Annotated in this window: 45 protein-coding genes and 1 pseudogene (2 of these 46 running past the window's edge); 25 read left to right on the top strand and 21 right to left on the bottom strand. The window is 40.8% G+C overall.

Going from position 1 to position 57,671, the window contains the following annotated elements:
• From rpsB to tilS, 17 genes are all read left to right on the top strand, one after another.
• Nucleotides 1–17 carry the 3' portion of a 30S ribosomal protein S2 gene (rpsB, locus tag SJ2017_RS07150; RefSeq protein WP_055023088.1) on the top strand. Its footprint begins 712 nt before the window's first position, so the window shows 17 of its 729 coding nt (coding positions 713–729); its start codon lies off the left edge, out of view; the stop codon is at nt 15–17.
• Between the two features lie 117 nt (nt 18–134).
• Nucleotides 135–986 (top strand): translation elongation factor Ts, encoded by an 852-nt coding sequence (gene tsf / locus SJ2017_RS07155; protein ID WP_080915319.1) that lies wholly within the window; start codon nt 135–137, stop codon nt 984–986.
• A gap of 67 nt (nt 987–1,053) precedes the next feature.
• Nucleotides 1,054–1,782, top strand: a complete 729-nt coding sequence (gene pyrH, locus SJ2017_RS07160; RefSeq protein WP_055023086.1) for a UMP kinase — start codon at nt 1,054–1,056, stop codon at nt 1,780–1,782.
• Nucleotides 1,783–1,909: 127 nt separating this feature from the next.
• The gene (gene frr, locus SJ2017_RS07165; RefSeq protein WP_055023085.1) at nt 1,910–2,467 is read left to right on the top strand and encodes a ribosome recycling factor; all 558 of its coding nucleotides are present in this window, start codon (nt 1,910–1,912) and stop codon (nt 2,465–2,467) included.
• A gap of 83 nt (nt 2,468–2,550) precedes the next feature.
• A complete protein-coding gene (locus SJ2017_RS07170) occupies nt 2,551–3,375 on the top strand; it encodes an isoprenyl transferase (protein WP_080915320.1) in 825 nt (274 codons plus the stop codon).
• Nucleotides 3,376–3,396: 21 nt separating this feature from the next.
• A complete protein-coding gene (locus SJ2017_RS07175) occupies nt 3,397–4,254 on the top strand; it encodes a phosphatidate cytidylyltransferase (RefSeq protein ID WP_055023083.1) in 858 nt (285 codons plus the stop codon).
• A 6-nt stretch (nt 4,255–4,260) separates the two neighbouring features.
• The gene (ispC, locus tag SJ2017_RS07180; protein WP_080915321.1) at nt 4,261–5,451 is read left to right on the top strand and encodes a 1-deoxy-D-xylulose-5-phosphate reductoisomerase; all 1,191 of its coding nucleotides are present in this window, start codon (nt 4,261–4,263) and stop codon (nt 5,449–5,451) included.
• Nucleotides 5,452–5,465: 14 nt separating this feature from the next.
• Complete coding sequence (gene rseP, locus SJ2017_RS07185; protein ID WP_080915322.1) at nt 5,466–6,827, top strand: sigma E protease regulator RseP; 1,362 nt, start codon at nt 5,466–5,468, stop codon at nt 6,825–6,827.
• Nucleotides 6,828–6,857: 30 nt separating this feature from the next.
• Nucleotides 6,858–9,341: an outer membrane protein assembly factor BamA gene (bamA, locus tag SJ2017_RS07190; RefSeq protein WP_055023080.1), complete on the top strand. Its 2,484-nt coding sequence runs from the start codon at nt 6,858–6,860 to the stop codon at nt 9,339–9,341.
• 56 nt (nt 9,342–9,397) lie between these two features.
• Nucleotides 9,398–9,895 (top strand): OmpH/Skp family outer membrane protein, encoded by a 498-nt coding sequence (locus SJ2017_RS07195; protein WP_055023079.1) that lies wholly within the window; start codon nt 9,398–9,400, stop codon nt 9,893–9,895.
• Nucleotides 9,895–10,914: a UDP-3-O-(3-hydroxymyristoyl)glucosamine N-acyltransferase gene (gene lpxD, locus SJ2017_RS07200; protein WP_080915323.1), complete on the top strand. Its 1,020-nt coding sequence runs from the start codon at nt 9,895–9,897 to the stop codon at nt 10,912–10,914. Before SJ2017_RS07195 ends, lpxD begins: the two co-directional genes overlap by 1 nt.
• A gap of 37 nt (nt 10,915–10,951) precedes the next feature.
• Nucleotides 10,952–11,413: a 3-hydroxyacyl-ACP dehydratase FabZ gene (fabZ, locus tag SJ2017_RS07205; protein WP_055023077.1), complete on the top strand. Its 462-nt coding sequence runs from the start codon at nt 10,952–10,954 to the stop codon at nt 11,411–11,413.
• On the top strand, nt 11,410–12,180 hold the full coding sequence (gene lpxA / locus SJ2017_RS07210) for an acyl-ACP--UDP-N-acetylglucosamine O-acyltransferase (RefSeq protein ID WP_055023076.1): 771 nt from the start codon (nt 11,410–11,412) through the stop codon (nt 12,178–12,180). Before fabZ ends, lpxA begins: the two co-directional genes overlap by 4 nt.
• Nucleotides 12,181–12,188: 8 nt before the next feature.
• Nucleotides 12,189–13,358, top strand: coding sequence for a lipid-A-disaccharide synthase (lpxB, locus tag SJ2017_RS07215; protein WP_080915324.1), 1,170 nt, complete (start codon nt 12,189–12,191; stop codon nt 13,356–13,358).
• The gene (rnhB, locus tag SJ2017_RS07220; RefSeq protein ID WP_080915325.1) at nt 13,355–13,984 is read left to right on the top strand and encodes a ribonuclease HII; all 630 of its coding nucleotides are present in this window, start codon (nt 13,355–13,357) and stop codon (nt 13,982–13,984) included. The genes lpxB and rnhB overlap by 4 nt, the downstream gene beginning before the upstream one ends.
• Before the next feature lie 214 nt (nt 13,985–14,198).
• Complete coding sequence (gene dnaE, locus SJ2017_RS07225) at nt 14,199–17,672, top strand: DNA polymerase III subunit alpha (protein ID WP_080915326.1); 3,474 nt, start codon at nt 14,199–14,201, stop codon at nt 17,670–17,672.
• 83 nt (nt 17,673–17,755) lie between these two features.
• Nucleotides 17,756–19,249 (top strand): tRNA lysidine(34) synthetase TilS, encoded by a 1,494-nt coding sequence (gene tilS / locus SJ2017_RS07230; RefSeq protein ID WP_080915327.1) that lies wholly within the window; start codon nt 17,756–17,758, stop codon nt 19,247–19,249.
• A 175-nt stretch (nt 19,250–19,424) separates the two neighbouring features.
• Here the strand turns inward: tilS and dgcS are convergent, their stop codons facing one another.
• The gene (gene dgcS, locus SJ2017_RS07235) at nt 19,425–20,312 is read right to left on the bottom strand and encodes a diguanylate cyclase DgcS (RefSeq protein ID WP_080915328.1); all 888 of its coding nucleotides are present in this window, start codon (nt 20,310–20,312) and stop codon (nt 19,425–19,427) included.
• Nucleotides 20,313–20,512: 200 nt separating this feature from the next.
• Here dgcS and SJ2017_RS07240 point away from each other — a divergent pair.
• Together SJ2017_RS07240 and SJ2017_RS07245 are read left to right on the top strand one after the other, a co-directional pair.
• Nucleotides 20,513–22,464 (top strand): annotated as a pseudogene (locus tag SJ2017_RS07240) (monovalent cation:proton antiporter family protein).
• A 114-nt stretch (nt 22,465–22,578) separates the two neighbouring features.
• Nucleotides 22,579–25,821: a DEAD/DEAH box helicase gene (locus SJ2017_RS07245; RefSeq protein WP_080915329.1), complete on the top strand. Its 3,243-nt coding sequence runs from the start codon at nt 22,579–22,581 to the stop codon at nt 25,819–25,821.
• An 8-nt stretch (nt 25,822–25,829) separates the two neighbouring features.
• On the opposite strand, the gene SJ2017_RS07250 is transcribed toward SJ2017_RS07245, so the two are convergent.
• The 6 genes from SJ2017_RS07250 to SJ2017_RS07275 form a co-directional block, all read right to left on the bottom strand.
• Complete coding sequence (locus SJ2017_RS07250) at nt 25,830–27,050, bottom strand: CDP-glycerol glycerophosphotransferase family protein (protein ID WP_080915330.1); 1,221 nt, start codon at nt 27,048–27,050, stop codon at nt 25,830–25,832.
• A gap of 107 nt (nt 27,051–27,157) precedes the next feature.
• Nucleotides 27,158–27,550 (bottom strand): glycerol-3-phosphate cytidylyltransferase, encoded by a 393-nt coding sequence (gene tagD / locus SJ2017_RS07255; protein ID WP_055023069.1) that lies wholly within the window; start codon nt 27,548–27,550, stop codon nt 27,158–27,160.
• 45 nt (nt 27,551–27,595) lie between these two features.
• A complete protein-coding gene (locus SJ2017_RS07260) occupies nt 27,596–28,990 on the bottom strand; it encodes a sugar phosphate nucleotidyltransferase (protein WP_080915331.1) in 1,395 nt (464 codons plus the stop codon).
• Nucleotides 28,991–28,998: 8 nt separating this feature from the next.
• The gene (locus tag SJ2017_RS07265; protein WP_080915332.1) at nt 28,999–30,912 is read right to left on the bottom strand and encodes a WecB/TagA/CpsF family glycosyltransferase; all 1,914 of its coding nucleotides are present in this window, start codon (nt 30,910–30,912) and stop codon (nt 28,999–29,001) included.
• A gap of 266 nt (nt 30,913–31,178) precedes the next feature.
• A complete protein-coding gene (locus SJ2017_RS07270; protein WP_080915333.1) occupies nt 31,179–32,237 on the bottom strand; it encodes a glycosyltransferase family 2 protein in 1,059 nt (352 codons plus the stop codon).
• A gap of 10 nt (nt 32,238–32,247) precedes the next feature.
• On the bottom strand, nt 32,248–33,579 hold the full coding sequence (locus SJ2017_RS07275) for an oligosaccharide flippase family protein (protein WP_080915334.1): 1,332 nt from the start codon (nt 33,577–33,579) through the stop codon (nt 32,248–32,250).
• Between the two features lie 404 nt (nt 33,580–33,983).
• Here SJ2017_RS07275 and SJ2017_RS07280 point away from each other — a divergent pair, with 404 nt between their 5' ends.
• Nucleotides 33,984–34,343 carry a hypothetical protein gene (locus SJ2017_RS07280; RefSeq protein ID WP_080915335.1) on the top strand — a complete coding sequence of 120 codons (360 nt, stop codon included), beginning with the start codon at nt 33,984–33,986 and terminating at the stop codon, nt 34,341–34,343.
• A gap of 11 nt (nt 34,344–34,354) precedes the next feature.
• Here the strand turns inward: SJ2017_RS07280 and SJ2017_RS07285 are convergent, their stop codons facing one another.
• From SJ2017_RS07285 to SJ2017_RS07310, 6 genes are all read right to left on the bottom strand, one after another.
• Nucleotides 34,355–35,638 (bottom strand): O-antigen ligase family protein, encoded by a 1,284-nt coding sequence (locus SJ2017_RS07285; RefSeq protein WP_080915336.1) that lies wholly within the window; start codon nt 35,636–35,638, stop codon nt 34,355–34,357.
• Nucleotides 35,578–37,176, bottom strand: a complete 1,599-nt coding sequence (locus SJ2017_RS07290; RefSeq protein ID WP_244899782.1) for a GumC family protein — start codon at nt 37,174–37,176, stop codon at nt 35,578–35,580. The genes SJ2017_RS07285 and SJ2017_RS07290 overlap by 61 nt, the downstream gene beginning before the upstream one ends.
• Nucleotides 37,177–37,186: 10 nt before the next feature.
• Nucleotides 37,187–38,398: a polysaccharide biosynthesis/export family protein gene (locus SJ2017_RS07295; protein WP_055023062.1), complete on the bottom strand. Its 1,212-nt coding sequence runs from the start codon at nt 38,396–38,398 to the stop codon at nt 37,187–37,189.
• Nucleotides 38,399–38,453: 55 nt separating this feature from the next.
• Nucleotides 38,454–38,849, bottom strand: coding sequence for an STAS domain-containing protein (locus SJ2017_RS07300; RefSeq protein WP_055023061.1), 396 nt, complete (start codon nt 38,847–38,849; stop codon nt 38,454–38,456).
• A 617-nt stretch (nt 38,850–39,466) separates the two neighbouring features.
• Entirely contained in the window at nt 39,467–39,865 is a 399-nt protein-coding gene (locus SJ2017_RS07305) for an ATP-binding protein (RefSeq protein WP_080915337.1), read from the bottom strand.
• Between the two features lie 200 nt (nt 39,866–40,065).
• Nucleotides 40,066–41,253: a fused response regulator/phosphatase gene (locus tag SJ2017_RS07310; RefSeq protein ID WP_080915338.1), complete on the bottom strand. Its 1,188-nt coding sequence runs from the start codon at nt 41,251–41,253 to the stop codon at nt 40,066–40,068.
• Nucleotides 41,254–41,509: 256 nt separating this feature from the next.
• On the opposite strand from SJ2017_RS07310, the gene SJ2017_RS07315 reads away from it, so the two are divergent.
• Together SJ2017_RS07315 and SJ2017_RS07320 are read left to right on the top strand one after the other, a co-directional pair.
• Nucleotides 41,510–44,953 (top strand): PAS domain S-box protein, encoded by a 3,444-nt coding sequence (locus SJ2017_RS07315; RefSeq protein WP_080915339.1) that lies wholly within the window; start codon nt 41,510–41,512, stop codon nt 44,951–44,953.
• A 69-nt stretch (nt 44,954–45,022) separates the two neighbouring features.
• Nucleotides 45,023–46,549 carry a sigma-54-dependent transcriptional regulator gene (locus tag SJ2017_RS07320; RefSeq protein ID WP_080915340.1) on the top strand — a complete coding sequence of 509 codons (1,527 nt, stop codon included), beginning with the start codon at nt 45,023–45,025 and terminating at the stop codon, nt 46,547–46,549.
• 119 nt (nt 46,550–46,668) lie between these two features.
• On the opposite strand, the gene SJ2017_RS07325 is transcribed toward SJ2017_RS07320, so the two are convergent.
• From SJ2017_RS07325 to SJ2017_RS07335, 4 genes are all read right to left on the bottom strand, one after another.
• Nucleotides 46,669–48,138: a capsule assembly Wzi family protein gene (locus SJ2017_RS07325; RefSeq protein ID WP_080915341.1), complete on the bottom strand. Its 1,470-nt coding sequence runs from the start codon at nt 48,136–48,138 to the stop codon at nt 46,669–46,671.
• A 172-nt stretch (nt 48,139–48,310) separates the two neighbouring features.
• A complete protein-coding gene (locus tag SJ2017_RS07330) occupies nt 48,311–48,769 on the bottom strand; it encodes a hypothetical protein (RefSeq protein ID WP_080915342.1) in 459 nt (152 codons plus the stop codon).
• Between the two features lie 122 nt (nt 48,770–48,891).
• A complete protein-coding gene (locus tag SJ2017_RS21425) occupies nt 48,892–49,098 on the bottom strand; it encodes a hypothetical protein (protein WP_156003187.1) in 207 nt (68 codons plus the stop codon).
• A gap of 320 nt (nt 49,099–49,418) precedes the next feature.
• The gene (locus tag SJ2017_RS07335; RefSeq protein ID WP_080915343.1) at nt 49,419–50,030 is read right to left on the bottom strand and encodes a LysE family translocator; all 612 of its coding nucleotides are present in this window, start codon (nt 50,028–50,030) and stop codon (nt 49,419–49,421) included.
• 192 nt (nt 50,031–50,222) lie between these two features.
• Between SJ2017_RS07335 and SJ2017_RS07340 the strand changes: the two genes are divergently transcribed.
• On the top strand, nt 50,223–50,834 hold the full coding sequence (locus SJ2017_RS07340; RefSeq protein ID WP_080915344.1) for a tRNA-uridine aminocarboxypropyltransferase: 612 nt from the start codon (nt 50,223–50,225) through the stop codon (nt 50,832–50,834).
• A gap of 32 nt (nt 50,835–50,866) precedes the next feature.
• Here the strand turns inward: SJ2017_RS07340 and SJ2017_RS07345 are convergent, their stop codons facing one another.
• From SJ2017_RS07345 to SJ2017_RS07355, 3 genes are all read right to left on the bottom strand, one after another.
• Entirely contained in the window at nt 50,867–52,339 is a 1,473-nt protein-coding gene (locus SJ2017_RS07345) for an NAD(P)/FAD-dependent oxidoreductase (RefSeq protein WP_244899783.1), read from the bottom strand.
• A 130-nt stretch (nt 52,340–52,469) separates the two neighbouring features.
• Nucleotides 52,470–52,778 carry a 2Fe-2S iron-sulfur cluster-binding protein gene (locus tag SJ2017_RS07350; protein ID WP_080915345.1) on the bottom strand — a complete coding sequence of 103 codons (309 nt, stop codon included), beginning with the start codon at nt 52,776–52,778 and terminating at the stop codon, nt 52,470–52,472.
• Nucleotides 52,779–52,807: 29 nt separating this feature from the next.
• Nucleotides 52,808–54,004 (bottom strand): cytochrome P450, encoded by a 1,197-nt coding sequence (locus SJ2017_RS07355; protein WP_080915346.1) that lies wholly within the window; start codon nt 54,002–54,004, stop codon nt 52,808–52,810.
• A 263-nt stretch (nt 54,005–54,267) separates the two neighbouring features.
• Here SJ2017_RS07355 and SJ2017_RS07360 point away from each other — a divergent pair, with 263 nt between their 5' ends.
• A complete protein-coding gene (locus SJ2017_RS07360; protein ID WP_080915347.1) occupies nt 54,268–54,639 on the top strand; it encodes a hypothetical protein in 372 nt (123 codons plus the stop codon).
• A gap of 150 nt (nt 54,640–54,789) precedes the next feature.
• Nucleotides 54,790–55,239 (top strand): hypothetical protein, encoded by a 450-nt coding sequence (locus tag SJ2017_RS07365; protein ID WP_080915348.1) that lies wholly within the window; start codon nt 54,790–54,792, stop codon nt 55,237–55,239.
• Nucleotides 55,240–55,324: 85 nt separating this feature from the next.
• Here the strand turns inward: SJ2017_RS07365 and SJ2017_RS07370 are convergent, their stop codons facing one another.
• Nucleotides 55,325–57,671: the 3' portion of a glycoside hydrolase family 3 C-terminal domain-containing protein gene (locus SJ2017_RS07370; protein ID WP_080915349.1), read on the bottom strand. 284 nt of this gene lie beyond the right edge of the window; 2,347 of the gene's 2,631 nt are visible here — the last part of the coding sequence; its start codon lies off the right edge, out of view; it ends in the stop codon at nt 55,325–55,327.

Genomic DNA, 57,671 nt, shown 5'->3' on the forward strand with positions numbered 1-57,671 from the left:
TCGTAGAAACTGTTTAATAAGGTGTGATGGTTACCATCCCCCTTATGTACCAATAGTTAATTGGTGAACAGGGGCCTTATGGGCCCCTGTTTTTAAATGCAATATTAGACGAATTTAAAATAGAGGATTTAACAATGGCAATTACTGCTGCCCAAGTTAAAGAACTTCGTGACCGCACTGGCGCTGGCATGATGGATTGTAAGAAAGCACTAACTGAAACTAACGGTGATATCGAGCTAGCTATCGATAACATGCGTAAAAGTGGTGCTGCTAAGGCTGCTAAAAAAGCAGGTAACATCGCTGCTGAAGGTACTATCCTTATTCAAGCAGGTGAAGGTTACACAGCTTTATTAGAAGTTAACTGTCAAACTGACTTCGTTGCTAAAGATGCAAACTTCTTAGCATTCGCTAACGAAGTATTAGCTGTTGCAGCTGCTTCTAAAGTAACTATTGAAGATCTTAAAGCACAATTCGAAGAAACTCGTGTTGCGCTAGTAGCTAAAATCGGTGAGAACATCAATGTTCGTCGTGTTGAATACATCGATGGTGCTACTCAATCTTCTTACCGTCACGGCGACCGTATCGGTGTTGTTGTTTCTGGTGAAGCTGACGAAGAAACATTAAAGCACATTGCAATGCATGTTGCTGCTTCTAAGCCTGAATTCGTTAACCCAACTGACGTTCCAGCTGATGTTGTTGCTCGTGAGCAAGCACTTCAAGTTGAGATCGCGATGAACGAAGGTAAGCCTCAAGAAATCGCTGAGAAAATGGTTATCGGTCGCATGAAGAAGTTTACAGGTGAGATCTCTCTTACTGGTCAAGCTTACATCATGGAGCCAAAGAAAACTGTTGGCGACATTCTTAAAGAGAAAGGCGCTACTGTTTCTAACTTCATCCGTTTAGAAGTTGGTGAAGGCATCGAGAAGAAAGAAGAAGATTTCGCTGCAGAAGTTGCTGCACAAATTGCTGCTACTAAAAAAGCATAAGTAATTATCTCTTCATCCCCTAAAGCCGCAGCAACCGCTGCGGTTTTGTTATAATCAGGAAAAAATTATGAGCACCAATCCAAAACCTGCATTTAGACGCGTTCTTTTAAAACTAAGCGGCGAAGCGTTAATGGGCGAAGAAGGCTTCGGCATTGACCCTAAAGTTTTAGACCGTATGGCTCAAGAAGTGAAAGAGTTGGTTGAGTTAGGTATTCAAGTTGGTGTTGTTATTGGTGGTGGTAATCTATTCCGTGGTGAAGGCTTAGCACAAGCTGGAATGAATCGTGTTGTTGGTGACCATATGGGGATGCTTGCAACTGTGATGAACGGCCTAGCGATGCGTGATGCACTGCACCGTGCCTATGTCAATGCACGTTTAATGTCAGCAATTCCTTTAAAAGGTGTTTGTGATGACTATAACTGGGCAGAGGCAATTAGTTTATTAAAATCTGGCCGAGTTGTTATTTTTGCAGCTGGTACAGGTAACCCATTTTGTACAACTGATTCAGCAGCCTGTTTACGCGGTATCGAAATTGAAGCAGAAGTTGTACTTAAAGGCACAAAAGTTGATGGTGTTTATTCTGCTGATCCAATGAAAGATCCTGACGCAGTTAAATATGATACTTTGACCTATGACGAAGTATTAGAAAATGAATTTAAGGTAATGGACTTAGCGGCATTTACGCTAGCCCGTGACCACGATATGCCTATTTTAGTTTTCAACATGAATAAACCGGGTGCTTTACGCCGTGTTATCATGGGTGAAGATGAAGGTACGCATATTAAAACGAAATAATCTCATAAAGGTTATTTGTTTAAACTAAATGTATACCAATGAGCGAATATCGACATAGCAACGACTATGTGCCATTCTCAGATTATCGCTTAAGTAATAAGTATTTGTGACCAAAAGGATATTTATCGTGATTGATACAATTAAAGAAGATGCTCAAGAGCGCATGACAAAATGTGTTGAAGCTACTAAAAACCAAATGGCTAAAGTACGTACTGGTCGTGCTCACCCAAGCCTACTTGATTCAATTCAAGTGTCATATTACGGTGCAATGACACCACTTAAGCAAGTGGCAAACATTGGTATTGAAGATTCTCGTACATTAAATGTAACTGTTTTTGATGCCACTATGGTTCAAGCTGTTGAGAAAGCGATCATGAGTTCAGACTTAGGTCTAAACCCAATGACTGCTGGTAACGCAATGCGTATTCCACTACCTGCACTGACTGAAGAACGTCGTAAAGACTTCATCAAAGTCGTACGTGGCGAAGCTGAAAATGGTCGTGTTGCAGTACGTAATGTACGTCGTGATGCTATCAGTGAAGTTAAAAAGCTTGAGAAAGCCAAAGAGTGTACTGAAGATGATGTTCGCCGTAGCGAAGATGAAATCCAAAAGTTCACTGATGCAAGCATCAAGAATATTGATGGAATTTTAGCTGCTAAAGAAAAAGAATTGATGGAAGTCTAATTCTCAACCTAGCAAAGCTAGAGTTAAAGCGCCGTGTAAGGTTATACTACACGGCGTTTGTCTATTTGAAAGGGTTGTAATAGATGTCATCCACTGTTGGATATGAGCCAGAAACAAAGTCGAGTGCTGATATTGCGTCATCAGAACAATTGCCAGGGCAATTATCTGAAGCAGTAAAGCAGTCGCTACCTAAGCATGTCGCTATTATTATGGACGGTAATGGCCGCTGGGCTCAGCAGCAAGGAAAACCAAGGGTGTTTGGTCATAAGGCTGGTGTAAAAGCTGTACGCCGAGCTGTGAGTGTCGCGAGCCAACTAGGCATTGAGTCACTGACCTTATTTGCATTTTCAAGTGAAAACTGGCGCAGGCCAGATAAAGAAGTCAGTTTACTAATGGAGTTGTTTTTCTCAGTATTACAAAGAGAAATTAAACTACTGCATAATAACCATGTAAGATTAAATATCATTGGTGATACCAGTCGTTTTTCTGCACGTTTACAAAAACAGATTGAAAAAGCACAACAACACACTGCAGAAAATACCGGATTAGTGCTTAATGTTGCAGCTAACTACGGTGGCCGTTGGGATATTTTACAAGCAGCTCAAAAGCTTGCAGATAAAGTTGCCCAAGGCGAGATTGAGTTAAGTGAATTGACAGAAGAGTCGTTAAATCAACAACTGTGTATGAGTGAACAGCACGAAGTAGATTTAATGATACGAACTGGCGGTGATTACCGTATCAGTAATTTTATTTTATGGCAGGCTGCATATGCAGAATTGGTCTTTACTGAGACTTTGTGGCCAGACTTCAACGAGCAAGCTTTTAAAGATGCACTTGCCGTTTTTGCCAGTAGGCAGCGTCGATTTGGTTTGACTGGCAGTCAAATTGAAGAAATACGAGCTGTATAAAAAATTTAAGAGGCTTTTGCTTTGTTAAAACAACGAATTATGACTGTACTATGGCTCCTTCCATTAGTGATAGGTGCCATTTTCTTTTTACCAGCAGAATATTTTGCTTGGGCACTCGTGCCTGTTTTTATGATTGGAGCAAAAGAGTGGGGGAGTTTTATTGACCCACAATGTACAGTCACTCAATGGACGTTTACCGTCACGGTTTCGTTAATTCTCATTGCACTTAATATATTTGTTCCAGTTGAGGCATTATGGCTGAAAGGCCAAGTTCATCCTATCTTTTTAGCCGTCATTTCAATTGGCCTTTTTTGGTGGGTAATTAGCACCTTGTTAGTGTTTACTTATCCTAAAAGTGGCAGCATTTGGCAAGCCAGTCCGATGTTAAAATCAATGTTTGGACAGTTAACGTTAATTCCCTGTTTTGTCTCACTTATCACCCTCAAGTCAATCAGTGCTAATGTTGATCCTTACTTTGGTGGTACTTTAGTCTTTTTAGTCATGCTAATTGTTTGGGCTGCTGATACAGGAGCTTATTTTGCTGGTCGTTCATTAGGCAAGCATAAATTGATGCCGAAAGTGAGCCCTAATAAGACTTTAGAAGGCCTTGGTGGTGGTTTAGTTGCGACTATGGCGGTTGTGGCAGGTGTTATGTATTACTCACCAGAACAAGAGCTTGGGCTTGTAATTGCGGTTACCTTAATTACGGCAATAGCTTCAGCATTTGGTGACCTGTCTGAAAGTATGTTTAAACGAGCAGCTAATATAAAAGATTCAGGAAAAATCTTACCGGGTCACGGTGGTGTATTAGATAGAATGGACAGTCTGACTGCAGCATTACCTGTTTTTACTTTCATTTATCTCGCATTCTGGATTTAATCAACCATGCAAAATATGGTCATCCTTGGAGCCACGGGCTCTATCGGAAGCAGTACGCTAAGTGTTATCGAGCATAATCCAGAGCAATACTGCGTTTATGGTTTAGTTGCCAATGCCAGTGTAGAAAAGATGCTTCAATTGTGTCTGAAGCATAAACCTCGTGTCGCGCATATGGTGGATTCAACTGCGGCGCAAGCGCTTAAAGAAGCGTTACCAGCGAACCTCAATATTGATGTCACCACAGGCGCCGATGAACTTGAAAGTCTTGTTACAGCCACTCAAGTAGATACCGTGATGGCAGCAATTGTTGGCGCAGCGGGGTTAATGTCAACTTACGCTGCGGTTAAAGCGGGCAAAAGGGTGCTATTAGCTAATAAAGAGTCACTGGTGATGTCTGGTGAACTTTTTATGAAGGCTGCGCGTGAAAATAATGCGACGCTACTGCCAGTCGATAGTGAGCATAACGCAATTTTTCAATGTCTCCCTGCCAATATTCAAGCAAATCTCGGAACCTGTGATTTAACGGCATCTGGAATTTCCCATATCTTATTAACGGGTTCTGGTGGACCATTTCTGACTTCAGATATTGCCGCTTTAAGTGCAATGACACCAACACAAGCATGTAATCATCCTAATTGGTCTATGGGACCTAAGATTTCTGTTGATTCAGCCACCATGATGAATAAAGGGCTTGAATTTATTGAAGCGCGCTGGCTTTTTAATACCAATAAAGAGCAATTGAAAGTGGTGATTCACCCTCAAAGCGTGATTCACTCCATGGTGCAATACAAAGATGGTTCAGTGATTGCACAAATGGGTAACCCTGATATGCGCACACCTATTGCGCATTGTATGTCTTTTCCAGAAAGAATTTACGCTGGAGTTGAACCTTTGGATTTTTTCAAAGTCCGAGAATTAAGCTTTTGTGAACCTGACTACCAACGTTTCCCTTGTTTAGCTCTTGCGATGAAAGCATGTGAACAAGGTCAAGAGGCTACAACTGTACTCAATGCAGCAAACGAAATTGCTGTTGATGCTTTTTTAAATGAAAAGATAAAGTTTACTGATATCGCTCGTGTTAATGAGTCATGTTTAGAACGGGTATCCCATTCAGCATTAGGTACGATTGAAGATATTATGGCGTTAGACGGACAAGCTCGTATAATCGCAAACGAAGCAATCAAATTGATTAACTAGTTCGTAGGAGAACAATGTTAGATTTTTTATGGAACCTGGGGTCATTTATTGTCGTACTGGGTATTTTGATTACTGCACATGAATACGGACATTTTTGGGTTGCACGTCGTTGTGGCATCAAAGTAGAACGTTTTTCTATTGGTTTTGGTAAAGCCATTTGGCGTAAAGTGGGTCAAGATGGCACTGAGTATGTCGTTGCCATGATCCCTTTGGGTGGTTACGTCAAAATGCTCGATGAGCGAGTTGAGGATGTGCCTGAAGAGTTAAAAGATCAGGCATTTAACCGTAAAACCGTTTGGCAACGGATCGCGGTTGTGTCCGCAGGACCGATTGCAAACTTTTTATTTGCTATTGTGGCACTTTATTTAATGTATCTTATTGGGGTCCCTTCACTAAAACCTGTTATTGATACAACAAGAGCAAATACTCCAGCCGCTCAAATTGAGTTAAAAGAACCGATGCAAATTGTGGCAGTTTCTGGCCAGAAAGTTAGAAACTGGGAAGAAGTTAACCTTGCTTTAGTTGGCCATATTGGCGGTAAAGAACTGGACATTAGCTTAGTTCCTTTGTCTTCGACAACAGCATCAGAAAAAACTTACACACTAGATATCCGTGATTGGCAATTTGATCCAGACAAAGAGTCGCCTATTGGGGCTATGGGTCTAGGAATATATCGCCCAGGAATTAAGCCAGTGATTGCGCTTGTAACCAACGGTAGTGCGGCCGAAATCGCTGGTTTGCAGTTGGGTGACGAAATACTCAAGGTAAATGGCCAACCTTATCAAGATTGGAATGATTTTGTTGATGTGATACAAACGTCTGCAAACAAAGACGTTAACCTGACCATCGCACGTAACAATGAGCAATTAACTATCATTGTCACCCCGCAAGCACAAACAAATGCAAACGGAGAAACCATTGGCATTGTTGGTGTAAGCCCAACTCAAATTGATTGGCCTGAAAGTATGCGCTTCCAGCTTGAGTATGGCATAGTAGATTCCTTTGCTGCAGCTGCAGATAAAACCTGGCAACTGGTTGTTGTCAGCTTTAAGATGATTGGAAAATTATTTACCGGCGATGTGTCGGTGAAAAACCTGAGTGGACCTATATCAATAGCTCAAGGTGCTGGCACCAGCGCAGACTATGGATTAGTGTATTTTCTTGGGTTTATCGCACTCATCAGTGTGAACTTAGGGATTATTAATTTAATGCCTTTGCCAGTACTCGATGGGGGACACTTGCTGTATTACTTTATCGAAGTGATTACGGGTAAGCCTGTACCAGAAAAGGTTCAGGACATAGGATTCAGGTTTGGTGCAGTTATGCTGCTGTTGTTGATGAGCATTGCCATCTTCAATGATTTTTCCAGACTCTGAGCAGGGAACACAAATAATTAGAAGTGCTCTATGAGATTTAATAAACTTTTTGCCTCGATGATTTTAGTCGGTGCGTCATTTTCAGGCAATGGTGTGGCTGATACTTTCCAACCATTTGAAGTGACCGACATCCAGATTGATGGTTTACAGCGAGTTGCACTTGGTGCCGCCTTGCTTAGTCTCCCCGTTAAAGTGGGCGATACTGTAGATCAAATTAAATTACAGCAAGCGATTAAAAGCTTGTACGCCTCAACTAACTTTGAAACGATTAACGTTGCTCATGAAGATGGGGTGTTAATCGTTACAGTCAAAGAGCGTGCGACAATTAGTGCCGTGACCTTTGAAGGTAACAAAGACATTAAAGATGAGCAGCTTCAAGAAAGTTTAGATGGCTCAGGTATTAAAATAGGTGAGTCTCTCGATAGAACCATGTTATCGGGGATTGAAAAAGGCTTACAAGACTTCTACTACGGTGTCGGTAAATATGGCGCAAAAGTAGAAGCTGAAGTCATTAACTTACCGCGTAACCGTGTTGAGCTGAAGTTTAACTTCACCGAAGGTCTTGCGGCTGAAATTCGCCAAATCAACGTGGTTGGGAACAGCGTGTTCTCAGATGCAGAGTTGATCGGTTTATTAGAGCTTAAAGACTATGTTGCTTGGTGGGATTTATTCGGCGAACGTCGATACCAAAAGCAAAAACTACAAGCAGATTTAGAAACGGTAAAAACCTATTATCATAACCAAGGTTACATTCGTTTTGAGGTGACTTCGACACAAGTGGCGATGACACCTGACAGAAAAGGATTGTATATCACCATCAATGTTGATGAAGGTGAGAAGTATCAGGTTTCTGAAGTTAACTTAACCGGTGAGCTAATGGGCCGTGAAAAGTTAATGAAAGCGATTTTGCCGATTAAAGAAGGTGATACATACAACGGTGGCGATGTTACGTTCACCGAAGAAATGTACAGCAAATACCTTGGCCGATTTGGTTATGCTTATCCAGAAGTGAAAACCTACCCTGAAATTGATGACGAATCTAAAGAAGTTGCGCTAAACATCAATGTTAACCCTGGTAAACGTGTCTACGTTCGCTCGGTTAATTTCACTGGTAATACAGTGACAAAAGATGAAGTAATGCGTCGTGAATTACGTCAAATGGAAGGTGCATGGTTAAACTCTGCACAAGTCGAACAATCAAAAGCACGTCTTAACCGTCTAGGTTACTTTGAGACCGTTGATACAGAGACTGTTCAGGTACCTGGAAGTGATGATCTTGTCGATGTCGCATTTAACGTTAAAGAGCAACCATCGGGTTCATTTAACGCAGGTGTTGGTTACGGTACTGAATCTGGTCTGAGCCTTCAGTTTGGTGTTCAGCAAAGTAACTTCTTAGGTACAGGTAACCAAGCTGGCGTCAGCTTAAACACCAACAAATACTCTAAGAATGTAAACTTCTCGTACACTGACCCATACTTTACTAAAGATGGTGTGAGTTTAGGTGGTAGCATTTATTGGAATGAGTTTGATGCGAACGAGGCTAACCTTGAGCGCTATAAAAACAAATCTTATGGTATTGCATTAAATTCAGGTTTCCCGATTAACGAATACAACCGTTTGAACGGTGGTATTGGTTACCGTCATAACCAAATTTCTGAAATTTCTGCTTATGAACAAGCATTACGTTTCTATAATGTTTATCGTGAGTCAGATGATCCTAATGCTGATTTAAGTTTTGATAACTTTGAGCTTAATGGTGGTTGGAGCCGCAGTACATTAAACCGTGGTACTTTCCCAACCGATGGTTCATCACAGCGCTTTAGCGCTAAAGCGACCATTCCAGGTTCTGATTTACAGTACTTTAAGACAGATTTAGATACCAACTTCTATTTCCCATTAACTCGTAATCATAGCTTTGTATTATTGACCCGTGCACGTTTGGGTTATGCTAATGGTTATGGCCAGTTTAATGATAATGACCAAATTCTTCCTTTCTGGGAAAACTACTATTCAGGTGGTAGCAGCTCATTACGTGGCTTCCAGTCAAACTCTGTTGGTCCACGTTCATTCTATTTATACCGTGGTAGCGAACCATGTTCTCCAGATCCTTCTGGTGACAGCTGTTCATTACCGGGTGAGCCAAATAGAGTACAAGTGAGCTCAGGAAGATCGATTGGTGGTAACGCAATTGCGACTGCCAGTATGGAAATGATTGTGCCGACTCCATTCTTGGATGAAGCTTATTCAAATTCAGTACGTACCAGCTTCTTCGTTGATGCAGGTAACGTATGGGATACCGAGTTCGATTATGACTCGTATAGATATCTTCCAGCCGATGAGTTTGATAAATTGGAAGATTATAGTGACCCAAGCAGAATACGTGCCTCATGGGGTATGAGTGTTCAGTGGCTATCGCCGATGGGACCTATGGTGTTTAGCTTGGCTTGGCCGATTAAAGAATACGAAGATGATGAAACTGAGATCTTTTCGTTCAATATTGGCAAAACGTTCTAAAACAAATACACTCGGCAAGTTTTGCTGATAATAACAAGGAGTCTATTTTGAAAAAGATGGTAAATCGCGCGTTAGTAACAATGGCATTTTTAAGTGCACCTATGATGGCACATGCTGAGAAAATTGCTGTGGTTGATATGGGCGAAGTGTTTGAGCAACTACCTCAACGTGAACAAATTTCACAATCACTAAAAACTGAATTTGGTGACCGTGTTGCTGAAGTACAAAAAATGCAAGAAGAAATGCGTACTATGGTTGAGAAGCAGCAACGTGATGGCGCGTTGATGAGCGACAGCCAAAAGACTGATCTTGTACGTCAAATGGAGTCGTTAAAATCTGACTTCCAACTAAAAGGCAAAGCACTTGATGAAGATATGCGTCGTCGTCAAGGTGAAGAGCAAAACAAGCTTTTAGTTAAAGTACAAGAAGCAATCAACACCATTGCACAGAAAGAGTCTTATGACATCGTTCTTCAACGTGGTGCTGTAATCTTTGTAAAGCCAGAAGCTGATATCAGCGACAAAGTTGTTCAAGCGTTAAGTAAAGGCAACTAATGAAAACTGTGACTTTAAAAGAGCTTGGTCAGCTGTTGGGCGCAACGATTTTGGGTGATGATTCTCTGGAAATAACCGGAGTTGCGACCCTTGAAGATGCTGCTTCAGATCAACTTTCTTTTTTAGCCAATAGTAAGTACCGTGCACAGCTTGAATCTTCTCAAGCTGGTGCGGTGTTATTGAGTGAAAAAGATGCCGAAGATTACTCTGGTAATGCTTTGGTTTTAAAAGATCCTTACGTAGGATTTGCACGCGTAGCGCAATTACTTGATACCACCCCGAAAGTGGCAACAGGTATTCACCCCTCAGCAGTTATTCATGCTTCTGCCCAATTAGGTAAAAATGTTGCTATTGCGGCAAATGTCGTGATTGATGCCAATGTGATTATTGGCAATGATGTGCAAATCGGTGCTGGAAGCGTTGTCGCAGAGCAATCAATTATTGGTTCTGGCACATGTTTGAAGGCAAATGTCACCTTTTATCATGACGTGATAGTGGGACAAAATTGTATCTTTCATTCTGGTTGTGTCATTGGCTCTGACGGTTTTGGCTATGCCAATGAGCGCGGTAACTGGATTAAAATTCCACAAACAGGTGGCGTGAGAATTGGTGATAATGTCGAAATCGGAGCTGGTACTACAGTTGACCGTGGCGCATTGTCACACACTGAAATTCATGATGGCGTTATCATCGATAACCAAGTCCAAATCGCCCACAATTGTGTTGTAGGCCAAAATACAGCGATTGCAGGGACGTCTTTCTTAGCCGGTAGCTCAACTTTGGGCAAATATTGTATTGTTGGCGGCGGAAGTGGAATTGCAGGTCACCTTAAAGTGGCGGATGGCACACATATTTCAGGCAGTACCAATGTAACAAGCGAAATTCGTAAGCCTGGTCTGTATTCATCTGCTACAATTGCAATGGATAATAAGAGCTGGCGACGTAATACGGTTCGTTTCCGCCATTTAGATGAATTGTTCAATCGTGTGAAAGAGATTGAGAAAAAAATAAAAGATTAGCAGTAAATGGCGTTAACGCCATTTCGAGGAATTACGTGTGGCAAACCAATTGAATACAATGGATATTGAAGAAATTCTTCAATATCTTCCTCATCGTTACCCATTTTTACTTGTCGATCGTGTTTTAGATTACACCGTTGGTGAATCATTACATGCGATCAAAAACGTGACGTTTAACGAACCTTTCTTCCAAGGCCATTTTCCTGTTAAACCTGTCATGCCCGGCGTGTTAATTATTGAAGCAATGGCACAGGCTACTGGCTTACTTGCATTTAAAACCATGAGCCCAGATCCTTCTCCAGATGTGCTATACCTACTTGCTGGTGTTGATAAAGCCCGTTTTAAACGTGTTGTATCACCAGGGGATCAATTACATTTTCACGTTAAAATGATTAAAGAGCGCCGAGGGATTGGTGTATTTGAAGGACAGGCATTTGTTGATGGTGAACTAGCTTGTTCAGCCGAAATAATGTGTGCACGCAGAGAGATTAACAAGTGATTGATAAGTTAGCATTCGTACATCCCGATGCAAAAATTGGTAACAACGTTACCATTGGTCCTTGGAGTTATATCGGCGCTGATGTTGAAATCGGCGATGATACTTGGATTAGTTCCCATGTGGTTATTAAAGGCCCAAGCGTAATAGGTAAGGGTAATCGCTTCTTTCAATTTTCATCTATTGGTGAAGAATGTCAGGACAAAAAATACGCAGGTGAGCCAACGACATTAATCATGGGCGACAACAATATTGTTCGTGAAAATGTCACCATTCATCGTGGCACGATTCAAGACAACAGTGAAACGCGTATTGGTTCGAACAATTTATTGATGGCTTACGTGCACATTGCTCATGATTGCGTATTAGGCGATAACATTATTATGGCTAACAATGCGTCAATTGCTGGTCATGTACACGTCGGTGACTGGGCAATTTTAGGCGGCATGACAGGCGTACATCAATTTGTTCATATTGGTGCTCATGCGTTTACTGCAGGTTCTTCTACTATCTTCCAAGATGTGCCGCCATTTGTGATGGCAGCAGGTAGCCCAGCAATCCCTCGTGGGTTGAATGTTGAAGGTCTTAAGCGCCGTGGTTTCACTAAAGAAACTCAACATGCTATTCGCCGTACGTATAAATCGTTGTACCGTAAAAACCTGACAATTGAAGAAGCATTAGCTGAAATCACAGCCGATGCTGAATCAGATGAACATGTAAAAGGGATGGTTGAGTTTATTAATGGCTCATCTCGCGGGATCATTCGATAGAAGATAACATGACAAATAATACCCCTCGTATATTTGCAATGGTCGCCGGAGAACTCTCCGGCGATATTTTAGGTGCAGGATTAATAAAGTCACTGCAAAAACAATACCCTGATGCACGATTTATCGGTATTGGTGGGCCGCAAATGGAAGCGCTCGGTTTTGAGAGTTACTTTTCATTTGAAGAGCTTGCTGTCATGGGAATTGTTGAAGTCCTCGCGCGATTACCACGATTGCTTAAAGTGCGCGCGACGTTAATTAAAAATATTTGTGCTGAAAAACCTGACTGTTTTATTGGCATAGATGCACCCGATTTTAATATTGGTCTTGAGCTTAAACTCAAAGCACAAGGGATTAAAACCGTTCACTATGTCAGTCCATCTGTATGGGCTTGGCGTCCAAAACGTATTTTTAAAATCGCAAAAGCAACCAACATGGTGCTGTCATTACTGCCGTTTGAAAAAGCATTTTATGACAAGCATCAGGTACCTTGTACTTTTGTTGGTCACACTTTAGCTGATGATATTCCCATGGAAAGCGACAAGCTTGCAGCCCGTGAGCAGCTTGGTTTAGATCCGCAAGCGGAATATTTAGCGATTTTGCCTGGTTCACGAGGTGGTGAACTCAAGCAACTTGCCGAACCATTTATCAAAGCTGCAGTCATTATTAAGCAAACCTATCCAGATATTAAATTTGTGACGCCTTTGGTTAATCAAGCTCGCCGTGAACAGTTTATAACGGCACTTAAACAGTTTGCGCCAGATCTTGAAATCGAATTGGTTGAAGGACAATCTCGTGCTGTGATGGCGGCATCAGATGCCATATTGTTAGCATCCGGTACGGCGGCGTTAGAAGCCATGCTTGTTAAGCGTCCGATGGTGATGTCATATCGTGTTAATGCGATGACATACACTTTGGCAAAGCGACTGATGTTGGTCGAGCACTATTCTTTACCAAATTTATTAGCGGGTCGTGCGCTAATCCCTGAAATTGTTCAAGATGAATGTAACGAGAACAATATTTCTGCAGCTGTGATTGAACAGCTAAATCGTGACTTTACGCCATTGAAAGCTGAGTTTGAGCAAATCCATGAAACCCTTCGCTGCAACGCCAGCGATCGAGCTGCAGACGCTGTTATCGAATTAATAAGCCACTCTCCACTGCAAGAAGTGAAATCATGAGCAGAATACCGACAGTCATTAAAGGGATTACACCTGAGCAAGTTGCGTATATCACTCGTGGTGTTGTTGCTGGTGTGGATGAAGTCGGCCGCGGTCCTTTAGTAGGGGATGTGGTGACTGCCGCTGTTATTCTTGATCCTAATCAGCCGATAGCGGGGTTAAATGATTCTAAAAAGCTATCAGAAAAGCGTCGACAGTTATTGTTTAACGAGATAACAGATAAAGCCTTAGCCATCAGTGTTGGTAGAGCAACGCCAACCGAAATTGATGATATCAATATTCTGCACGCCACTATGTTAGCAATGCAGCGAGCTGTTGCTGGATTATCCATTCAACCAGAAAAGGTTTTAGTCGATGGTAATCGTACCCCTGATTTTGGTATTCAAAGCCATGCGATTATAAAAGGTGACGGATTAGTTGCAGCGATTAGCGCAGCGTCAATTATCGCTAAAGTCACTCGCGATCGTGAAATGGATGCATTAGATGCCAGATATCCTCAATATGGATTTGCTAATCACAAAGGTTATCCAACAAAAGCTCACTTCGAAGCATTAGAAGCACACGGCGTACTACCTGAGCATCGCAAAAGTTTTAAGCCAGTGATGGCTATTCTTAATCAGTCATGATGAGCGATGACTTTTAGTTCATTATTTTTACCTCATTATTTTTAGATTATTATTTGTTACGAAGCCCTGTAATTTCAACTTACGAGGTCAGGGCTGAACCGTTGACTTTCCGCTTAGATTGATATTAATTTCTCTATTATAAATTGGCGTAGTTTGCTAATCTGGTCAACGGTTTTTTCCTTTTAATCATGCATTTCAAAGATACTCATATTCTATGTCCGATCCTCGTTTCGTCCATCTCCGTGTTCACAGTGATTTTTCCATGTCTGATGGCGTGGCAAAAGTTAAACCTATTCTGGCGAAAGCCTCAGAACTTGGTATGGGAGCATTAGCAATTACTGACCAGAATAACTTTTGTGGTCTAGTAAAATTCTATGGCGGTTGTCATGGCGCGGGAATAAAACCGATTATCGGCGCTGACTTTTGGATGAAAGTGCCAGGTTTTGCAGATGAATACTGTGCTATTACCATTATCGCCTTAGACAATGACGGTTATCAAAGCTTAACTCAATTAATCAGTGAAGCGTATTTACGTGGCCAACTTAACGGCAGAGTGGTCATCGATCAGGAATGGTTAGTTAAATTTAATCAAGGCATCTTGCTGATTTCAGGTGCTAAAGATGGCGATATTGGTAAAGCGCTATTGAAAGGTAACATGGCGCAAGTTGAAGAGCTGGTGTCATTCTATAAAACCCACTTCCATGATCGTTACTTTTTAGAGTTGATCAGAACGGGCAGACCGGATGAAGAACGTTATCTTCATATGGCTGTTAAACTGGCTTCAGAAAATGAATTACCTGTTGTTGCAACTAACCAAGTGGTGTTTTTAAAAGCTGACGACTTTGAGTCTCACGAAATTCGGGTTGCGATTCATGACGGCTTTACGTTAGCCGATCCTCGTAGACCTAAAAAATACAGTGAACAACAATATCTCCGAACCGAAGATGAAATGTGTGATTTGTTTGCTGATATTCCATCTGCATTATCAAACAGTGTTGAAATTGCCAAACGCTGTAATGTCACGATTCGCTTAAATGAATATTTCTTACCTAATTTCCCAACAGGCGATTTGACCATTGAAGACTTTTTGGTTGAAGTGTCTGAAAAAGGTCTGGAAGAGCGTTTAGAGTTTTTATTCCCTGACGAGCAAGAGCGTAAAGAGAAACGTCCTGAGTATGATGAACGTCTCGATGTTGAACTAAAAGTGATTAACCAAATGGGGTTCCCTGGTTACTTCTTGATCGTAATGGAGTTCATTCAATGGGGTAAAGATAATGGCATACCTGTTGGACCGGGACGTGGCTCTGGTGCCGGTTCTTTAGTGGCTTATGCGCTTAAAATTACTGACTTAGATCCATTAGAATACGATTTGTTATTTGAACGTTTCTTGAACCCTGAACGTGTATCCATGCCCGATTTCGACGTTGACTTCTGTATGGATCGCCGTGATGAGGTAATTGACCACGTTGCCGATTTATATGGCCGTGATGCAGTTTCTCAAATTATTACCTTCGGTACGATGGCGGCAAAAGCGGTAGTACGAGATGTTGGGCGAGTGTTAGGTCATCCTTATGGTTTTGTTGAACGGCTTACCAAAATGATCCCAGCCGAGCCTGGCATGACACTGGCTAAAGCGTTCGAAGTCGAGCCGTCACTGCCAGAAGCTTATAATGGCGATGAAGATGTCAAAGAGCTTATTGACATGTGTCGCCGCCTTGAAGGTGTGACCCGAAACGCGGGTAAACATGCTGGTGGTGTTGTAATTTCACCGACAGTCATCACTGACTTCTCACCACTATATTGTGATGCAGAAGGCTTAAACCCAGTGACTCAGTTTGATAAAAATGATGTTGAAACGGCTGGTTTAGTTAAATTCGATTTCTTGGGATTAAGAACCCTAACTATTATCGACTGGGCTTTGCAGATGATTAACCCTCGCTTAGAAAAAGCAGGGGAAGAACCCGTCAGAATTGAATCCATTAGCTTGACTGACCCTAAATCATTTAGATTATTGCAGCGTTATGAAACCACGGCGGTATTCCAGTTGGAGTCTCGTGGTATGAAAGACTTGATTAAACGTCTGCAGCCCGATTGTTTTGAAGACATGATTGCATTAGTGGCGTTATTCCGCCCAGGACCTTTGCAGTCCGGCATGGTAGACAACTTTATTGAGCGTAAGCATGGCCGTGAAGAAGTCTCTTATCCTGATGCAGAGTATCAACATGAGTCGTTAAAAGACTTACTAGAGCCGACATACGGTATTATTTTATACCAAGAACAGGTTATGCAAATTGCGCAGGTATTGGCTGGATATACCTTAGGTGGCGCGGACATGCTTCGTCGTGCTATGGGTAAGAAAAAACCTGAAGAAATGGCTAAGCAACGGGGTACTTTCGAAGCTGGCGCAATTAAGAATGGCGTTGATGGGCCATTGTCGATGAAAATTTTCGACTTGGTAGAAAAGTTCGCGGGTTACGGTTTCAACAAATCTCACTCGGCTGCTTATGCGCTAGTTTCATATCAAACCTTGTGGCTAAAAACCCATTATCCTGCAGAGTTTATGGCAGCAGTAATGTCCGCTGATATGGATAACACGGATAAAATTGTGATTTTGGTTGATGAGTGTGAGCGTATGGGCTTGCCAATTATACCACCTGATGTGAATAAAGGATTGTTCAAGTTTACTGTCGATGACGACTTAAACATTGTTTATGGGATTGGTGCGATTAAAGGGGTGGGTGATGGCCCTGTAGAATCGATTTTAAATGCGCGTAAAGATGGCCCATTTACCGATTTGTTTGATTTCTGTGCTCGTATCGATCTTAAAAAGCTAAATAAGCGGGTGATTGAAAAGCTGATTTGCGCAGGAGCACTCGATAATTTAGGCCCACATCGTGCGGCCATGATGGCGACCTTACCTGAAGCGATTTTAGCCGCTGCTCAACATGCGAAAGCTGAAGCCATTGGCCAGAATGATATGTTTGGCTTACTTAATTCTGAGCCAGAAGATAACAAACAAAGCTTTGTCGAATGTCCTACATGGCCTGACAAAGTTTGGCTTGAAGGCGAGCGTGACACATTAGGTTTATACCTTACTGGTCACCCAATTAATCAGTATTTAAAAGAGTTAAGACAATACACTTCTGGACGATTGAAAGACGTTCACCCAACTGATCGCGGTAAAACCGTTAAAGCTGCAGGGTTAGTTATTGCTACTCGAGTGATGATCACCAAGCGAGGCTCAAAAATGGGCTTGGTCACTCTTGATGATAAAAGTGCGCGATTAGAAGTCATGTTGTTTACTGAGGCATTTGAGAAATTTAATCATCTTTTAGAAAAAGATCGTATTTTGATTTGTGAAGGTGAAGTGAGCTTTGATGACTTTGCTGGCGGTAACCGAATGACTGCACGCAATATTATCGAAATCGGTGAGGCGAGAAGTCACTTTGCTAATGCGGTAGAAATTAATGTTACAGCTGAGGATATTAACCCTGAGTGGCTGGAAAAATTTGAACAAGCGCTTTCGCCTTGGAAAAATGGTAGCGTACCAGTAGTGATTAATTATCAGCAGCGTGAAGCCGCAGGGCAATTACGTTTAGGGGATGAGTGGCGTGTTAACCCTACCGATGAGCTGATGTTAGCAATTGAAAGCTTGGTCGGCTCGAGTAACGTTAAGATTGTTTTTTAGTGTTAACTCTGCGTAACTTTGTCGTGTTAAGTGCGCTGAGTAACGCACTGGATTAATCATAGTATGTTAAAAGGGACAAGCTGATGAAAATCATTAATATCTGTGAAGCGATTAAGCAGCACACATCAGCTTTGTTATCGATTAACAACCCAGCTGGTGCTGTTAATGCTGCTCATCATTCACCGAATAAAATTGTGCTGGCATACAGCGGCGGGGTTGATTCTGAGTGTCTTTGTTACGGCTTGAGCCAGTTTGCCCAGCAAAACCCGCATATTTCATGTTTATTGGTCCATGTGCATCATGGTTTAAGCCCAAATGCAGATGAGTGGGCGCAGCACTGTGTATCACAAGCCAGTCAATATCAACTCCCTATTCAAGTAGAACATGTCTCATTGACTAAAACATCTCGGACGAGTCTTGAAGCAATCGCCCGAGATGCTCGCTATCAAGTTTTTAAAAAGTACCTTAATCCTGGTGATATTCTCTTAACGGCCCATCATCAAGATGATCAGCTTGAAACGTTATTACTAGCGTTAAAACGTGGTCAAGGCCCGAAAGGTTTGGCAGCTATGGGGAGCATTCAAGCATTTCATCAACAAAGTTGGGTCATTAGACCTTTGCTGGGCTTTTCTCGTAGTGACATTGAGGCATTTGCAATCGATAAGTCATTAATTCATATCGAAGATGAGAGTAACTTAGACACCCAGTATGATCGAAATTTTCTGCGTCAAGATATCATTCCTAGACTAAAGCAACGTTGGCCGAGTATTGCTGCAACAGCATCTCGCAGCGCGCAGCTTTGTGCGCAGCAGCAATCTATCGTTGACGCTGAAGTGACTCAGCGACTTCCTGAATTCATTACGTACTCTCCGAGTTTTAGTTTATCAGGCCCTGGTTTAGCGCTATTAACATTCAAAGAACAATCAAGTGAATGGCAAAACTTGCTGTTACGCGGTTTTATTTTAGCTCAAGGCTACAAATTACCGTCTCAGTCGCAGCTTGAGCAAATTGTGAGTCAACTATTGTACGCTGCTAATGATGCCAACGTAGATGTCCAGTGTGCCGGATATTCGATTAAACGTTTTGCTGGATGTGCCTATGTTGTATCCAAGAACAGTAAAAAGGACTTAGAGGCATCACAGAGCATTGATGCTGAGTTGCTGACTAATGCGATTCAGATGTTAGACATGCGAACCGAAGAGGTTTGTACTGTTCAGTTATCCAGTCTATCTATAAATAATTTAGAAGGTGAGCAATCACCTCAACCTTTACATGTCTCAGTGGGAGCGAGTACTCAAGGAGCGCGACTATCGATAACGGATTTAACCTCGGTTAGCATTGCCTTTACAGCGAAAGGGAGTACCCGCTGTCAACCCCACTTTAGGGATAAAGGACGAGAGCTTAAAAAGATATGGCAAGAACTTGCCGTTCCGCCTTGGATGAGGGATAGAGTAGCTTTGGTTTTTTATGGCGAAGTGTTAGTTGCCGCCATTGGCTTGTGGATCGATAAACGCTACTTAGCTAAAGCTGATGAAATCGGTTTACTATTAAACTATAAAATGCAGACATCAGATTAACGTTTACAAACAGTTACTGCATTTCTTCAAGGTAACTTAGTATAAAACGGCAATCTTTTTACTCACTAAGAACGCTCAACGTTAAAGTGATTCGCTAATATAGCTGAACAATCACAACTATTTTTGTGATTTATTATCAAGAGTTTAACTCTGTTAAGTTTTGTCTATTCATACCTTAGTCATTGCAAATTCTAAAACAATTTCTGCCCGCATCTTTGGCTTCATATAACGCCATGTCAGCACTTTCATACAGTTTATCTTGGGTTTGTGCGCCACTTGAACTTGCCACGCCTAAGCTGCATTTAACTTGAAAAGTGCTCATTAACGGATGTGACTCCATGGTGTTAATGATACGCTGACACAAAGGCGTCATTTCGAGTGCATTTCCTTGAGCTATAATTATAAATTCGTCACCACCAATACGAAAAGCTTGATCGGTATTTCGAATAGCGTCATTAATCAGTTCAGCAAATGAAGATAAAATCGTATCGCCAAGTTTATGTCCGTGTTGATCATTTACACTTTTAAAGTTGTCTAAATCGAGCACAACCAAAGAGATATCACCTTGGTTTCTGTTGGCTCTGGCCAATGCGCTCTTGATGCTTTGTCGATAATAATAGCGATTACCTAAGCCTGTTAATGCATCAAACATGGCTTGATTCGACATTTGACTGTACTTAGTTGCATTTAAAAATGGTTGGCAAAACAATTTTTCAATTTCATTAAGCTGTATTAATTGGTCGGGTGTTAATGGTGAGCTAAGGTAATATTTGATGCTATAAGGCTCACCAAAGCCGCTAATCACTCTTTGTTGATTAAGTCCATGACAACGACCCCAGTTTAGTTTTAGCTGGTGATTCAGTTGTACACCTTGGATCGGCAATAATTGGCCTAGTGATTTGCCGTAACTGGCAAAGACCGTTCTTGGCTCTAAACTTGAGTGCATTTGCTGCAAGATTTCCATCAAATTATTATCTGAGTTGTGATCTTTGCCAGCTGTGTAAGGCGCTGATTTTCCCCAGTTTTGTTCTGGATATGGCTGTGAAGCTATGGCGTAATCCATTTTTACTACCTCATTTGATGCAAATACATGCGAATGCGAAACATATAAATAAAATTGTTTTTACCTGTATCAAAATGTAAGCAAAAACTGTGCCTGATATTTTTAGTTACTAATTATCATAAGGTTATTGTTAATTGGTTTTATTGTTAATAGACTGTTTCATTGAATCGCTATTTTATTGACTCGGAGAACTCGCATTTATGGAGCACAGCATCTTTATCCATATTCTCTCAATGCTCGTGATAGCTATTGTGGCTATTTCACTGCTAAGGCGATTTGGTTTACCTCCCATTCTTGCTTACCTACTCACAGGAGTAGTGAGCGGTCCTAGCGGTTTTCATTGGTTCACCCAGCAGCAAATGCATTCAGTGGCTGAGCTTGGCGTTGTGTTATTGATGTTCAGTTTAGGGCTTGAATTCTCTGTACCTAAGTTGTGGTCAATGCGAAGAACGGTATTTGGCTTAGGTAGTGCGCAAGTGACCTTTACTGCGCTGTTAGCTGGTTTGGTGGCACTGCTATTTGGCCAAGATATGATTTCAGCCATTGTTATTGGTTCTGCAGTTGCATTGTCTTCAACGGCGATTGTATTAAAGCTGGTTAACGAGCAAGGGTGGATGCGAAGACGTCACGGCGAGCTCTCTGTCAGTGTGCTGCTCTTTCAAGATATTGCAGTGGTGCCGCTATTAATTATCTTACCTTTATTATCAACCAATGGTGAGCCGATAGGCTTTCTAGATATTGCTTGGGGTATGCTTACAGGCATTTTGGCATTCATTGGTTTGATGTCTTTCGGTAAGTGGGTGTTACCTCGAATTTTTGACGAAATAGCTCGTTCTCGTTCAAATGAATTGTTCGTGTTATCCACCTTAGTTGTTGTATTAGTCACAGGAGCCTTTACTCAGTGGTTAGGTTTATCGATGGCGCTCGGTGCTTTTATTGCGGGTATGTTATTGGGTGAGAGTCAATATCGTCGTCAACTTGAAGCTGATATAAGACCATTTAGAGATCTCTTAATGGGTCTGTTTTTTATCTCTATCGGTATGCTGCTAGATTTTACGATTGTTGCGCAATTTTGGTGGCAAATTCTATTAATTTTAGTTGCTGTTTTAGTGACTAAAACTGTCGTGGTATTCGGTATTTTAAAGTTGGGCGGTGAACAGTTTAAAGTGGCGTTAAGTACAGCCATTAGCTTGGCACAAGTGGGTGAGTTTAGTTTTGTACTGTTAGCGTTGGCGGTTAATTATCAGCTATTAGAAACTCAAATGAGTACCATTTTTGTCATGGTGGCCGTTTTGTCTATGTCAATTGCGCCTTGGCTTATCAGAAACAGTGTTGAAATAGCGCAGGCTATCGAAGGTAAAACATCACGTAAAAAACAGATTGAAGATGAGTTTCAATTGCCGCCACCAGAAGACGGGGATTTAGTATTAATTCTTGGTTACGGCCGAGTGGGGCAAACCATCGCCCGATTTTTGAAAAAAGAAGCAGTGCCATTTGTGGTGTTAGATCTTGACCCTACGAGAGTGTCAGAAGCTAAGAATGCTGGCGAACCTGTATTTTTCGGTGACGCTTGTAAAATGGGGTTATTAAAACAAATTGGTATACGTCGTGCCAGCATGGTGGTCATTACATTTGGAGAGTCTCGCCAAGTGGAAGATTGCCTGGCTCTGTCGCGAAAATTGGCGCCAGATACTAAGATTTTAGTGAGAACCACGGATGATGCAGAGCTTGATAGTTTAAAAGAGATGGGCGCCACACAGGTTATTCCCGAAAAGCTTGAAGGCAGCTTAATGCTGGTATCACAAGTGCTATACAAATGTGGGGTGCCACTACCAAGAATTATTAAGCGATTAGAATCAGAAAGGCGTAACCATTACCAATATCTTCATGGCTTTTTTACTGGAGCTGAGACGGATATGACCTTAGAGCTACTGCATGCGGTGTCGTTAGATACTGGTTCTAATGCGGTTGGTAAGCGCATCGCTAAAATCCCTTGGTCTCAGTTAGGTGTTGAACTTAGAGCTGTAAGAAGGAAGGCGAGGAGATAAGTCCTGCACCAGAAGACTGGGTTTTCGAGCGTAATGACATCATCATGTTGGTTGGTAAACCACGCTCAATAGAGGCTGCAGAAGAGTATTTATTGCAAGGTTGATGGTTTTTTTTGAAGATGGCTAATTACAGTAGAATTTTGCCATCTTCTTCCATACAATGGCTAGTTACGTTTGTTGTTGAGTAGCCATGTGGTTACTGCTTGTATGGGATAGTCATGTCGGCCAAATTGTTTAATCTTCCTATCAAAATAAGCTTAGAGTTGATTGCTAAGTTATTTTCATCAGTTCAATTACAAAAAGCGCAGAATTATCTCATTGAAGGCCGAGTGCTTGAAGTGCACGCAAGCCAAGAAAATCATAATGTTGAATCTTATGTGGCTGGCTCTGCGATCGAGCCTTATCGCCAAGACATTACTCTGGTAAATGTAAATCACAAAATCGTGATGAAATCACATTGTACTTGCCCTGTCGGCTCCAACTGTAAGCATGTTGCAGCCGCCTTGTTAGCGCTAATTGATAAAAAACCAGTTGAAGAACAACGATTAAGCCAGTGGTTGATGCAGCTTGAAAAGCAAGATTTAGTGCACGCCACAGAAGAAGATGAAGAAAAAGATCGAATTATTTTCACGCTTTCTAGCGACCATCATGGCATTTTTGTCGACTTTAAGCGCAGTAAGCTAAATAAAAAACAACAGTTTAATAAGGGCAGTAAAATTGCCTTAAATGATGTTAAATATCATCTACCTTGGTGGATCAGCCCTGAAGATAGTCAGATTATTAGCTTGCTGTTATCTTCTTCAAAAAGTGCTTCAAAAATATACCTTGAGGGCGAAATTTGCGCTCTTGCATTAACAAAAATGCTTGAGCTTGGTACGTGTTTCTGGGAAGAGAATCGCACACCTTTAACGTTAACTTCTAAACTGGCTCCTGATTTTGTTTGGCAAGAAACTGACACCCGTCATACTCAAATTAGCATGAGTATGCCAGAGCTAGATAATTGGGAGTTTATCGCTACCAACCCACCAATGTTCGTTGACTTAGATTATTTAAAAGTTGGCTATTTAGACACGGATTTATCAGTAGATAAATTAAAGCTGCTGCAGCAAATGCCGCCAGTGCCATTAGATAAGGTGGATGATATTAGCGATAAAATGCTGCGTCATTTTTCACCTAAAAGTGTGCCAGTTCCCAGTGAGATTGAATTTCATGAGATAGAAGATCCGCTCAAAGTCTCGCTAACCTTTACGATGGCACAGCTAAATGACAGTCCTATCATGCAGCCTGTGCTACAAATCGAGTTTCTGTATGGTGATATCAGCATTGCTGGTAGAAAAAGCCGAGAAAAAATTAATCTTATCAAACAAGGTAAGGTGCAATATCAAATACATCGAGAGCTTGAGTTAGAAGCTCAAGCACTTGAATGTCTTGAAAGCCTACAGTTACAGGCGATTGATAACAGTATCCTGACCTATAACAATCAACATGTTAGCTATTTTAGCCTTGGTTTAATGCCAGAGATGGTTAACGAGTGGGCGCAACTCACGACTTTTGGCATTATGACCTTAGAAGATTTAGGCTATAACGTGGAGTTTGCTGCTGACTTTGACTTAAACATTGTTGATGCAGATATTGAGGTAGATTTAGATGACGATGAAGATAGTGGTTGGTTTTCGTTATCGTTAAATGCTGATATCGAAGGGCAGAGTGTGCCGCTGTTGAGCCTTGTTGCCCGTTGGCTCCAGCAAAATGGTGAGCCTGATGATGAGCAAGAGCTTATTTTACCCGGGCCAAATGGACGGTTTGTCAAAATTAAAGCCAAAACAATTAAGCCGCTAATTTCGGTGATTCAGGAGTTATTTCAGCGAGGCGGTGGTGATGTTCTCGAAGTCCCACGTAACCGAGCTGATTTGCTTAATGAATTGTCAGAAAGCGATATTAGATTACTCAATGGTGAAAGAGTCAGGCATTTAGCGACAAAATTAGCCGAGTTTAAAGGGATTGAGTCAGTTGCATTGCCCACAGGGCTTAATGCCACTTTGCGAGACTATCAAAAACAAGGGTTTGATTGGTTGTGCTTTTTAAAAGAATATCAACTGGGCGGTATTCTTGCTGATGATATGGGCTTAGGTAAGACGTTACAGACATTGGCATTTTTATTAAAATCCAAACAGATGAAAGCGCAAAATATTGACTCGAGCAGCACGACGTCATTAACACCAAGACCGAGTCTTATCGTTTGTCCTACTAGTTTAGTGGGTAACTGGTATAAAGAAGCGCAAAAGTTTACTCCCGATTTAAAAGTGTTGGTTATTCATGGCAACAAGCGTCAAGCATTACTCGAAAAAATCGAAGAGTTTGATGTCATTGTCACCACATACCCTCTGATTTTACGTGATGAAATGGTGTATAGCGAATATAGCTTTGAGCACATTATTTTAGATGAAGCACAACAAATCAAAAATGCGCAAGCAAAAGTGACCCAAGCGTTAAAGACTTTTAAAGCTCAATTCCGTTTGTGTTTGTCAGGCACACCGTTAGAAAATCATTTAGGTGAATTAAAGTCGTTAATGGATTTTTGTTTACCAGGATTATTAGGCCAACATGCTTACTTTAATAAAGAGTTTCGTGGCCCAATTGAGAAACAAGCAGATACTGAAAAGTCAGCTATTTTGCTAAACCGAATTGCGCCATTTTTACTACGTCGTACTAAAAACGAAGTGATGTCGGAGTTACCTGAAAAAACCATCATAGTACAAACCCTTGAACTGGAAAAAGATCAACGTAACTTATATGAAAGTATCCGCTTAGTGATGGAGAAAAAACTGCGAGAACTCTTTGCAAAACAAGGTGTTTCAAGCAGTCATATTGAGTTTTTAGATGCGTTATTAAAACTACGCCAAGCCTGTTGCGATCCTAGACTGGTTAAGTTAGAACAAGCCCAATACGTTGAAGATAATGCGAAGTTAACTTGGCTGACGCAAAACGTGCCAGAAATGGTTGAAGAAGGCCGAAAGATCCTTATCTTTAGCCAGTTCACAGGTATGCTGGCATTGATTGAACAAGAGTTTATTAATATGGGGATTCCATATAGTAAATTAACCGGCCAAACTCGACAGCGCCAAGATGAAATCGATGCGTTTCAAGAGGGAGATGTGCCGGTATTTTTAATCAGTTTAAAAGCGGGCGGAACAGGGCTTAATTTAACCGCTGCAGACACGGTGATTCACTTTGATCCATGGTGGAACCCCGCAGCAGAAAAACAAGCGACCGACCGAGCGCACCGCATTGGTCAGCTAAATCCAGTATTTGTTTATAAGCTAATTGCTCAAGGTACAGTTGAAGAGAAAATTCAAGAAATGCAGCAACATAAACAAAGTCTTGCTGATAGTATTCTCGCTGGAAGTGCCAAGAGTCAGTGGCAAGGCAATGCCGATGACTTACTGGCACTATTGAGATAATGTAGCTGCTAAGATTGACTGACTAAATTATCAAGTACAGTAAAGCTTTCAATATGCTGATATTGCCAATAGAGCTGAGTTAACTCAGCTCTATTTTTTTTGTGTGTTAACGAGGCAATATTGGGGCTTTCACCCATGGTGTGCAAATACTTTAACAGTACATCAAATTCAAAAATGACTTCGCCTGCCATGGGGAGGCTCTCTGCGTAGGGGTAACACTGGCGGCTATCAGCTTGATATTCTTGATGATCGAATTGAAAAAACACAATGTCGGCTCGGGTCTGCAACATGTCTATGTATAAAGATGAATAGTCTGTGATCAGTAAATCAACGTCATTGATGATTTCATAAGTATCCTGCCAATCAGAGATATTAATAATATTTGGATAGTGACTAATATCATTGGCTAAATCAGCTTCATTAGGGTGTAAGCGCAATAATAATAGCTGCTTATTGTAGACGAGTGCTTCCGATAAGCTCTCAAAATTAATGGCTTGTAGATAAGGGTTAGTGCGAGTTTCCCTATCACCCGCAATACCACTGTCGCGCCAAGAAGGGGCGTACAATAACACCTGCGACACATTATTATTCTGTTTCAATGTTTGTATTATGGATGTTGATTTAGGGTATCGCTGATAAAAATCTGTACGAGGATTGCCCGATAACAACATATGGTGCTCGCTAATATGAAAAGCTGTAGCAAATAATGCTGAGACTAAATCGCTTGGTGCAATCATGTAATCTGGAGCAATTCTTTGCTGGTGGTATTGCGTTACGGAGACAAACTTTTGATGCAAGCTCTGAGGGTGATAAACCGAGAATAATGGGCCGTTATTGATATCATATTCAATACGTTTTAATGGCGAGCCATGCCATAAATTAATCTTGACAGCTCCATTGGCAAAGTACTGATTCACATCTCCAATATAGCTGTTATACACGTAATATTTGGCAGTAAGGGCATGGAAAATGCCTTTTATACTCCAACGATAATAAGCTTCATAACCTTGAATGGTCAGTTGAGCAATGACATCTTTGTCACCGGAAATCCAAATAGAGCGAATCGTTTTCGCTTGTTGCCAATGCAGGTATAGGTACTTACTATTATCTGCGAATTTGTTTTTATAGCTTCCCATCACAGCCTTTTGAGTTCTTGGAAACAAGGCTGCAATAAAATAGATGGATTGAGTGACTACAAACCTGATGCTGTTGACAATGTATTGGCCCAATTTATGATCCCATAACAATTGAAAAAATCCGTTAAATACAGAATAGCACTAATCAAGTTAACTGCCAGATATAAAAGAAATTTATTAAAAATGTTACCTGCCTGCGATTAAGCAGGCACTGCAAGATTATTTTTAATTTCAGTCGTTGAAATATCATCGGTACGAGTAAGATATAACACATCACATTGACTTTTTAGATGATCAAATTGACCTTCCCAGTCGTCACCGATAGCAAAAACATCGACATCAAATTTCTCTATATCGGTGCTTTTTTGTTGCCAGTTTTGCTCAGGGATGACTTTAGATACATATTTACAAGCGGCAATGATTTCACTGCGTTGCTCATAACTGAAAAATGCAGCTTTGCCTTTCATTGCATTAAATTCGTCGGTGGACACCCCAACAATAAGTTGGTCACACATTTCGCTTAATCGAGCCAGTAATCTAACGTGACCAAAGTGAAATAAATCAAAAGTACCGTAAGTTATAATCGTTTTCATAATGATATTCCTTAATCGTATTCATGCGATAAATGAGTATTAGGGTTAACCTTTTATAACGATGTCCGTATTGGCTTTATTCATTTGCTGTTGCAATAGGTTGATTAAATATTGTGGTTTATTCGCTTGTTCAAATTCTATTTCAACCATTTGGACTTCTTCGATTGGAGTTGTTTCATCAAAATTAAGTTGTACTGGTCCATAAACACCATATGGCGTTGAGCTATTGATTTTGCTTTGGAATTGCGTTGAGGCACCAAACAAATTGAGGTCTCCTTTTGCAGCACTCCAAAGTTGAGGTAATAATGCAAAACTAGGGTTGGCAATATTGAACTTGTGTACTTTAATCGGTTGATTATCATTGCTAACAACGGTGTCAGTTACTATGGGTTTTCTGGGTTTATTAATGCATGCACATAAAAATAACGTCAGTAAAAGTGGCGATAATAGGACGTATAGTATGAGTAATCCTGCACGCTGAACTAACGTATTATATTGCGTTGGCTCTTGAACTGACTTGGCAATAAGACTGGGATCTTCAATACGAGTCCAGCTATTGGTTTGCGGGTCTATCATCAAGTCTTGCGAGATGATTTTATTGTTTACACTGAGCTGTGGTCCAACATATGAGTTAGGTAAAATGATGCTGTTTTGAATGGTGCTATCTTCAATAAAGCAGTACTCACCGACAACCACGCCTTCAGTAAGCGATGCTTTTGGAGATACTTTTGTAAACTCGCCGATGGCGCCATATACATCTGTTTTTGATAAATCAGGTAATTGACATTGCGCTTCAACAATCAAATGTTGCTTGGTATTGTTTGTCGCTATCGCACGACCTTTAACGCAAAAATCACGACTGTTGATGACATATTCAGATGCTTCAACATAGGCAGCTAAACTATCTAAGTAAAAGCATTCACCATGAAGTAATTGCGCAACACTATCTGCATGGTTAACTTCTTTCGTCTCAAGCGGCCAGTTCATTAACTCATGATGTTTCCAACCAGCAGGTAGCATCATCATTGCTGGATTACGCTGTGACATTTTTGCATGCACAAACTTTGATGGCATTAGACTGGCAAATTCAATAAAACGACCCAAACAAGGACTGCGTAACATATCTCCACGAACCACTAATGCTTGGGTGTCTTTGTTGATGCTCATGCGAGACAGCACGCTATTAACTTGCTCTTCAGGTTTGCTTAAGAAGTAATCTATTTTTAATCCCCATTGCTGACCATTTCCGAGTTGGCTTTCGATTTTTTTTGCGTCGCTACAGATGACTAGCTTCACGTCGGTAACACCTGCTGACGCTAAGTCTTCTAAGGTATATTCAACCAATGCTTTATTAGCAACGGGCAAAAGTGCTGGGCAGTATTGTTGATTTAAAGGGGCTAATTCATTGCCTGTACGATTTGCAAATACGATAGCTTGCATAATGTCTCCTAGTAGGCGCCGCGCGCCAAAAGTACTGCCGGAATGGTTTTCAATAACAAGCTGATATCTTCTTTTAGTGATTGCTTGTAGATATAGTCAATGTCGAGTTCTACTTGCTTATCAAAAGGGATATCTGAACGTCCGCTAACTTGCCATATGCAGGTTATACCTGGTTTAACTCCCAATCTGCGACGGTCACTTAACTGATATTGGCTTACTTCATTAGGTAGTGCAGGTCTTGGGCCAACTAGTGACATATCACCAATTAATACGTTCCAAAGTTGCGGTAATTCGTCAATTGAAGCCTTTCTTATCAGTTTTCCTATCGTGGTGATACGCGGATCTTTTTTCATCTTAAAGATTACACCACCTTGCATTTCATTGTTTTTCTTTATTTTTTCTAGTCTTTCTTCAGCATCAATATACATTGAACGGAACTTCCACATCGTGAATGGTTGATTGTTACGACCACTTCGAGTTTGTGAAAAAAAGATTGCTCCTTTTGATTCAACACGGATACATAAGGCGGTGAGCAGGAACAAAGGCGCCAATAGGATTAGCAAAATGCTAGCGGCCACAATATCAAATGTGCGTTTTGCAAATTGACCACATTTGATTCCAAAGAAATACCAGCGACGCTTATGTTGGTTGTTCACTTGGCCTAGATTAGTTGCAATGTTTGTAGGTGCTTGTTCAATAGATGCATGACTTAAACGTTTTTGCTTTAATACTCGAGCGATAAAAAGTGGGTTACCAACCACATAACGTTTCCACATACGTGTTGGCTCTTGGGCTAAGCGCCATACCCACTCCATACCGACTTGTCTTACCGCAATTGGTGCTCTTGAAACGTTATTGGCAAAGAAATCAAATAATCCACCCACACCAACAGCAACTCCAACGCTAAGTGCTGATTTATGCTGACGTATCCAAGCCTCTTGTTTAGGTGCGCCCATGCCAACTAACAAGATGTGTGCTCCAGATTGATTGATTTGTTCAATAACTTGCTGCTCATTTTCATCGGTTAAGTAACCGTGGTGACAGCCTACAATCTCAAGGTTTGGATATTGCGCAGCCAAGTTAGCTGCGGCTTCGTCGGCAGTGTTACCTTTGCCTCCTAAGAAGAATAATTTGATGCCAATTAAGGATGCTTTCTCGCAAAGTAATGGCAGCATATCTGTGCCGTTAACATTATCTTTAAGGCCGATATGATGTAGCTGGCAAGCAATCCTAATACCGCTTCCATCGGCAAACACCTGGTCGCATTGGTTTACCGTATCGCGATAGTTAGAGTCACTCGCTGCAATGTTTAAACAATCGGCATTTACGAAAGCAAATTGTTTAGTGCTAGTCGATTGTGATGAATGGATAAGTAACTCAATACTTTCATCCATGGTGTTGTTATCGATATCGACACCTAAAAGATTAAACTGTTTTGGGTAGTTTAATTGTGTTGAAACAACCACTAACTTGCTGATTAGGCATTTAAAAATGTTCGATACATAACCGAAGAGGCCAAATGTTGGCACTGTATTTGGGTTAGTATTGATATGCGTAATGCCCATACGACGCTGCATTTGTTCAACTGATAAGATCCCTGGGCGCTGGTTAGCGTGGCTTGGCTCAAATACGGCGTACTCAAATGACGTACCTAACAATCCAACTTGGCCTTTTAAGACACTAAACAGCAAAGGGAGTGTCGAAAATCGGCCTTGTGAGAATGTCCGAATCGCAACTTCCTTTCCACCAGAATGAATAAAAAGTGTTTCGAAAATAGGATGCTTAGAACAGGCAAGGAATGCCACTTTCACTACCCAAATCGGGCTTGATAAGATCAGAATGCTGCAAGCCACAACCCAGTCGAAAACTAAGATGCTAATAGGCGTTTTATGTGAATGAGTGTTGTTAGGTGCAGTTTTCATATGTTGCCTCACACAGGATCGACGTAATTGATACCTTGGTAAAGCAGGAAGCGTTCCAACTTTTTAAGTTGTTGTTATTTAGGTTATTATATTGATTTTTACTGTTTTGAGGAATGGTTGGTAACAGGCGATTACCATAATGAAAAAGTCGGCTTTGCAGATTGCAAACAAGTCTGCAAAGCCAAACAGGGAAGCTTTTTCATATATCGATAATTCACTCAAGTTTATCTTGGCCTTATAAAGGCATTTTAAGGTCAGTGATGCGTTTACAGTTTGTTGTCTTGCATAAACTCACTTGATACGCCATCTTTCGCAATGCGAAGTTTTTGCATCATGCTAATACATTTTTGACCGACGCCTTCGATAACCAGGTATCCCCAAGAAGGCATTACCCATTGCGCATAAGCTGCAATTAAAGTGGTTACTGTACGACCCGTTTCTGATTGCAAAATACTTGGTGATGTCGAAATCGCTTGGTTTACCAGTTTTACTGCTGCTGCGCCATCGCCTAAGCGAATCGCTTGTCTTGATAAATAACGTAACTGGTAAGCACGCGCGGCTTTCTCATGGCGTGCAAGTAGCGTAGGCGCGAAATCACGTGCTTTTTCAATCATCTTTTCCCACGAAGCATATTGCTTCATTAGATTTGCAGATAAACCACCATGATTAAGACGGTAATACGTTAGTGGCTCTGGTAAGCCTTCAATTTTCCAAGAGGTAGTTGCAGCAATACGTAACCAACATTCAATATCTTCAGATTGACGGAAGCTCTCATCAAAATAACAGCTATAACGTTCTGCAGTACTCATTGATTGGTAGCGAATGTCATTTAATGTAGTACGGCGAATGACTGGTGCGCTGCCATTACCAACAGGGTTGCGACATAATAAGTGTGCAGCATCAATATCAGTTAGTTTTGGCATTTGATAAAAATCAATAAACTTGCCTGTGTAATCAATGAAACTTGAGCGAGAAAAGCTAACACCGATTTGTGGATCGCTTTCTAAATGTGCCACGTGACGAGCTAGTTTTTCTGAGTGCCATAAATCATCGGAATCAATAAAAGCGATATACTCACCTAGTGCATGACGTATACCAGTGTTTCTCGCTGCTGCTAACCCTTTATTTTTAGCGTGACGAATAATGTGCACACGTGGGTCGCCAACAAATTGTTTACAGATTTGGATACTGCGGTCATCGCCGCGGTCATCAATAATAAGTAATTCAAAATTATCAAATGTTTGACTCAATACAGATTCAATTGCTGATTTAACGAATTTTTCAACATTATAAACTGGCATGACGACTGAGATTCTTGGAGACATAGTGTTTTCCTTAACTGTTTATAACAGTTGATTGAGTAAAAGTGATGCGGCTGCTGTACCAGCAAAGCCAAGGCATGATGATTAAGTAAGTCACCATTACGCTGCATGCGACGGTGGTTAAATCAAACTGGCTAGCGATACTGATAACCAGTGTTAAAAGGGCGGTGATAGAGATATTTAGTTTGAAATTTAAATGGCTGTGTCCATGTGCCAACAGTAGTTGGCTGGCTGCTTCAGCCATCGGACGAACTAAACCGCTTAAACATAAAAATACGAAAACCGAAATTGCATCTGTGCTTATCCATTGCTCGCCGTAGACAAAAGGGACATACAATGGCGCTAAACTGGTTTGTAAGATAATGATTGGCGCAGCAATCGCGGTGATTGCTATGACACTACTACGATATTTCTGCTGTGCTGACTGACCATCTGATGTTGGGTTACTGCCGCAAATGTGAGAGTAAAAAGCAGTGCCAAAACTTTGTACTAGACCAAGACTGACGCCCAAGCTGACGTTGTAAGCAAAGAAGTAAACGCCAAGTGCTTCAACACCCATGAAATAGCCAATAACAAGGTAATCAATGCTCTGTCTTAGGGTATTAATTAAGTCGCTTAAACTTACTGGTACACTAAAGTTAAGCAGTGCTTTAACTTGATTGGCAGACGGCTTTTGAGTGCTTACTGGTAATCTGGTGTCTTTTTTATGGATGTATATCCAAACCAATACCATCACCACTTTTGGGATAATAATGGCCCATAATCCAAAACCGCTTAAGGCTAAGGTTGCTGTTAACACGCCATCACCTATGGTTTGCCATAAGTTTGCACTTGCCACTTTACGCATATTGTTATTACGTAAGTTGGCCGTTGCGTACATCATCCCAAAAGGTAAAAGTAGGTAGCTTGATGCAACAAAGATAATTGGCAGCACTAATTGCGTATCTTGATAGTAATATGCAAGTGGAACACTGATTAAGCTCATTAAAGCAAATGCAATCACACAGCTGGCAAGGTTGATAAGGTTAGCGCTAGCAAGGTTGTCACTATAGTCGCTGTCATTCATACGAATTAATGCAGCGGAAGTGATACGTCTTGTAGGAGTGCAGATTAATTCAAATAAGGTTAATACGATTGCTACTTGACCAAATATCTCTGGGGTCAATAATCGAGCCGTTATAACGCTTGCACCTAGTCTCACTACTCGACCGCTGAATTGTGCACTAGCTAACCATAAAAGGTTTTTACCTAATGAACGTATGCCTTGATTAAGCATCTCATTAAGCGCTAGCTTTTGATTCAGTGTTTGCTTCGATTGTGATTGAAGCTTAGTGATGTTCTGCATGACCGCTATCCTTGATATTAAATTGCATTTTGCTGTTTAGCATTGAGAGCAAGTTGCGTTGATACCTAGGTATTACAGTTATTGTGCCAACTTTTAAGTTGTTGATTTTGTGTTGTTTTGTTTTTGTTTGTTAAAGCTGAATATGTGAAGTTAGCATTTTGAAAGTGGAGGATTGCAGAATGCAATTTGCAATAAATCTGCTTTTTGGGGGAAATTTCACTCTGTCAGTAAGGAAGTCAGGGGCTTGATGTCTGTCTAGTTCAAGTAATGAGTATGCTAATAATTTAAAAACGTGATGGATATAAGATCGTATTAGGTGACTTCATATTAAGTGACTTCATATTAAGTGGTATTTAAAGATAAACTTGTGCTGGGATAGAGCGATTAACCTTGAGGTATAAATAGTGATTAAAGTAAGAACAATAAAATTAAAAGCAGCAAAAGCAATCAAAATGAGCTTCCCAGACCTAAGGTTATTGATTGGTACATTTCTTATATCTGGGTTTCTGATAGGTTGCGGTGAAGAGCAAGACGTTGCTGCAAAAGAACAAGTTTCGGTAGAAATGCTGGAACAGTGTGGAGAGCAGGAGTTTTTAGTTATTGCTGAAAAAGTGAGTGCTGGTGACGGCCAAGGACATGGTCCAGATATTGGCTCAGATGAATGGCAATCAGTCATTGAATTTAAACTTGGCATTAGAGGGCAGGCAGACGTGCCTGCAAGAGATGATGTTCAATGGTGCCAATTTATTCTTAAAAAGCTATAAGCATTCATTTGTTATGGAGCATCCGGTGCATCTGCTTTAGCAAATACGTCGTCAGGCTCTTCAGCGCGAAGGGCCATGCCTAATACAATAAGGCCTGGCCAAAATAAATAGGCGAGAATTTCTAAATTTTCCCCAAAGGTATACAGTCCTAGCATAAGTAAGATAGCCATGCCTACTTTGGCTAATGGGTTGCTAAAAAGGCGTATTAGCAAGGTGATAAAGGTGACTAACATAGGGATGGCTAACGCGACAGCACCTACAACGCCTTTAACAAATAGCAATCCGTACCAAGTGTGATGCGAACCTATAGGCATATACTCCACCATATGTGGGCCTCGCTCGACAATACCATGGCCAAAAACAACCGCTTCGTTCATCCACCGTTCAACAGCGATATCTGCCAAAGCTTGTCTTACTCGAGTAGAGTCGGCGCGAGCCGCTTTAACGGCATCGATACTTTGCTCAATTTTAGAAATGGTGGATTCACCGATAACACCGACAAATAACATCAAAGGGCTGAGCAATAAGTACAACCAAGGAGAACGCACAAAGCGTAACGTGGTAAAAAAGCCAATTAATGCAAGGTAGCAGACGATGGCAAGTCGAGACTGTGACATGAGGATCATCAGTAAACTGCCGCCGTAGCCCCATCTTCTCCATGTTGCATTTTTTTCTTGTAAGGCAAAAATAAAGTACAAATTCCCTAGCATCCCCAGTGCAGGTGCCCACGGAGTAAATAGTCGCCAACGTGGTACACCGCTCCCTGGATCAATTTCATAAAGGCTGACACTAAAAAACTCAGGCCCTGGGCCACCAATGATGCTTAAAGGGGAAACATATAAAGTGCTAGGTAAACCAGCGACCCATGCAAATACAAACACAGGGAATAACAGGATGGTGTGTTTGCAAACTCGACAACTTGCGCGGTAAATAATTTCAGGTCGAATAGGTAAGCAACCGATTAAAGGGAATATCGCTAATAAAGCCCAACCTTTAGCCCAGCCAATGGAGGATTTTATAAGTTTGCCCGTGCCAAGGCCAAATTGCAGGTGGCCAACAACCAACGCAATTAACATGACCCACATGCCTAGTACCCAAACATAATGTGTGATGCTAATACGAAATGCGGGTTGGTTATCTAACTTTTTGACAAGAAGTCGCAAAAATAGAATCCAAGCAATCACAGGTGCAATGACGTAAAGCGCACCTAATAACCAGAATAAGTAACTAAAACTTATGCAGTTGTAGATGATTTTTTCGTCAACATTTTCCGTAATAATGGTTTGCGAATCCATAAAATGCTTAGTCCTACTAATGACATGAATGATGCACATATACCGCCGAAAATAATCAAAATAATGGCGAGTTTATCGGGTGATGCAGGCAAACTTGGTGCTGATAGTAACTGCAACATTGGGTAAGCGGTGTAAATATCTGATTTACCAACATCCATTTTTGCCATGGCTGAAGTTAATACTGCCGAAGCTAATTGATGTTCTCGCTGTAAGTCTGCAAGTTTCGCTGCATCGTCATTGCTGTGTTGTAAACGTTGTTCCCATTGATTGATTTGAGCAGTTAACGAGTCAACTTCTGACTGGGTCGCTTTGCGATTAGAGGCGAGTGTGATGAATTCTTGCATCATTTCAGCTCGACCATCAACGTCATCAACAGTGAGCATCATGAGTAGTTTTTCATCTTGAAAACCGATCACGGTATTAAAGCGTTTTTTCATGCTGTCTAAAATACTGTCTAACTCTGCTTTTAATGACACTAAAACAGGATGGCGGGCACCTAATCTGCCAGCATTTTCGATATACATAGTGTTTGCAGTATTGTGCTTTTCAACTAATTGTTGGAACAGTTTGTCATTATTTAGCTTTAGCAACATTGCTGCTTGGGCATCACTTAAACCCAAGTGGTTTTCGTATAAAAAGTAACTTGCATTTAACCCTTGTAATTCGGCAAGCATAGTGACTTTACTGTGTCTCAGACGTTCGATAGTAATCGCTAACTCTTTAAATTGGTCAAGTGTGACTAAGCCGCGCTCAGATTGAAAATCTAAAAGTTGCTTTTGGGTTTCTTTTACTCGAGTTGAATAACTTTTAAGGCCTTCTTTTATTCCGATTTCACGTAAAGCAATTTCGTCTGCGCGTAAATCATCTAAAATATTTTGCAACGAGCGATACATTGCCCAGCCTCGCTCTTGAGCTGCTTCTGGACTGTCAGCTTTAATACTGTATTCCATTAAGCCTGTTTGACTGGGTAGTTTTAGTTTAGGCTTTTTAATGGCTGATGTTGGAACATCAAGATAGTGAGCTGCACTTTGCATTAACAAGGTGCTCATTGAAATTGCTTTGTAGTTTTCTCGTGGATCGATGGCAGAGCTCATGTAAGGCGAAATACTAGAGGTACTTGCTTGACCTAAGCTATCAAGGCTTAAAGATGATCCCGCTGCTGCACCAGGTAAAATGAGTACCCACTTGCTTACGTATTGCGTTGGCGTGAGCATAATGAAAATGCCTGCCAGTAACCAGATGATGAGTAATGCGCCAAAACCTGTTTTAAGGTAAAGGCGTTTACGCAATTTAGGCGTCAGTTTACTGCCTTCTAATGTGGCGCGTTTTATCCAATATAAGTAAGCAAGTTCAGAGAAACTTGTTTGCTCACTCGTTTCGTCATTGTTGTCGTCGGCTTTTTCTTGTTTAGTATTTTGTTGGTCAGTGTGTTGCTGACTATCAGCAATGGCTTTTTCAATAGCCTGTTCTATAACAGGAGCCGCTTTTTGGCTATCCGTGCTGGTTTGAGTCTTATCTTCATCATGAATTCGGCTCATTGCTGACTCCTTACAACCATCCAATAAGGGTGGTTGGTACGACTAACTCAGTCACTGTTCTTGCTATTTCGCGCATGTTGGTAACACGAGAGTCATAACATGCAAGACCATCACCAGGAAGTAATACTGGGTTTGATTGATCATTCCAAGCGCTTTGTATTAGTCCATCAATTGAACGCTCAACAACATCAATTTGATTTGAAAGTGGATTCTTGGTTACAAGTATCACATAACGACTTGCGTTAGTTGATTGCGCACCACCCACACAGTTAGCTGCGATAGCCCCATTGAGTAAGCGAGTACCATATGGAAAACGTGTTGCTTCACGATCGACCGCTGACTGACTGTTTGAGCTAGCTGGCTGTGTTAAATTTGACATAAATACCCTGATCCCTGGAGCTGTCAATTGTGAAGGTCTAGCAAGTTGATCATTAAACGAATGTGTCGATGGAACATGAACATGATCGCCAGCCATTAATGTCATGCTGGGTACTTTTTCACCTGTTAGCATACCACGTAAATCCATATTGAAAACCTGACCATTACGGATAACTTTAATCGCAGAAATATCAGCATCAGGGCGCACACCACCTGAAGATTTTACAGCGGCACCAATACTACGGTTAATAGCTTGGTCACCAGCATAATTACTACCGTCATCTTTTAGTTCTATCGGTAGTTTCTTATTGATCATGTGTTGTCCAGGTTCAAATACCGCACCTGAAGTCGTAATTTCAATTGGCGCCCAGCTGATAGGTAAAATACTAATGCGCACTGCGTGAGCTAACATTAACCTTTCATCAATTAGTAGCTTATTGATATATGTATTTAGCTGTTTAAGTGTTAAGCCTTTTGCTGCAATTGCAGGTAAGTAAGGTAGATAAATATTACCATCGGCATCCACTTCAACATCTTTACTGAATTCTTCACCGTTTAGGATGTTAATCGAGATTTTGTCACCTACTGATAATGACAATGCTTGATTACTTGCATCGACAATCATGGCTTTGTCACCAAAGATTGGAGCGGTTGGAAAAGTGGTATGGTTTGAGGTAACCGCACTGACTTTTCGATTGTAAGGTGTTTGCTGACCAAAATAGTGACAGCTAGTAAGTTGTTTTTCTAAATCACAAACGTCCTGTTGCGCTGGCTGCGAAGGGGTGACGCAAGCGGTTAAACTTGCGACCATTGCGATTGAAATTAGAGTATTAATCATTTTCATTGCGTTATTCCCTTTACGTTTAGTTTAGAAAAATTTCAGTTATTGTCAGTTTTTATTAACTGGCTAAATCAGCGATGACACGTTTATCAAAATCAGACTCTTCGACAATGCTGCTGTGACGTAAAAACTCGAGTGCTAATTTTTCCGTTTCAAAGATTTCGAAAATATGATGTAAACGTGTTAGCTCAATCAGTGATCTCACTGCGGGTGTTGGCGATAACAAAACAATGTTGCCTTGATAATTGAGTGCTTGATTTCTTGCAGATATAAGCACTGATAATCCACTAGAGTCGATATATTCAAGGTGCTGCATATCGATGACTAAACGGGTGTGACCTCTATCGATATAATCAACAAGTGCGGCTCTATAAGTTGGTGTGTGCGCCATAAACATTCTGATTGGTAGGGTTACTACGCTCGCATGTTGCGCTACTTTTAATTCAAATTTCATAACGTGCTCCTAGACTGTAATGATGCTTCTATATGTATTGTTTATTTGAAGCTTGTAGTCTTTAATAGCAGGTACTATGCCAACTTTTTATTCGTTTTATTTCAATTGTTTATGTGTTTGTTTTGTTTTTTTGCTATTTGGGTTTGCTGTTTGCGAAGAGGAAAATTGCTGTTTGCAACAGAGGGTTTTGATGATGTTTGCAGTTTGCAATTTGCAAAATGAACGCATATCAATTGATCTGAGGCAGAATTGTGACTGGCTATTACATTTTTAAGAGGCTGGAATGCTGGTGTTTAAATATGGAGATAAAGCGCAATACTGAAGTTATGTGTTAAGTGATATAAAAGGGTAAATAAGCAGGCTTAATAAAAAGTAAATATAAATAAGAGGCAAAGAGAAGCAAGAGGTGAGAGAAGTAACAGTGTTTCGATTCTATCAATGATTAAAGGAACGAGAATACGGCATGAGAAGTTGCAATAGTGGAGTGGTGACAAATAGTAAGGCTACAAGCTTAAACAATAATGAAGGAGGTAGAGTTCAGTATCATTCAGCAATAAGCTTGTTCTATGTAAACTTGTAGCCAGTCTTGCTTGGGGCAGCGCAATTTTTGTTGGTCATCAAATTGCTGCCTTTTCTAATGAGAGTCGCAGATGAGTGCCTAATACGGTGGCTTTCTTGTTTACCTTGTCCATCCATTGATCCATGATCCACAGGCCTCTGCCATTAGGTCTATCGTTAGTCGGGCACTTTTTAGGCGCAGAAAGCTCAACAAACTCTGCAGTATCAAGAATATCAACGACGATATTGTCTTTGTTGTTTTGCACTAACAAGGTCACATCCTCTGTGTTATCAGGGCAATGCTGCGATACATTATTAACGGCCTCCAAGATACAGAGCATTAATTTGAACCTTTGCAGAGAGGCAATTTCGTTAGCAATTAAAAAGGCCTCAACTTCATCATAAATCTGTTCAGGTGTCATGAGCTGTAAGTTTAAATTCATTTGTAAACTATTCATTGTTAGTCCTTAAAAGTGGCTATAGCACTTTATGGGTTAGGTTACTTTGCAGTAAATGATTTAGTTATCAACATTGGCATCAATCAATCTTAATTATCTGATTGTCTTGTATCTTGGCACCACAGCTTCAAAATAGCGTTAGCCTGTTCATTGCGATACTTTTCTCATTACTATGCCTTTGTAATTCATAAGCTTAGTGACTAAGTTTCGGGTGCTGTAAACAATAACAGCGACATATCATCCTGAGGTTGGTTTTGCTTCCATAGGTTTAATACATAAGTAAGGTGTTTAAGTAATTTATTGGCAGGCAAATTTTTGGCTTCTGCACAACGCTGCTTGAAACGTGCTAAGCCAAACATGCCATGTTGTGGATGATTGACTTCATAAACACCATCTGAAAAAAGCAGTAACTGTTCGCCAGGGTAAAGCTGATACTCACCGGTTGAATATTGACTGTTTTTATCAATACCAATAGGGAGACCAGAAGGCACAGATAATGTTTGGACATCATTTTTGGAAATGATTAAAGGCATAGGGTGGCCTGCACTAGACATGTAAACCTGATGAGTTTTAATATTGATTTTACCAAGGATAACCGTGGCAAATTGGCCTAAATTAGCGGGGTCATCAAACAATAAGTTTAATCTGTGCATTAACACTTCTGGTGCAAGTTCCCAATCCATTCTTTGAGGAGATAAGCCTTGAGCTAGGGTGAAACTTAGCATTGCAGCTCTAGCGCCATGACCCGATACATCAATCACATAAAAACCAATCCACTCTTCATTAATTTTAAAACACTGAAAAATATCGCCAGCAAGTTCTGCTGCAGGTTCAAAAAAATGCTTAACATGCCAATTATCGAATGATAAATCTTCTTTGGGCAGTAAAGATTGTTGTAAAGTCGCTGCTTGCTCAAGCTCAGTTTGCTTGTTGTTTAATTCAATTTCTAACTTTTGGTTATTCTCTAATATTTTTTTTTTGGCTTGTATTAACCTCACTGCGGCTAAAACTTTCACCTTTAAAACAGAGGCTAAAAAAGGCTTAGTAATGTAGTCATCAGCACCTGTTTCCATGGCATAAACCATATCTTCAGTTTTATCGTTACCTGTAAGCAAAAGGAAAAAAGCGGGATTATTTGAGGCTTTTAAACGTTTACATAATTCTACACCCGTCATATTGGGCATACGCCAATCACTGATGATTAAGTCAAAATCATGCAGTTTACAGGTATCAAGTGCTGTTAACCCATCTTCACATTGAGTTATTTCAAACTCGATGTCATCAGGTTGAAAGCTTTGGAGTAAACTTGCTATGTAGTAACGCTCGCTAAAAGTGTCTTCAACTAATAATATTGACAACCTTTTGGGCGTTGTACTTGCATTTTGCATAGCTGTTTCCTAAAAATATAAAGATATGTCTGATAAAAGCAATTACTGTACCTAAATTGTTTTAGTGTTTAATATCAGTGTTATAGCGTATGTTGTTATTTAGGTTTATTCATGTTTTTTCATTTTGCGAATAATTTTTTGCAAAATGCAACAAGGTGATTCATAGTGAGTTGTGGCGTGGTTATTGTCAGCTCTGTCAGCGCTTTTTCAGCTTGAAAACATGGATTGATTTGCAAAATGCAATAGGAGAAGGAATTTGTCTTTCAGATTAAAAGCCATCATTGCGATTGGATTGATGCAATCAGCACTATTACTGATGCTAATTTATAATAGCTTAGGGGTAATAAAGACCGCGAATCAAGCCGAAATCCAACAGCAAGGTCACCTGTCTGCAATACTGGTCGCCAATAGTGTTGATGTGAATGACCCTCGTCAATCCATTCTTTTACTCAAGCAATCCCTCGAAGAACACCAAATAAGCCATATAGAATCAGTGCAAGTATTTAAAGCTGATAAACGCTTATATGCCGCTGAGCGCAATAATCTTGGTGAGTTTGCCTTAATTGAACAGCCTGTTCGTAGCGATAACCTAGTACCTATTGAAGCTCAATCTAATAATGGCAGTGGAGTGTCAATAAAGGTAATGGTGAATACTGACGAGTTTGATCACAGCGTTAATGGTGTCGCGATTAAATATAGTGCCTTGATGCTGCTCGTGATTGTGCTGATATCCATTTTATCTTGGTATCAGGGACTTAACCTTATCAAACATGTGTTCAATATCCAGCGGGCATCTAAACAAGTTCTCGAAGGCGATACAGGGGTTCAAGTTAACGAGCCAGGCACTCAAGATATTACAGATACCACCAATGCCTTTAATGAAATGCTGCAATTTTTAGATCAGCAGCGCCACGATCTTCAAGGTGCCAATGTCCGATTAAATACCATTTTAGATTCTGCAGCAGACGGCTTTGTGATTATTGACACTAGCGGTGTGATAACCGAAGTCAATAAAGCGGTAAGTAGTTTATTTGGTTATCAAAAAGAAGAATTAATAGACCAGAATGTATCCATTCTCATGCCGATGGCTGATAGGTTTATGCATGATGGTTATATTCAGGATTACTTAAAAGGCGGTGACGCCAAAATTGTTGGCTTAGGTGGTGGACGAGCATTAAAAGCTCAACATAAAGAAGGCCACCTTTTTCCGATTGAGTTGTCTATTTCCAAAATGGAAATCGATGGTGATGTGTTATTTCTTGGCTTTATTAAAGACATGTCTGAACTTAAAAAGGAACAAGCATCTGCGGCTCGAACTCAATCAATTCATTTAGCAACATTAGAAGCCAGCCACGATGCGTTAATCACGATTAATATCGCCGGGCGAGTAGAAGAGTTTAATGCTGCAGCTGTGAAGTTGTTTGGCTACGAGCGTGAGGAAGCTTTAGGCGAGTTACTTGAGGATTTGATTATTCCTGAAGGGTTCCATAAGGCGCATAAAAATGGCATGGATCATCATCGTAAAACCGGTGAAGGGCCAGTGTTGAATAACCGAATAGAAGTGCCAGCACATAATAAAGCAGGAGACGAATTCCCTGTGGAGTTGCGGGTTATACCGATTCAATTAGATGACGAAATGTATTACACCGCTTTTTTACGTAATATTTCAGAACAGAAATCAAAAGAAGAAGAACTGCGCCAAGCTAAAGAGCAAGCCGAAGAGGGCAGTAAAGCAAAATCTCGCTTCTTAGCAACAATGAGCCATGAGATCCGCTCACCACTTAATGCGGTGCTCGGTAGTGTTGATTTATTGCTTGATTCTAGCTTAGAGAAAGGTCAGAGGATGTACGCTAGGACGGCTAAAGAAGCTGGTTCTGTGCTGTTAAGTACCATTAATGATATTTTGGACTTTTCAAAAATTGAAGCGGGCCAAATGGTGTTGGAGCCCAAAGAGTTTGAACCTGACGAATTAGTGGCGCAAGTATTACAAATCTTATCCCATAAAGCCCATGATAAAGGGGTTCATTTAGCCAGTTATATCAATCGAAATGTACCGCAAAAGCTGGTGGGTGATGCGCAGCGTATTAGGCAGGTGGTGCAAAACTTAGTAGATAATGCGATTAAGTTTTCTACTGAGGGATGTATCTCTGTGGAAGTTTGGATCCCAAATCGTGATAACGATAAAGTGCAATTATGTTGTCGAGTCACTGATCAAGGTATTGGTATTGGTGATGCCTCGCAGGAGAAACTCTTTAGAGAATTCTCTCAGGTTCATGATACTCATACCACAAGTTACGCTGGCACAGGTTTAGGTTTAGCGATTTGTTCAGAACTTGCTCGAATGATGGGCGGTAAATTAGTGGTTGAAAGTAAGCTGGGTGAAGGTAGCCAATTTACCTTATCTGTATTGTTAGATGAATCTAGTCAAGCCAGTAATCACAATGTTCGCTTACCAGAGCACCCGCGTGTACTTCTTATTCACCCCGATGAAACCTTGTGTAAACTGATTAAGAAACAGTACAGTCAATATGGTGTTGAAACGAAGTATGAGCACCATGTTAGCGATATATTTAATAGTAAAATAGTGCGTGGACGATTTGATTTAATCATGCTCGATGATGCATGTCTCTTATCTGCTAAAGAAAAAGATGTCAGTATTTTACACAGTGATTATTTATTCGAAACTGGCTATATCGCAGCTCTTGCCACTGGCGTTAATAATGATGCGCAATCACTGATAGAAAAATTGGGCATTGAAGAATCGGTGAGTAAACCGCTAAGCCGTGCAATGCTATTGAGTTTAATTAGTGGCGCGACAGCTGAAAATAAACATGAAAAGCCATTAGAGAAAGTCGCTAGTTTACCTCAAGGCTGCCGCCTATTATTAGCTGAAGATAGCCCTGCTAATCAGATGGTCGCAGGTACAATGCTCACCAATGAAGGCGCTGTAATGACCTATGCCAATAATGGCGTAGAAGCTGTTGAATTAGCACTGAGTCAAGACTTTGATTTGATATTGATGGATATCAGAATGCCTGAAATGGATGGCTTAGAGGCATGTCAAAAGATATTAGCTCATAAACCAGATCAAATTATTCTGGCGATGACTGCCAATGTATTTAGTGAAGAAATCGCTGCGTGTAAAGCCGTTGGCATGCTTGATTGTATTGGTAAACCTGTGAATAAATCTGACTTGATCTCAGGTGTGAGTCATTGGTTAGGTCAAGTAAAGCAGGCATCTTCAATGGGAATGGGGATGCAAATAGAGTTAACTCATGACAAGTCGCAAGTTGAAAATACAGATAAAGTGACAGCTGAAATAAGCGAAAAAAGTACTGAATTATCCGCCCCCAAAGTCTCTACAAATACAGACACAGATGAATTGTTCACAGAGGTCTTGTTAGATGAGGCTGTTTTTGACGAATTACTCTCAGCTGTGGGTGAAGCTAGCTTAGCCAAAATGATGCAAGTGTTTTATCACGAGACGATAATGCGGGTTAATACACTTAAAGCCTTAACGCCTCAAGGAAGTCGTCATGATATCGAAACGGAAGTGCATACCATTAAAAGTAGTGCAGGTAGTTTCGGCGCTAAGACCTTAGCTGATGTTGCTGTTAGATTAGAAGCGGCTTCAAGGACAGAAGATGAGCCTTTAGATGCGTTATTTAATGAAATTTTGCCGTTGCTGAACAGAGTTTAAACCTGATCCAGCAACGCTTTAATATTACTCAAAATCAGAGTAATCGAATGAATGATAAGGAATGAACAAATGGGTTTTAGTGCCATTCTTGTAGAAGACAGTATGTCCTTAGGCGCACTTTATAGTGAGTACCTTTGCGCAGAAGGGGCTGAAGTCACTCATGTTAACTTTGGTGAAGATGCGTTAAAAGAATTAGCGCGCAAGCAACCAGACTTATTAGTATTAGATATCAAGCTGCCTGACATGTCAGGAATGGATATCTTAACGAAGGTGCAAAAAGAATACCCAAATATTACCGTTATTATGATCACCGCCCATGGCACGATTGATCTCGCTGTAGATGCAATGCGTGCAGGTGCATTTGATTTTTTGATCAAACCATTCGACAGTAAACGCTTATCGATTACCGTGCGTAACGCTTTAAAGCAAAGGGATTTATTAGCGTTAGTTTCCAATTATGAGAACAGTTTACCGAAAACCAATTTTCACGGTTTTATCGGTGACTCACTGGCAATGCAAACGGTATACAACACCATTGATTGTGTTGCTAACAGTAAGGCTTCTGTGTTTGTTGTGGGTGAAAGTGGCACAGGTAAAGAAGTGTGTGCACAAGCGATTCATGAAGCTGGAATTCGAGCAGAAGCCCCATTTATTGCCTTAAATTGTGCATCAATTCCAAAAGACCTCATTGAGAGTGAAATTTTCGGCCATACAAAAGGGGCATTTACTGGCGCTGTCAGTCATCGCGATGGTGCAGCTACTCGTGCAGATGGTGGTACGCTATTTCTTGATGAACTCTGTGAAATGGATTTAGAACTGCAAAGTAAGCTGTTACGGTTCATTCAAACGGGTGTTTTTCAGCGTGTGGGTGGCAGCAAAGAAGAAAAAGTCGATGTGCGTTTTATTAGTGCAACCAACAGAGACCCTTGGAAAGAAGTGCAAGAAGGGCGTTTTAGAGAAGATTTATATTATCGTCTTCACGTTATTCCGATTGAATTACCGCCATTAAGACAACGGGGTAAAGATGTTATTGCTATTGCTAAAAAGCTATTAAAGCAATACAGCAAAGAAGAGGGCAAAAACTTTAAAGGCTTTAGCAAAGAGGTTGAACGTTGTTTTGGCCTATATTCATGGCCTGGCAATGTGCGGCAATTACAAAATATTATTCGCCAAGTCGTAGTGTTAAATGTGGCTGATGAAGTTGCGATTACCATGTTACCCGCTCAAGTGACTGCGGCTTTATCTCAAGCCAATGTTAAATCTGTCAAGGTCAGTGAACAGGTTGCACAAACAGCAGTAACGAGCGCAACAGTGACAGATATTCATGCTAAACCTCAAGCGCATACTGTTGGTGAGAGTACCGTCGCTGCCGCGGCATCGGATGATATTGTTGATAACAATATGCCAGTTAATAGTGGAATAAACGCTATTGAATCGGAAGAAGATATTCAACCTTTGTGGCTTACTGAAAAAATCACCATTGAAACCGCCATTGAACAATGTGATGGCAACATCCCCAAAGCGGCTGCTTTATTAGATGTCAGTCCTTCAACGATTTACCGTAAAAAACAGCAGTGGGAAGACAAAGGTTTGTAGGGCATTATTTAATCACTGGAGTAGTTGAACAGAGATAAAACATAAGCATATAGCGTAAAAGGTTCGAATAAAAAGCCCATCATATGATGGGCTTTTTATGTAAAAACGATTTTCAGCGATTAAAAATCTCGTTCCCAACCTGCATAAAAGGTCGTTTCCCAGTCACTACTGGTATCAATTTCTGGGTATTCACTGTAACCAATGGTACCGCCGACTTTTAACTTACCTGCATAGAATGGTCTATGGTAACTGGCATCGAGTTGATATAAGCGCTCGTAACGACCTGGTGAAACTGGGTTTCCACCAGAAGGTCTGCTGGTATCTACTCCATCAAAGTTAAGTTTAGCGTAACGGAATTTGGTGCTTAGGCTCTGCCCATGCTCAAGCTGAGTGATCCCGCCTAATACCACCACTCTTGAGTCATTATCATAGGTGCTGCCGAGACTGCGGCCATAATAACGATATCCACTTTGGTAAAAACCGTGCTCATACATACAGTTATAAACGTCAGATTCGACGCCACATGACGCTGCAGTATCTGAGTATTCAGCAAAAAAACGGGTGTTTAAATTGGCAATGAAAATATCAACGCCACCCATGTTTGATGCATTAATTAAACGATTTTTACCTTTGTGATAATCTTCATGAATACGCTCGTAGTAAATACCATAAGGAACTCCCCATGCGGTGTCTGACCATCTGAAATCATAACCTGCGAGCATGTTTTCTTGGCCATTTTCTTTATCGCCTTCATAAACACCGCCGTTAAACAAACCATCCCACCAGTCTGAAAGGCTATTACCATAACCTTCGCCGCCCCATTGCATGGTCCATGAAAAACCTACCTCTAGTTTAGATATAGGTTTAAAGGTACCTCGAGCGCCCCAATGCTGGGTATCAGGTACATAACGCTCACTTTCCATTTGGCTAAAGCTTGTGGTGAAAGTCCACGGGCCAATCCAATTAAGCCATGGCGTTTCAAATGCATTACTGTTGTTACGAGAAAAAGTTATGCCTGGCATTGGACGTGCATTCGTTGTTTGTATTAAACCTGAGTCCCAACCTGGCCCCCAGTATTTTTGGACTGCACCACCAGTCACAATCCAATTACCCAACTTAACGGCAGCAAAGCTATTATCTAATCGGGATTCGTTTCCATCAATGGCATCGTAATGATAACTGGCAGCTAAGCGCCCACTAAACCAGTCTTTGGTGACTTCAGCGGTGAACTCCACTTCGGCTTTATCGCGGTAATCATTACCATAACCAATAAAGCGAGCTTCCTCGTTTGCCCCTGATAGACTGGCACCTAAACTGACCGTTTGATGGTCTTTGTCGTAGGCCCGCATCACCCGATGAAAAGCATCTTTTTGATGCACAGTCATTGGGCTATCAACGGCATTATCTAAATCAGATTTTATCCCTGACCACATTAGAGGGAAGGTGGTGACTGGCTGAAGGATGATACCTGTATCAGCAAGTAATTGAATATCAGCGCGAAGCGGTAAGTCGGTAGGCTCAATCCACCAAGCAGCTTGTGTTGAAAAGCTGCTAAGTAATGCTATCCCTGCTAAAAATTTTAACTTCATTAGGTACTCTTTAAGATGAACAAATACATCAACTAATAAAAAAAGGCTGTTATCGTTAATGATAACAGCCTATTGAATTAGAGCACTAATACTGAAGATAATTTTTCAATTTGTTAGGTAAGTATTGAAACAAGTGATGAGTTAGATGTGAATAATGTTGCTTGTTCGCTGCTTACACAGTTTCATTTATACTTTTTGTTGTTTCAACATAAGCATTTAACATGTTTTGTTGATTATTCATATTTGCGGCATTGACAGTTGCAGCTCTGGCATCATCATTATTTTTGATGATATAAGCTGAAGTTGCACTTATCGAATCGTCACTGCCATTGGCTACGCCTGCTAAGTCCGAGTAAAACTGATATTGGGTCTGAGCTTTTTTATAGTGGACATAGTTCTCCACTTTTTCGCCGTTATTTGGCAAGCTAGGTTGTGTTTCAGGCTCAGATTGACTTTGTGATAAGGCCATGGCTTGAGCACTTATCGTTACTGAATCTCGTTGAGTCGTATTAAGATGACTGACCGGTTCATTTGACGGCTTATTTACTGACGTATTTTGTTGAGTGCTATTGGCTGGGCTAACAGTATTCGCACTCATTTGTTGAGCGGCAGTATAAGATTGAATTTGCATGATAACCCCTGTTTAAATAATGGTGACGAAAAACTTGATGCTATGCTAATTGGTATTAGCTGTACTGAAGTTGAACAAAACAGGCTGAACAATACAGCTTGAACATTATTGTTAACCAATAATTATTGATACAAAGGAACCGTTTTACCCCAGCTAAATGGGTTGTACCACTTAGATACTGACCGCATTTCGACTATTGTTTGGGTAAAGTCACAATGAGTTTGGCAACTTGGGCATAAGCATCCGCTTAATCCATCAGGATAGTAGCGAGTATTAGTCATGATGTGTTCTTTGCAATGACTGCAGTGCACTTTGACTTCTATTATCATTTTTAGCCCCCTGACTTGTTATTATCTCGCTTGGGACATGATGTAATTAACTCCAACTTGATTATTGAGCTAGTTACATAAGTGGCAAGGCGTAGATAATGTTAGAAAACGTTTGATATTTAATCAATATTTTAACCTTGAATATGTGATGTATTAAGTGTTCTGTTTGCTGGTAAGAGAAATAACACCAGCGCTGTAACAAATGTGAAAACTGGCAGCATGAATGTGGTTGATTATTTAACAATAGATCGTGTAGTTAACATTACTGTGTCTGCGAAATGGAATACGAGTCGATTAATAAGCTGCGCTTTGATCTTGGGCTATAAATTGATTGCGATTAGTATGCCAGCAGAAATCATGATGCTTCCAGCGGTGCGATTAATCACCCGGATGGCTTTAGCTGAACGAAATACTTTTTTGGCCTGTGTAGCCATTAACGAGTAGCCCAAATTGATACTGCCAAATGCCAATGTTGAAATCAGCATGACAAGAATAACATCGTTTAATGTGGTATGTAGTGGAACAAACGCAGGGAAAAAGCCAACATAAAAAATAATCGCTTTGGGGTTACTTAACCCAATCATTAATCCTGTCATCAGGTTTTGATAAGCCGATGTTTTTGTCCCAGTGGCCATTGGGTTAGATTGACGCTGAGCTTGAAATAATTGAAAGCCTAACCAACAAAGATAAGCCGCACTGACATATTTTATGACGATAAAACTGGGCCCCATTGCATTGGCTAAAGCAGATAAGCCAAATAAAGCTGTGCAAATGAAAATATAATCAGCAATTAATACCCCTAAAAACAGCTGCATGGCCGCAATAAAGCCATGTGAAAATGACCGTGAAATAATTGCAAATACCACTGGGCCAGGAATGATAGCCAGCACTAACATGGTAAAGAGTAGGCTTAATGATTGCTGCAATTCCATGTTTATTAAGTTCCCTACTTATCGCTGTTATCAATCAAGCTGAGTGTGCTTTAAGGTATTTCGTCGCTGAATTGTACCTGTTTTTTTCGCTAGTGTATTGGAGCTATCACTCTGAATAGTGATAACATTCAGTTTGTAAAATAGACTGCAAATACTGCGATATCCCTATTCTTATTTACCTTGGCTCCTTATATGAAGATAGTGCTACTTACTCACCAAAAAGAAATCAGTCGGGTAAATAATACTGGCAGATGCGTGACCACCATTTTAAAAGACGATGCCTTGGTTGTGGTTTGGGATAGAGTAAACCCTGATCTTCAATTACTGAATATGATTAACACCTGCAAAGTGGGTTTATTGTATCCTGATAATCAACAACTCAGTGATGCGAAGGTACCAGAAGCGACGGTTCAACAACCACTTTGCCAAATGCATCCTAACGTTGAGCAAATTAAAGAACACAGACAAGAACAACACCAAGAGAGAAACCAAGATCAAAACCGAGAGCAACAGCAAAAAACAAATCAAGATAAGTTTGATGCGTTAATACTCATAGACGCAACATGGCAAGAGGCACGCAAAATATATAATCGCAGTGACTACCTAAAGGCGTTACAAAAAATCTCGATATCTAGCCAGCATGAGTCGATTTATCAACTTCGACGAAATCAAGTTGAAGGGGGATTGTGTACTGCAGAATGCGCAGCACATATACTTTTAGCTTCAGGTGAGCCCCAAAAAGCTGAGCAGATAATGGCATTACTTGTTCAGCAAATTGCTGATGATCAAAGTCATCGAAACTAATGTATTACATAATTAAATCAGTATATTCATTATTAATTTAAGGTGAGCTGCTCCACTTTCGTCGCTAATAAGCTGTCTTGTAATTTAGCTTTATTTACATTGGATTTGTTTTGGATAATCTTAGTGGCAAGCACATAGGCTTTTGCATGATTGATAGCATCGACAGCGAGTAAAGTATCTCCTTTAAAGTACCAAACTGAAAATGACGTTGGCTTGTTTTCTTCAACTTGTTTAATGACTTCATCATAGCCTTGGGCTAAGCCAACCATTTGTAATTTAGTATCAAATTGATCAGACCAAAACCAAGGTATGGCTTGGTATGTTAACTTTTCAATATCATTCAATGTTGCTTCAATACGCATTGAATGCGCTGTTAAATAGTGATCTTTTTGATTTTGTGCAATCACCTTTGCTGCAACTTTGGCTTGTTCAACTGCGTTCTGTACTGATTCAAGCCGAATCATACGGTCATAATGTGGATTGTGATGATATGTGCAGTCACCAATTGCAAAAATATTCTCGTCACTGGTTTGCAGTGAAGAGTTTACCCATATCCCAGGTTTAGGTGTGCTTTTAGGTTTATCACGGCCATTTGCTTCATTATGATTAGCCTGCTCATTAGGCGTATCAGATGCGAGTTTAATCCCACACGCTTTGGCAAGCTCAGTGTTAACTGTAATACCAACGCCAATCACAATGACATCCGCAATATAGCTGCTGCCATCTGCGCAGGTAATCTTATGTGCTAATGGCATATTTTTATCATTATTCAAATTTGATGTGCTGATTTGTTGAACTAACTTGTCGGTTAATACCTCAACCTGATTTTCTTGATGCAATTGGGTAAAAAATTCAGACATTAGCGGGGCAGTGACTCGAGCTAAAATACGTGGCTCTCTTTCTAATACCGTCACCGTTGCACCAAGCTTTTTTAATGAAGAAGCGGTTTCTAGTCCTACATAACCGCCACCAATAATAACGACGCGTTTTTGCTCACTTGTAGCTAAGGCCTGTTTAATGCGGCTGACATCACTAACGGTTCTTAAACAAAAAGCTTCTTTACAAGCTTTTATGCCCGAAATTGGTGGGATAAAAGGTCTTGCTCCTGTGGCTAATACGAGCTTGTCATAAGCTTGTTTTGAACCATTACTTAATGTCACTTGTTTAGAGTTTCTATTAATTTTCGTTACCGTGAGCCCCAATTTAAGGGTGATGTTTTGCTTGCGATAACTATCTGGGGATTTTAGTTGAATACTGCTGGGGTCAAGATGGATTTCATGGCTAGCGCATTCAGTCACATTATGATTAAGTAAGAAAGCTTTCGATAAAGGAGGTCTGTGGTAGGGCAAATTTGGATCTGAATCAATCAAGATAATATTACCTTGCCAACCATGTTTTCTCAGTGAAAAAGCAAGATTAACGCCACCATGACTTGCGCCAATGATCACACAGGTATCATTTTTAGTTAACGTCTGCATTGCATTATCAGTAAGTTGAATTGTCATATTTGGCCTGTTTAATCAAATACCGTGGTTGAAGTTAATCGTTATTGGGTGAATTGAGTGGGTAGCGACTATTTCGAAAAACTATTGCGAAAAACTATCGCGCTAACACTTTTGCACGAACACTACGGCACTATGGCGCTATGGTTAATATAAGACCGTCTAAGTCATCAGATAGCGTTATCTGGCAGCAAAGCCGGCTTAATTCTGTGACATTATCATCAAGCTCTAACATGTCTTTCTCGATTTCACTGATAGCACCTGTTTTATCAAGTTGATCAGAGGCCACATATACATGGCAGGTAGCGCAAGAACAAACACCGCCACAATCTCCATCAATGCCTTCAATGTTATTTTCAACTGCTAGCTCCATGACTGAACCCTGATGTCCTTCAACTGTTGTTGATTGTTCATTTGAAGTAATAAATGTAATTTTTGCCATGGGAAATCCCTTCTATATTTAATGTGGTGTTATCGGCAAGGACTGAATATCATGTTCAGTTGCTCATAGCCGACTTTTCGCTGAAATGCGCCCCAATCTTCGATGTTATCTTGTTGTGATAGCACCTCAATCGTGTCAACTTTATTGGTTAGTGTCGTGATGAGCGTCTTGATTATTTGCCTTGCATGGGTGGCTCCAAGACAGTTATGGGGGCCAAAGCCGAAAGCGACATGAGGGTTAATTTTTCTATCTAAAATGACCTCATTTGGCTGTTCGAAAACCGAGGCATCGCGATTTGCTGAAGCCCAGCAAAGTGATATCCGTGAGTCAGCTGTTACTTCCTGTTGAGCCACATCTGTATCTTGAGTAACGACTCGGCCCATATGAGTTAACGGTGAAAAATAGCGAATTAATTCCTCGACTGCTCTGGGTATAATTTCGGGCTCTTTTCTGAGTCGAGAAAGAGATGATGGCTGACTGGCAAAGTAGGCGATGGTATTGGTGACAGCATTAATCACCGTATCTCTGCCGCCTGCAAAGGTTAATATCATCACGCCTTTAATTTGTTCTTTAGATAGCTTTTTCCCGTCGATACTGGCATTAAGTAAGGATGAGTAAAGGCTGTCGCTTGGTGTTTTCATGGCTAATTCAATTTGATTATCAATATAATCGTATAAGATTGCGGCTTTTTCGCCGTCTAACTCTGACTCGTTACTGCGAAACACATGGGTGCCCCAATTAATCCAGACTAAGGATTCTTCATAAGGTACATTTAAAAGCAAAGTGAGTGCCCGAGATTGTAGTTTTAGCGAAAATTCGCTCACAATATCGGTCGAACCATGGTGAATAACATCATCAACGAGTTCTTCAATGATTTGTTGTAATGAGTTGATATAGCCTTGTTCCAATGGTCTTTTAAACCATGGATTAAGTAAATCACGAAAATGCTTATGCTCTGGAGGGTCGAGCTCAAAAGGGATTTGCCTTGTCTCTCTAATACTGACTTCTGAAGGAACAACGATGCGCCCTGGAACTGCCCCAGATTGAAATATCTTCCAGTTATTAGCACACTTTCGTACGTCTTTTAACCCTAAAATCATCGTGACAGGATCATCCTGATCTTCAATGAAGCCCACTCCTTTTGTAATACGTGCTTGTTCAAAAACATCAGGCAACTGCTCAGTACGGTTAATAGGGCATCGATTTATCTGGCGATTATTATTCATGTCACTATTTCCCTGTGCTGGCGACTAAAAACGGTTATCTTGTTAAATTAATAGTGTTAATCCTATGGCATCAATCGATGCCTAAATACTCATATTAGGGCCAGAAGTATCAAATATTTGCACTATTGGCATAGTTGCAGTGAAATAGAAGTTGTCATTACAAGCGCATTAACCATAAGAACGGATTAACGGATGAAGCAGATGGGATAGAGTCTGTTAGTGAATACTTTTTGACATAGGCTCTCGCAAAACAAGGATTGAACGTGGTACACAAATTAACAGCCATCACGCTGAGTATATATGCCTTGATAGCAGGGTGTTTATTATTGTTTTCATATGCAGACAAGACAATTTGGCAACAATTTATTTATGCCATTGTATTTATTGTTATTCCCATTATTGGCTCGCTTAGTAGTCTTTATGGTGATAAACGAGGTATTAGCTTAGTGTTATTACTCATGGCATCGCAGGTAATTAGACCCTTGACTCCGTTTGAGTTTTTTCCTTTTCATGCGCCTTTTTCTCTTGCCTTTCCTTTTGGCCAAATTGAGCAAGGAAAGGGGTATTTATTTGATATTTTTGCCTTTGTGATGTTGCTTGTCGTTGCTTTTATGTTGAAACCCAAAAAACAATAGCTTAAAGATTAGGGCTCACGGTTGAACTTGAAGCTGACATTAATGTCTTAAAAATGGCCAAAGTTTACATAAAGTATGACGTATAAAATACGAGCCTATAGTAAACAGACGTTAGAAATTGACCATTAGATAAACATCAAAGGAAGGAAAATGAGTGCCATCAAAGGATTGTTATATATCGCTGCAAGCGTCGTTGTTTTGTATCCATTATGGGGATTAATTCAACCCGCAAGTTATTTGACTGAAATTGTCGAGGTTTATCCTTTTGCTGGTGATGCTAATGAAGCTCAAGTTAGAGTCGCTGCAGGTTTATTATTGTTGAGTAATACCGTGATGGGCTTATCTTTGGTAAGCATTGCTGGGCTTATCGCGCGGCCAACGTCTATTCATCTATTGAAGCTTTCCGCTTTGTTACTGATTACGTATCCGTTTCTATTAACTGTCGTTGAGGTGTTTTCAGCTAAAGCACTTTCAAGTCACCTTGAGGCATCTGCTGTAACAGTAGAGTTTTCAGCAATGAAGTTGTTTTATGTGATTTTTGGTATCGGGTTATTAGGCGTATTTAAAACAATTTCACTTAATGATGTTACAAAGGTCTAAATCAAAAACAGCGTAAACCGTGAGTCACTCAATCGGTATACGCTGTTTTAAATGCTGGATAAGATTCGTCTAGCAAGCCGTCTTGCTATTTTTGATAGTTAAAGCTTTTTTGCAAACGAATATCTTCTACTGATGAGCCAAGCATTACAGTAAATTTTCCAGCCTCTGCAAGCCAATCATTTGAGTTAATATCCCAAAAAGACAGGTCTCGCTGAGTTAAAGTAAAGCTAACTTGGCCCGTTTCGCCCGCTTTGAGCCATATTTTATCAAAACCTTTTAGCTCTTTTTGTGGACGCGATACGCTGGCTTTTACGTCATGAAGATATAGTTGCGCGACTTCGGCACCATCAATGCCACTAGTATTAGTAATGTCTGCTGTAATGGTCATTGTGCCACCTTCAGCCATTGTACTTTTAGATAGCTTGATATTGTCATAACTAAATTGACTGTATGATAGGCCATGGCCAAAAGGGAATGCAGGAGCAATTTTTTGTTGCTCAAACCAGCGATAACCAATAAACACTCCTTCGGAATATAACGACTCCGTTTCATTGTAATCATTCAACGCTATCGGTGCGGTGTCCTGTAATGACTTAGGTAAAGTGATAGGCATTTTTCCATTTGGGTTGGCATCGCCAAAGAGGATGTCACTATAAGCATGGCCCGCTTCCATTCCGCCGTACCAGCCCCAAGCAATAGCGTTAGCTTTGTCTGCCCATGGCATTTCAACTGCCGAGCCACCAATGATAAACACAACAGTATTCGGGTTAACCGCAAGGAGTTTATTGATAATTTCATCTTGTTGACCTGGAAGCTTCATATCTGGGCGATCAATGGACTCACGATCATCAGCATGGCTCAGGCCGCCAAAATACAACACGGCATCGGCATTTTGGGCTGCTGCTAAATATTCAGCTTCATCGTTATATAAACTGTTTGGCGTTTCCCAGCCTAAAGTGACTTGCTGTTGACCTTGATAAATTAATCTAATGGCATAGGTCTCATCAGCAGTGAGATCAATGACATACTCGATAATGTTGGCTGGATTTGCTTTTTTATTGACTAATATCTTGTCATTAACAGCTAGGCTAACATCGCCATCCGCTAGTATTTTTAAGGTATGTTTACCTGATTCAACTGGCTTGATATTGGCTTTTATCTCAACATTTTGAGGCTGATTTTTGGCATCGAATTGGGGATCGGCAATCCAAGATTCACTGGTTAGCTGATTAAGTTGTTTATCGGCATAGTAGTTAATCTGCCAAGAAGGGGTGCCTGTCCAATGACGTGTCGTAAGGTAATCATTAGGGATAGGCATAAACTGACTACTTGCAGGGCGCACATGCTGAATATTAACGTTTTTTCCAGCTTGTTTAAACTTGGCCTTGAGTCCGTCTAATGGGCTGATTTCGTACAGTGCTTTTACTTCTGATGAGCCGCCACCAAAGCCGTGACGTTTATCTGCATTAGGGCCAAGCACTAAGATATTGCTAACTTTTTGGGCATCTAAAGGCAGCACTTTACCGTCATTTTTAAGCAGTACCACGCCATTAGTGGCGATGGTGCGCGCATCATTTCGGTGAGCCTGAGTATTACGCTCACCTGACAATCGCTGTTTATCCATCATGCCAATACTTAATTGTACTCTAAGAATTCGGCGTACTTTATCATCAAGCTCTGACTCAGGCACTTTGCCAGCTTTTATCATGTTTAGCAGCGGTGTTGCGAGAAAATACTCATCATAACTTGCGACATCTGTGCCCATTTCAATATCAAGGCCATTCATCGCAGCGTCATAGGTATTAATATCGACATTCCAGTCAGTCAATAACACGCCCTCGTAGCCCCATTCACCTTTTAAGATGGTTTTAATAAGGTGATGACTTTGGTTAGCGTTAGTTCCGCGAAATTCATTATATGCTCCCATGATGGCATAAACGTTGGCTTCTTTAACTGCTGCTTCAAAAGCGGGCAGGTAAACTTCACGTAATGTGCGTTCATCGGGTTTTGCATTCACTCCAGTGCGATTTAATTCTTGAGTGTTTAGCGCATAGTGTTTGACAGTTGCACCAACATCGTTGGCTTGAATGGCTTTGACAGTGGGGACAACCAAGGCTGCAGCGAGATAAGGATCTTCACCCATGTATTCAAAATTACGACCGTAAAGAGGTAAACGAGCCAAGTTGACACCTGGGCCGAGTATAAGGTCTTTATTACGGTGGCGCGCCTCAGCGCCAAGCACATTGCCGTGTAAGCTCGCCATGTTCGGATCCCAACTTGCTGCGACAGCGGTAAGTGGCGGTAAATAGGTTGAGTAGTCATTAGTCCAGCCAGCTGGTGCCCATGAATTTCTGTCAATTTCATAGCGTACGCCGTGAGGCCCATCCGACATCCACATTTCATGAATATTGAGTCTCTCGATAGCTGGAATA

Source organism: Shewanella japonica, from assembly GCF_002075795.1.
Classification (GTDB): domain Bacteria; phylum Pseudomonadota; class Gammaproteobacteria; order Enterobacterales; family Shewanellaceae; genus Shewanella; species Shewanella japonica.

What these genes read in the sequence shown, in the direction of transcription:
- tsf (WP_080915319.1), top strand. Translation starts at nt 135, where the DNA reads ATGGCAATTACTGCTGCCCAAGTTAAAGAACTTCGTGACCGCACTGGC.
- pyrH (WP_055023086.1), top strand. Translation starts at nt 1,054, where the DNA reads ATGAGCACCAATCCAAAACCTGCATTTAGACGCGTTCTTTTAAAACTA.
- SJ2017_RS07170 (WP_080915320.1), top strand. Translation starts at nt 2,551, where the DNA reads ATGTCATCCACTGTTGGATATGAGCCAGAAACAAAGTCGAGTGCTGAT.
- ispC (WP_080915321.1), top strand. Translation starts at nt 4,261, where the DNA reads ATGCAAAATATGGTCATCCTTGGAGCCACGGGCTCTATCGGAAGCAGT.
- rseP (WP_080915322.1), top strand. Translation starts at nt 5,466, where the DNA reads ATGTTAGATTTTTTATGGAACCTGGGGTCATTTATTGTCGTACTGGGT.
- bamA (WP_055023080.1), top strand. Translation starts at nt 6,858, where the DNA reads ATGAGATTTAATAAACTTTTTGCCTCGATGATTTTAGTCGGTGCGTCA.
- SJ2017_RS07195 (WP_055023079.1), top strand. Translation starts at nt 9,398, where the DNA reads ATGGTAAATCGCGCGTTAGTAACAATGGCATTTTTAAGTGCACCTATG.
- lpxD (WP_080915323.1), top strand. Translation starts at nt 9,895, where the DNA reads ATGAAAACTGTGACTTTAAAAGAGCTTGGTCAGCTGTTGGGCGCAACG.
- lpxB (WP_080915324.1), top strand. Translation starts at nt 12,189, where the DNA reads ATGACAAATAATACCCCTCGTATATTTGCAATGGTCGCCGGAGAACTC.
- rnhB (WP_080915325.1), top strand. Translation starts at nt 13,355, where the DNA reads ATGAGCAGAATACCGACAGTCATTAAAGGGATTACACCTGAGCAAGTT.
- dnaE (WP_080915326.1), top strand. Translation starts at nt 14,199, where the DNA reads ATGTCCGATCCTCGTTTCGTCCATCTCCGTGTTCACAGTGATTTTTCC.
- tilS (WP_080915327.1), top strand. Translation starts at nt 17,756, where the DNA reads ATGAAAATCATTAATATCTGTGAAGCGATTAAGCAGCACACATCAGCT.
- dgcS (WP_080915328.1), bottom strand. Translation starts at nt 20,312, where the DNA reads ATGGATTACGCCATAGCTTCACAGCCATATCCAGAACAAAACTGGGGA.
- SJ2017_RS07245 (WP_080915329.1), top strand. Translation starts at nt 22,579, where the DNA reads ATGTCGGCCAAATTGTTTAATCTTCCTATCAAAATAAGCTTAGAGTTG.
- tagD (WP_055023069.1), bottom strand. Translation starts at nt 27,550, where the DNA reads ATGAAAACGATTATAACTTACGGTACTTTTGATTTATTTCACTTTGGT.
- SJ2017_RS07260 (WP_080915331.1), bottom strand. Translation starts at nt 28,990, where the DNA reads ATGCAAGCTATCGTATTTGCAAATCGTACAGGCAATGAATTAGCCCCT.
- SJ2017_RS07265 (WP_080915332.1), bottom strand. Translation starts at nt 30,912, where the DNA reads ATGAAAACTGCACCTAACAACACTCATTCACATAAAACGCCTATTAGC.
- SJ2017_RS07270 (WP_080915333.1), bottom strand. Translation starts at nt 32,237, where the DNA reads ATGTCTCCAAGAATCTCAGTCGTCATGCCAGTTTATAATGTTGAAAAA.
- SJ2017_RS07275 (WP_080915334.1), bottom strand. Translation starts at nt 33,579, where the DNA reads ATGCAGAACATCACTAAGCTTCAATCACAATCGAAGCAAACACTGAAT.
- SJ2017_RS07285 (WP_080915336.1), bottom strand. Translation starts at nt 35,638, where the DNA reads ATGGATTCGCAAACCATTATTACGGAAAATGTTGACGAAAAAATCATC.
- SJ2017_RS07290 (WP_244899782.1), bottom strand. Translation starts at nt 37,176, where the DNA reads ATGAGCCGAATTCATGATGAAGATAAGACTCAAACCAGCACGGATAGC.
- SJ2017_RS07295 (WP_055023062.1), bottom strand. Translation starts at nt 38,398, where the DNA reads ATGAAAATGATTAATACTCTAATTTCAATCGCAATGGTCGCAAGTTTA.
- SJ2017_RS07300 (WP_055023061.1), bottom strand. Translation starts at nt 38,849, where the DNA reads ATGAAATTTGAATTAAAAGTAGCGCAACATGCGAGCGTAGTAACCCTA.
- SJ2017_RS07305 (WP_080915337.1), bottom strand. Translation starts at nt 39,865, where the DNA reads ATGAATAGTTTACAAATGAATTTAAACTTACAGCTCATGACACCTGAA.
- SJ2017_RS07310 (WP_080915338.1), bottom strand. Translation starts at nt 41,253, where the DNA reads ATGCAAAATGCAAGTACAACGCCCAAAAGGTTGTCAATATTATTAGTT.
- SJ2017_RS07320 (WP_080915340.1), top strand. Translation starts at nt 45,023, where the DNA reads ATGGGTTTTAGTGCCATTCTTGTAGAAGACAGTATGTCCTTAGGCGCA.
- SJ2017_RS07325 (WP_080915341.1), bottom strand. Translation starts at nt 48,138, where the DNA reads ATGAAGTTAAAATTTTTAGCAGGGATAGCATTACTTAGCAGCTTTTCA.
- SJ2017_RS07330 (WP_080915342.1), bottom strand. Translation starts at nt 48,769, where the DNA reads ATGCAAATTCAATCTTATACTGCCGCTCAACAAATGAGTGCGAATACT.
- SJ2017_RS21425 (WP_156003187.1), bottom strand. Translation starts at nt 49,098, where the DNA reads ATGATAATAGAAGTCAAAGTGCACTGCAGTCATTGCAAAGAACACATC.
- SJ2017_RS07335 (WP_080915343.1), bottom strand. Translation starts at nt 50,030, where the DNA reads ATGGAATTGCAGCAATCATTAAGCCTACTCTTTACCATGTTAGTGCTG.
- SJ2017_RS07340 (WP_080915344.1), top strand. Translation starts at nt 50,223, where the DNA reads ATGAAGATAGTGCTACTTACTCACCAAAAAGAAATCAGTCGGGTAAAT.
- SJ2017_RS07345 (WP_244899783.1), bottom strand. Translation starts at nt 52,339, where the DNA reads ATGACAATTCAACTTACTGATAATGCAATGCAGACGTTAACTAAAAAT.
- SJ2017_RS07350 (WP_080915345.1), bottom strand. Translation starts at nt 52,778, where the DNA reads ATGGCAAAAATTACATTTATTACTTCAAATGAACAATCAACAACAGTT.
- SJ2017_RS07355 (WP_080915346.1), bottom strand. Translation starts at nt 54,004, where the DNA reads ATGAATAATAATCGCCAGATAAATCGATGCCCTATTAACCGTACTGAG.
- SJ2017_RS07365 (WP_080915348.1), top strand. Translation starts at nt 54,790, where the DNA reads ATGAGTGCCATCAAAGGATTGTTATATATCGCTGCAAGCGTCGTTGTT.